The organism is Antarctobacter sp. (genome assembly GCF_048262615.1).
GTDB lineage: Bacteria > Pseudomonadota > Alphaproteobacteria > Rhodobacterales > Rhodobacteraceae > Antarctobacter.
The window spans coordinates 1-56,903 of sequence record NZ_JBLXFB010000007.1 but is presented as its reverse complement, the minus strand read 5'-3'; the positions used below and the strand labels follow the sequence as shown (position 1 = coordinate 56,903).

Annotated in this window: 52 protein-coding genes (1 of these 52 running past the window's edge); 33 read left to right on the top strand and 19 right to left on the bottom strand. The window is 64.5% G+C overall.

Annotated elements, in window-relative coordinates:
- The 11 genes from ACN0S5_RS09670 to ACN0S5_RS09620 form a co-directional block, all read left to right on the top strand.
- A protein-coding gene (locus ACN0S5_RS09670) for a formate dehydrogenase subunit alpha (RefSeq protein ID WP_417207978.1) crosses the window boundary here: on the top strand, positions 1-2,303 show its 3' portion. 598 nt of this gene lie to the left of the window's left edge; 2,303 of the gene's 2,901 nt are visible here — the last part of the coding sequence; its start codon lies beyond the left edge, outside the window; it ends in the stop codon at positions 2,301-2,303.
- A gap of 12 nt (positions 2,304-2,315) precedes the next feature.
- Complete coding sequence (gene fdh3B / locus ACN0S5_RS09665) at positions 2,316-2,909, top strand: formate dehydrogenase FDH3 subunit beta (protein WP_323769856.1); 594 nt, start codon at positions 2,316-2,318, stop codon at positions 2,907-2,909.
- Between the two features lie 161 nt (positions 2,910-3,070).
- Positions 3,071-4,315: a formate dehydrogenase subunit gamma gene (locus ACN0S5_RS09660; RefSeq protein ID WP_417207977.1), complete on the top strand. Its 1,245-nt coding sequence runs from the start codon at positions 3,071-3,073 to the stop codon at positions 4,313-4,315.
- Positions 4,315-5,601: a c-type cytochrome gene (locus ACN0S5_RS09655; protein ID WP_417208131.1), complete on the top strand. Its 1,287-nt coding sequence runs from the start codon at positions 4,315-4,317 to the stop codon at positions 5,599-5,601. The genes ACN0S5_RS09660 and ACN0S5_RS09655 overlap by 1 nt, the downstream gene beginning before the upstream one ends.
- Positions 5,598-5,723 (top strand): hypothetical protein, encoded by a 126-nt coding sequence (locus tag ACN0S5_RS09650; RefSeq protein ID WP_417207976.1) that lies wholly within the window; start codon positions 5,598-5,600, stop codon positions 5,721-5,723. The genes ACN0S5_RS09655 and ACN0S5_RS09650 overlap by 4 nt, the downstream gene beginning before the upstream one ends.
- A gap of 26 nt (positions 5,724-5,749) precedes the next feature.
- Complete coding sequence (locus ACN0S5_RS09645; protein WP_417207975.1) at positions 5,750-7,084, top strand: sigma-54-dependent transcriptional regulator; 1,335 nt, start codon at positions 5,750-5,752, stop codon at positions 7,082-7,084.
- Between the two features lie 219 nt (positions 7,085-7,303).
- Positions 7,304-8,011 (top strand): ABC transporter permease, encoded by a 708-nt coding sequence (locus tag ACN0S5_RS09640; RefSeq protein WP_417207974.1) that lies wholly within the window; start codon positions 7,304-7,306, stop codon positions 8,009-8,011.
- Between the two features lie 58 nt (positions 8,012-8,069).
- A complete protein-coding gene (locus ACN0S5_RS09635; protein ID WP_417208130.1) occupies positions 8,070-8,762 on the top strand; it encodes an ATP-binding cassette domain-containing protein in 693 nt (230 codons plus the stop codon).
- Between the two features lie 30 nt (positions 8,763-8,792).
- Positions 8,793-9,602: a substrate-binding domain-containing protein gene (locus ACN0S5_RS09630; RefSeq protein WP_417207973.1), complete on the top strand. Its 810-nt coding sequence runs from the start codon at positions 8,793-8,795 to the stop codon at positions 9,600-9,602.
- A 34-nt stretch (positions 9,603-9,636) separates the two neighbouring features.
- On the top strand, positions 9,637-10,503 hold the full coding sequence (locus tag ACN0S5_RS09625; protein WP_417207972.1) for a substrate-binding domain-containing protein: 867 nt from the start codon (positions 9,637-9,639) through the stop codon (positions 10,501-10,503).
- 108 nt (positions 10,504-10,611) lie between these two features.
- On the top strand, positions 10,612-11,172 hold the full coding sequence (locus tag ACN0S5_RS09620; protein WP_417207971.1) for a helix-turn-helix domain-containing protein: 561 nt from the start codon (positions 10,612-10,614) through the stop codon (positions 11,170-11,172).
- Between the two features lie 42 nt (positions 11,173-11,214).
- Here the strand turns inward: ACN0S5_RS09620 and ACN0S5_RS09615 are convergent, their stop codons facing one another.
- A complete protein-coding gene (locus ACN0S5_RS09615) occupies positions 11,215-12,588 on the bottom strand; it encodes an L-serine ammonia-lyase (protein ID WP_417207970.1) in 1,374 nt (457 codons plus the stop codon).
- Positions 12,589-12,827: 239 nt separating this feature from the next.
- On the opposite strand from ACN0S5_RS09615, the gene ACN0S5_RS09610 reads away from it, so the two are divergent.
- The gene (locus ACN0S5_RS09610; RefSeq protein ID WP_417207969.1) at positions 12,828-13,394 is read left to right on the top strand and encodes a fasciclin domain-containing protein; all 567 of its coding nucleotides are present in this window, start codon (positions 12,828-12,830) and stop codon (positions 13,392-13,394) included.
- Between the two features lie 115 nt (positions 13,395-13,509).
- Positions 13,510-13,974: a peptide-methionine (R)-S-oxide reductase MsrB gene (gene msrB, locus ACN0S5_RS09605; protein ID WP_417207968.1), complete on the top strand. Its 465-nt coding sequence runs from the start codon at positions 13,510-13,512 to the stop codon at positions 13,972-13,974.
- A 599-nt stretch (positions 13,975-14,573) separates the two neighbouring features.
- Here msrB and ACN0S5_RS09600 read toward each other — a convergent pair.
- A complete protein-coding gene (locus ACN0S5_RS09600) occupies positions 14,574-15,200 on the bottom strand; it encodes a DnaJ domain-containing protein (RefSeq protein WP_323769869.1) in 627 nt (208 codons plus the stop codon).
- A gap of 73 nt (positions 15,201-15,273) precedes the next feature.
- Here ACN0S5_RS09600 and ACN0S5_RS09595 point away from each other — a divergent pair, with 73 nt between their 5' ends.
- Entirely contained in the window at positions 15,274-15,531 is a 258-nt protein-coding gene (locus ACN0S5_RS09595; RefSeq protein WP_417207967.1) for a BolA family protein, read from the top strand.
- A 468-nt stretch (positions 15,532-15,999) separates the two neighbouring features.
- On the top strand, positions 16,000-16,635 hold the full coding sequence (locus ACN0S5_RS09590) for a hypothetical protein (RefSeq protein WP_417207966.1): 636 nt from the start codon (positions 16,000-16,002) through the stop codon (positions 16,633-16,635).
- A 72-nt stretch (positions 16,636-16,707) separates the two neighbouring features.
- Here the strand turns inward: ACN0S5_RS09590 and gatB are convergent, their stop codons facing one another.
- A complete protein-coding gene (gatB, locus tag ACN0S5_RS09585) occupies positions 16,708-18,222 on the bottom strand; it encodes an Asp-tRNA(Asn)/Glu-tRNA(Gln) amidotransferase subunit GatB (RefSeq protein WP_417207965.1) in 1,515 nt (504 codons plus the stop codon).
- Positions 18,223-18,301: 79 nt separating this feature from the next.
- The gene (locus ACN0S5_RS09580; RefSeq protein ID WP_417207964.1) at positions 18,302-19,561 is read right to left on the bottom strand and encodes a hypothetical protein; all 1,260 of its coding nucleotides are present in this window, start codon (positions 19,559-19,561) and stop codon (positions 18,302-18,304) included.
- A 241-nt stretch (positions 19,562-19,802) separates the two neighbouring features.
- Here ACN0S5_RS09580 and ACN0S5_RS09575 point away from each other — a divergent pair, with 241 nt between their 5' ends.
- On the top strand, positions 19,803-20,579 hold the full coding sequence (locus ACN0S5_RS09575) for a transglycosylase SLT domain-containing protein (RefSeq protein ID WP_417207963.1): 777 nt from the start codon (positions 19,803-19,805) through the stop codon (positions 20,577-20,579).
- 102 nt (positions 20,580-20,681) lie between these two features.
- On the opposite strand, the gene ACN0S5_RS09570 is transcribed toward ACN0S5_RS09575, so the two are convergent.
- The 4 genes from ACN0S5_RS09570 to pepN form a co-directional block, all read right to left on the bottom strand.
- Entirely contained in the window at positions 20,682-21,545 is an 864-nt protein-coding gene (locus ACN0S5_RS09570; RefSeq protein ID WP_417207962.1) for a 1-acyl-sn-glycerol-3-phosphate acyltransferase, read from the bottom strand.
- A gap of 118 nt (positions 21,546-21,663) precedes the next feature.
- Positions 21,664-22,092, bottom strand: coding sequence for a hypothetical protein (locus tag ACN0S5_RS09565; protein WP_417207961.1), 429 nt, complete (start codon positions 22,090-22,092; stop codon positions 21,664-21,666).
- Complete coding sequence (locus ACN0S5_RS09560) at positions 22,089-22,832, bottom strand: SDR family oxidoreductase (RefSeq protein ID WP_417207960.1); 744 nt, start codon at positions 22,830-22,832, stop codon at positions 22,089-22,091. The genes ACN0S5_RS09565 and ACN0S5_RS09560 overlap by 4 nt, the downstream gene beginning before the upstream one ends.
- 212 nt (positions 22,833-23,044) lie before the next feature.
- Positions 23,045-25,624 (bottom strand): aminopeptidase N, encoded by a 2,580-nt coding sequence (gene pepN, locus ACN0S5_RS09555; protein ID WP_417207959.1) that lies wholly within the window; start codon positions 25,622-25,624, stop codon positions 23,045-23,047.
- A gap of 144 nt (positions 25,625-25,768) precedes the next feature.
- Here pepN and ACN0S5_RS09550 point away from each other — a divergent pair, with 144 nt between their 5' ends.
- Together ACN0S5_RS09550 and ACN0S5_RS09545 are read left to right on the top strand one after the other, a co-directional pair.
- Entirely contained in the window at positions 25,769-26,146 is a 378-nt protein-coding gene (locus ACN0S5_RS09550; RefSeq protein ID WP_417207958.1) for a VOC family protein, read from the top strand.
- Positions 26,146-26,844 carry a helix-turn-helix transcriptional regulator gene (locus ACN0S5_RS09545; RefSeq protein ID WP_417207957.1) on the top strand — a complete coding sequence of 233 codons (699 nt, stop codon included), beginning with the start codon at positions 26,146-26,148 and terminating at the stop codon, positions 26,842-26,844. Before ACN0S5_RS09550 ends, ACN0S5_RS09545 begins: the two co-directional genes overlap by 1 nt.
- Before the next feature lie 13 nt (positions 26,845-26,857).
- Here ACN0S5_RS09545 and ACN0S5_RS09540 read toward each other — a convergent pair whose 3' ends face one another.
- Positions 26,858-30,679 carry an efflux RND transporter permease subunit gene (locus ACN0S5_RS09540; RefSeq protein ID WP_417207956.1) on the bottom strand — a complete coding sequence of 1,274 codons (3,822 nt, stop codon included), beginning with the start codon at positions 30,677-30,679 and terminating at the stop codon, positions 26,858-26,860.
- A complete protein-coding gene (locus ACN0S5_RS09535) occupies positions 30,676-33,384 on the bottom strand; it encodes an efflux RND transporter periplasmic adaptor subunit (RefSeq protein WP_417207955.1) in 2,709 nt (902 codons plus the stop codon). The genes ACN0S5_RS09540 and ACN0S5_RS09535 overlap by 4 nt, the downstream gene beginning before the upstream one ends.
- 370 nt (positions 33,385-33,754) lie before the next feature.
- Here ACN0S5_RS09535 and ACN0S5_RS09530 point away from each other — a divergent pair, with 370 nt between their 5' ends.
- The 4 genes from ACN0S5_RS09530 (at position 33,755) to ACN0S5_RS09515 (ending at position 39,134) form a co-directional block, all read left to right on the top strand.
- Entirely contained in the window at positions 33,755-34,411 is a 657-nt protein-coding gene (locus ACN0S5_RS09530; RefSeq protein ID WP_417207954.1) for a hypothetical protein, read from the top strand.
- 65 nt (positions 34,412-34,476) lie between these two features.
- Positions 34,477-35,808: a PQQ-binding-like beta-propeller repeat protein gene (locus tag ACN0S5_RS09525; protein ID WP_417207953.1), complete on the top strand. Its 1,332-nt coding sequence runs from the start codon at positions 34,477-34,479 to the stop codon at positions 35,806-35,808.
- A gap of 241 nt (positions 35,809-36,049) precedes the next feature.
- Positions 36,050-37,522, top strand: a complete 1,473-nt coding sequence (der, locus tag ACN0S5_RS09520) for a ribosome biogenesis GTPase Der (protein WP_417207952.1) — start codon at positions 36,050-36,052, stop codon at positions 37,520-37,522.
- Between the two features lie 319 nt (positions 37,523-37,841).
- Positions 37,842-39,134 (top strand): MFS transporter, encoded by a 1,293-nt coding sequence (locus tag ACN0S5_RS09515; protein WP_417207951.1) that lies wholly within the window; start codon positions 37,842-37,844, stop codon positions 39,132-39,134.
- Positions 39,135-39,347: 213 nt separating this feature from the next.
- Here ACN0S5_RS09515 and ACN0S5_RS09510 read toward each other — a convergent pair whose 3' ends face one another.
- The 4 genes from ACN0S5_RS09510 to ACN0S5_RS09495 form a co-directional block, all read right to left on the bottom strand.
- The gene (locus ACN0S5_RS09510) at positions 39,348-39,710 is read right to left on the bottom strand and encodes a hypothetical protein (RefSeq protein WP_417207950.1); all 363 of its coding nucleotides are present in this window, start codon (positions 39,708-39,710) and stop codon (positions 39,348-39,350) included.
- 65 nt (positions 39,711-39,775) lie between these two features.
- Entirely contained in the window at positions 39,776-40,477 is a 702-nt protein-coding gene (locus ACN0S5_RS09505; RefSeq protein ID WP_417207949.1) for a hypothetical protein, read from the bottom strand.
- A 28-nt stretch (positions 40,478-40,505) separates the two neighbouring features.
- The gene (gene serS, locus ACN0S5_RS09500) at positions 40,506-41,798 is read right to left on the bottom strand and encodes a serine--tRNA ligase (RefSeq protein WP_417207948.1); all 1,293 of its coding nucleotides are present in this window, start codon (positions 41,796-41,798) and stop codon (positions 40,506-40,508) included.
- An 89-nt stretch (positions 41,799-41,887) separates the two neighbouring features.
- Complete coding sequence (locus ACN0S5_RS09495) at positions 41,888-42,592, bottom strand: trypsin-like serine peptidase (protein ID WP_417207947.1); 705 nt, start codon at positions 42,590-42,592, stop codon at positions 41,888-41,890.
- Positions 42,593-42,819: 227 nt separating this feature from the next.
- On the opposite strand from ACN0S5_RS09495, the gene yajC reads away from it, so the two are divergent.
- The 11 genes from yajC to ACN0S5_RS09440 all read left to right on the top strand — a co-directional run bounded on the left by yajC (position 42,820) and on the right by ACN0S5_RS09440 (position 50,693).
- A complete protein-coding gene (yajC, locus tag ACN0S5_RS09490) occupies positions 42,820-43,107 on the top strand; it encodes a preprotein translocase subunit YajC (RefSeq protein ID WP_417207946.1) in 288 nt (95 codons plus the stop codon).
- 6 nt (positions 43,108-43,113) lie between these two features.
- Positions 43,114-44,778, top strand: coding sequence for a protein translocase subunit SecD (secD, locus tag ACN0S5_RS09485; RefSeq protein WP_417207945.1), 1,665 nt, complete (start codon positions 43,114-43,116; stop codon positions 44,776-44,778).
- Positions 44,779-44,795: 17 nt separating this feature from the next.
- Positions 44,796-45,764, top strand: a complete 969-nt coding sequence (gene secF, locus ACN0S5_RS09480) for a protein translocase subunit SecF (RefSeq protein ID WP_417207944.1) — start codon at positions 44,796-44,798, stop codon at positions 45,762-45,764.
- Positions 45,757-46,503, top strand: coding sequence for a TSUP family transporter (locus ACN0S5_RS09475; protein ID WP_417207943.1), 747 nt, complete (start codon positions 45,757-45,759; stop codon positions 46,501-46,503). Before secF ends, ACN0S5_RS09475 begins: the two co-directional genes overlap by 8 nt.
- Before the next feature lie 9 nt (positions 46,504-46,512).
- Positions 46,513-46,866 (top strand): Mth938-like domain-containing protein, encoded by a 354-nt coding sequence (locus tag ACN0S5_RS09470; RefSeq protein ID WP_417207942.1) that lies wholly within the window; start codon positions 46,513-46,515, stop codon positions 46,864-46,866.
- A 112-nt stretch (positions 46,867-46,978) separates the two neighbouring features.
- On the top strand, positions 46,979-47,593 hold the full coding sequence (ccmA, locus tag ACN0S5_RS09465; RefSeq protein ID WP_417207941.1) for a heme ABC exporter ATP-binding protein CcmA: 615 nt from the start codon (positions 46,979-46,981) through the stop codon (positions 47,591-47,593).
- Complete coding sequence (gene ccmB, locus ACN0S5_RS09460) at positions 47,590-48,246, top strand: heme exporter protein CcmB (RefSeq protein WP_417207940.1); 657 nt, start codon at positions 47,590-47,592, stop codon at positions 48,244-48,246. Before ccmA ends, ccmB begins: the two co-directional genes overlap by 4 nt.
- 74 nt (positions 48,247-48,320) lie before the next feature.
- Positions 48,321-49,070: a heme ABC transporter permease CcmC gene (gene ccmC, locus ACN0S5_RS09455; protein WP_417207939.1), complete on the top strand. Its 750-nt coding sequence runs from the start codon at positions 48,321-48,323 to the stop codon at positions 49,068-49,070.
- Entirely contained in the window at positions 49,067-49,222 is a 156-nt protein-coding gene (gene ccmD / locus ACN0S5_RS09450) for a heme exporter protein CcmD (RefSeq protein WP_417207938.1), read from the top strand. The genes ccmC and ccmD overlap by 4 nt, the downstream gene beginning before the upstream one ends.
- Positions 49,215-49,754 carry a DsbE family thiol:disulfide interchange protein gene (locus tag ACN0S5_RS09445; protein WP_417207937.1) on the top strand — a complete coding sequence of 180 codons (540 nt, stop codon included), beginning with the start codon at positions 49,215-49,217 and terminating at the stop codon, positions 49,752-49,754. Before ccmD ends, ACN0S5_RS09445 begins: the two co-directional genes overlap by 8 nt.
- A 96-nt stretch (positions 49,755-49,850) precedes the next feature.
- Positions 49,851-50,693 (top strand): c-type cytochrome, encoded by an 843-nt coding sequence (locus tag ACN0S5_RS09440; protein ID WP_417207936.1) that lies wholly within the window; start codon positions 49,851-49,853, stop codon positions 50,691-50,693.
- Positions 50,694-50,745: 52 nt separating this feature from the next.
- Here ACN0S5_RS09440 and ACN0S5_RS09435 read toward each other — a convergent pair whose 3' ends face one another.
- The 5 genes from ACN0S5_RS09435 to acnA all read right to left on the bottom strand — a co-directional run.
- Positions 50,746-50,877, bottom strand: a complete 132-nt coding sequence (locus tag ACN0S5_RS09435; protein ID WP_417207935.1) for a hypothetical protein — start codon at positions 50,875-50,877, stop codon at positions 50,746-50,748.
- 402 nt (positions 50,878-51,279) lie between these two features.
- A complete protein-coding gene (locus ACN0S5_RS09430) occupies positions 51,280-52,194 on the bottom strand; it encodes a Hint domain-containing protein (RefSeq protein ID WP_417207934.1) in 915 nt (304 codons plus the stop codon).
- A gap of 306 nt (positions 52,195-52,500) precedes the next feature.
- Positions 52,501-53,502: a Hint domain-containing protein gene (locus tag ACN0S5_RS09425; RefSeq protein ID WP_417207933.1), complete on the bottom strand. Its 1,002-nt coding sequence runs from the start codon at positions 53,500-53,502 to the stop codon at positions 52,501-52,503.
- Positions 53,503-53,814: 312 nt separating this feature from the next.
- Entirely contained in the window at positions 53,815-54,720 is a 906-nt protein-coding gene (locus ACN0S5_RS09420) for a Hint domain-containing protein (RefSeq protein ID WP_417207932.1), read from the bottom strand.
- Between the two features lie 179 nt (positions 54,721-54,899).
- Positions 54,900-56,903, bottom strand: a 2,004-nt coding sequence (acnA, locus tag ACN0S5_RS09415) for an aconitate hydratase AcnA (RefSeq protein WP_417207931.1), incomplete at its 5' end; no start/stop codon positions are given.

The following is a 56,903-nucleotide window of genomic DNA, read 5'->3' as shown; positions in this document are numbered from 1 at the left end:
ATTCGACCACCGTTGCGGGTGTTGCGAACACATGGGGCTACGGCGCCATGACCAACAGCTACAACGACATCCACAACTCCAAGGCCATCTTCATCATCGGCGGCAACCCGGCAGAGGCGCACCCCGTGTCGCTGCTGCACGTCCTGCGCGCCAAGGAGATGAACAACGCCCCGCTGATCGTCTGCGATCCGCGCTTTACCCGCACCGCGGCCCATGCGGATGAATATGTCCGCTTCCGTCCGGGCACCGACGTGGCGCTGATCTGGGGTCTTCTCTGGCACATCTTCGAGAACGGCTGGGAGGACAAGGAGTTCATCCGCACCCGCGTCTGGGGCATGGACCAGATCAAGGAAGAAGTCGCCAAGTGGACGCCCGAAGAGGTCGAGCGTGTCACCGGTACCCCCGGCAGCCAGTTGCGCCGCGTGGCGCTGACGCTGGCCAACAACCGTCCCGGCACCGTGATCTGGTGCATGGGCGGCACCCAGCACACCAACGGCAACAACAACACCCGCGCCTATTGCATCCTGCAACTTGCGCTGGGCAACATGGGCACCTCTGGCGGCGGCACCAACATCTTCCGCGGCCACGACAACGTGCAGGGCGCCACGGACCTTGGGGTTCTGTCGCACACGCTGGCGGGGTACTACGGTCTTGCCAAAGGCTCTTGGCAGCACTGGGCCCGCGTCTGGGGCGAAGACTTTGACTGGCTCAATGGCCAGTTTGCCAAGGTCAAAGGCGCCGACGGCAAGGACAAGGATCTGATGTACGAGACCGGGATTCCGGTGTCGCGCTGGATCGACGGCGTCCTTGAAGACCCCGAGAACATGGACAACCCGGACAAGGTCCGCGCCATGGTGCTCTGGGGACATGCGCCCAACTCTCAGACCCGCATGGTCGAGATGAAAAAGGCGATGGAGCTGCTGGACATGCTGGTCGTCGTCGACCCGTTCCCCACCGTCTCTGCCGTGCTGCATGACCGCACCGATGGCGTCTATCTGCTGCCGGCGACCACGCAGTTCGAAACCTACGGCTCTGTCACCGCGTCCAACCGGTCGCTCCAGTGGCGGGACAAGGTCATCGACCCGCTCTTTGAGTCGAAGCCCGACCATGAAATCATGGGGCTTTTCGCCAAGAAGTTCGGCTTTCATGACCGGCTGTTCCGCAATATCGGCCTCGAAGAGGACGGCATCACGCCGAACATCGAGGACACGCTGCGCGAGATCAACGCTGGCATGTGGACGGTGGGCTATACCGGCCAGTCGCCGGAGCGGATCAAGCTGCACATGGCAAACCAGCACACGTTCGACCGGACAACGCTGCAAGCCATCGGTGGCCCCGCTGACGGGGATTACTACGGGATGCCGTGGCCCTGCTGGGGCACAGCCGACATGAAGCATCCGGGCACGCCCAACCTCTACGACATGTCCAAACCCGTCGCCGAGGGTGGCCTGACCTTCCGCGCCCGTTTCGGCGTGGAGCGCAATGGCGACAACCTGCTGGCGGACGGCGTCTACAGCGTCGGGTCGGAAATTCAGGATGGCTATCCTGAGTTTACCATGCAGATGCTCATGGACCTTGGGTGGGACAGCGACCTGACCGAGGACGAGCGTGCCGCAATCGACGCGGTGGCGGGCCCCAAGACCAACTGGAAAACCGACCTGTCGGGCGGGATCCAGCGGGTGGCCATCAAGCATGGTTGCGCGCCCTTCGGCAACGCCAAGGCGCGGGCGGTGGTCTGGACCTTCCCGGACCCGGTGCCGCTGCACCGCGAACCGCTGTACACCAACCGTCGCGATCTGGTCGCCGACTATCCGACCTACGAAGACCGCAAGTTCTATCGTCTGCCGACCATGTATGCGTCGATCCAGAAGCAGGACTTCAGTCAGGACTATCCGATGATCCTCACCTCCGGCCGTCTGGTCGAATATGAGGGCGGCGGCGATGAAACCCGGTCCAACCCATGGCTGGCCGAGCTTCAGCAGAACATGTTCGTCGAGATCAATCCGCGTGACGCCAACAATATCGGCATTCGCGACGGGGCGGACGTCTGGGTCGAAGGTCCCGAAGGCGGCAAGGTCAAGGTCATGGCCATGGTCACGCAGCGGGTGGGTGAAGGCGTTGCCTTTATGCCCTTCCACTTTGGCGGCCATTTCCAGGGCGAGGACCAGCGGTCGAAATACCCCGACGGGGCGGACCCCTATGTTCTGGGGGAATCCACAAACGTGGCCCAGACCTATGGCTATGACAGCGTGACCCAGATGCAAGAGACCAAGTGTACTCTGTGCAAGATCACCGTGGCATAAGGAGAGAACAGTATGGCACGATCCAAATTCCTCTGTGACGCGGAACGTTGCATCGAATGCAACGCCTGCGTCACCGCCTGCAAGAACGAGCACGAGGTGCCTTGGGGGATCAACCGCCGTCGCGTGGTGACGATCCAGGACGGCAGCCCCGGCGAGCGCTCGATCTCGGTGGCCTGCATGCACTGTTCCGACGCGCCCTGCATGGCCGTCTGTCCGGTGGATTGCTTCTACCAGTCCGAAGAGGGCGTGGTCCTGCACTCCAAGGACCTCTGCATCGGCTGCGGCTACTGCTTCTACGCGTGTCCCTTTGGCGCGCCGCAGTTCCCGCAGGCGGGCAACTTCGGCTCTCGCGGCAAGATGGACAAATGCACCTTCTGCGCCGGTGGTCCCGAAGAGACGCACTCGACAGCCGAGTTCGCCAAATACGGACGCAACCGGATCGCAGAGGGCAAGCTGCCCATCTGCGCCGAGATGTGTTCGACCAAGGCGCTGCTGGCCGGTGACGGCGACGTTGTCTCGGCCATCTACCGCGAACGTGTGGTGGCGCGTGGCTTTGGCTCTGGCGCTTGGGGCTGGGGCACCGCCTACGATCAGAAAGGCGGCTAAGCCTGCCGCCGGGCGGGGCCATGGCTCCGCCTGTTCTGCGCATCCTTCAGAGAGGCCCGTTTCAACGGGCCTCTCGTCACGGTTTTTCTTGACGCCTCGGGCCCCCGGCGCCGCCGTTCCGGCCGCCGTGCCCCCGGCGTGACTCTTCTACGGGGACAGTCATGTCAAAACGCTCCAGCGGTTTCGGATGGTTCATGCTTCTGGCGCTTGGCCTTGCCGCGCTTGCCTTTTTCCTCCAGCCGCCCGCGGCGCCGGGCACCGATCCGGCGGTTCTGGCCGAGGCGCGCAAGGCGACCGGCGGCGCGCAGACGCTGGAGGATATCCTTGCCCGCCAGCGTGGCGAAAAGATCGACGACAGTTTCCGACAGACCTTTGGCCAGCCCGGCGCGGCCCCCGACCTGCCCGGACAGCTTGGCACGCGCGGCGGGGCGTCGGACCCGGATTTCTGGCGCGCGCTGCGCTACGATGCCGCCGACCTGAATGTCTCTGCCGGTGGCGATGTGGCCAAGGTGCTGGTGCAGGATGGCGGCATGGCGTGGTATCAATTCCGCAAGAACACGCTGGCGCCCTACGGCGGCTGGCTGCTTTTGGGCACCATCGGCGCGCTGGCGCTGTTTTACCTGCTGCGTGGCCGTGTCAGGGTGGATGAACCGATGACAGGCCGCACTGTCACCCGCTTTCAGTCGTATGAGCGGTTTTCGCACTGGTTGCTGGCCGGGTCCTTTGTGCTGCTGGGTCTGTCGGGCCTGCTGACGCTGTTCGGGCGCTGGGCGATCCTGCCGCTGTTTGGACCAGAGGTGAATTCGACCCTGCTGATCGCGTCCAAATTCATCCACAACAATCTGGCCTGGCCGTTCATGCTGGGGCTTGTGCTCGTTTTCTTCCTTTGGGTCTGGCACAATATCCCCAACCGCACCGACATCACATGGTTCAGGATGGCGGGCGGCATCATCGGCAAAGAGCATCCGCCCGCGAAAAAGTTCAACGCCGGGCAAAAGATCATCTTCTGGTCGGTGATCCTGCTGGGCGGCTCGATCTCGTTGTCCGGCCTGTCGCTGCTGTTCCCGTTCGAACTGCCGCTGTTCGCCAAAAGCTTTGCCATCCTCAACGACACCGGCCTGCCGCAATGGATCGGTTACGGCGCATTGCCAGTGGACCTGACCCCGCAGGAAGAAATGCAGCTTGCGCAGCTCTGGCACGCCATCGTGGCCTTTGTGCTGATGGCGATCATCATTGCGCATATCTACATCGGCTCGATCGGGATGGAGGGCGCGTTTGACGCCATGGGCACCGGCGAGGTCGACGAGGCCTGGGCGCATCAGCACCATTCCATCTGGCTGGATGAGGTCAAATCCCACGAAACCCCCGCGCCCAAGGACGGGGGCGCGTCAACCCCGGCGGAATGATGCGGGCGGTCGCGGTCCTTTGCCTTGCGCTGTCGGCGCTGCCCGTCGCCGCGCAAGAGTTCACCACCTTGAAGGGCCACGGCGGCCCGGTCATGGCGTTGGCCGTCTCACCCACGGGGCAGGTCACCAGTGCCAGTTTCGACAATTCGCTGGGGCTGTGGACCGGGCAGGACCCGCAATGGCTGGACGGGCACGCGGCGGCGGTGACCGCGCTTACGTGGGGATCGGGCGGAGTGTTGCTGTCGGGCGGCGATGATTTCGCCGTGCGCCAGTGGCAGCCTGAGCAGCGGGTTCTGGGGCGGCATCGGGGCAAGGTCACCTCGATTGCGGTGTCTCCCGACGGATCGACCGCCGCGAGCGGCAGTTGGGATGGCAGTATCCGCCTTTGGCCGCTGACAGAGGCAGGCCGCGCAGGGGAATTGCCCTATCCCGGTGCCGGGGTGAATGCGGTGGCGTATTCCGCCGATGGCCAGCACCTCTACGCGGCGACCTCCAAGGGGGTGCTGCTGCATTACGACCTGACCATGGGCGGCGCGCCGCTGCCGCTGGTCGAGCACGGCTTTGGCATCAACCGGATCGAACTGGGTTCGGGCTGGATCGCCTATGGCGCGGTCGATGGCGGAACGCGGGTGATCGACGCCATGACCGGCGCGCAGATCGCGGATTTCACGCTGGACCGGCGCCCCATACTGGCGCTGGACTGGCATGCCCAGACCGCGCAACTGGCTGTTGGGGACGGGCATGGCTACATCATGATGGTCGACACCGACGACTGGAAAATCACCCGCGATTTCCGCGCTATGCGGCACGGCCCGGTCTGGGCGCTGGCGTTTTCGCCCGATGGGCAGACCATTCATGCGGGCGGGCTGGATGATGTGGTCTACGCTTGGCCGGTGTCACTGTTGGACGAACTGGACGCGCCCGAAGGCTCCGGCCAGCGCAGCTTTCTGCGGGACCCTGAAACCATGTCCAACGGCGAGCGCCAGTTCATGCGCAAATGTTCGATCTGTCACGCGCTGGACGCCGGGCCCTCGCGTAAGGCGGGGCCGTCGCTGCACGGTGTCTTTGGACGGTCCGCCGGAACCGTGCCCGGCTACAGCTATTCCGACACGCTGGACGGGGCTGACATCATCTGGTCAGAGACGACCATTGACGCGCTGTTCGACGAAGGCCCCGACCACTATATTCCGGGCTCGAAGATGCCCATGCAGGTGATCGCACGCCCCGAAGACCGGGCCGACCTGATCGCCTTTCTCAAAACCGCAACCACAGGAGACGCCAAATGAAGGCCATGTTCACCGGCTTTGTCGCCATGATCCTGCTCGGCGTGGGGGCCTGGTATGGCCTCAACGAACTGGGCTTTTCCTCGGCTGATGTCTATTCCGGCGCAAACGTCCGGCTCGACTAGGGCCTTCAGCGCGGTAAATAGCCCTCATGACACCCCCCGACGACTACGGTCACAGCCTTGTCGATGCCTCGGTTCTAGTCGTCGATGACGAGCCGGGGATGCGCAATTTTCTGGCCAAGACGCTGGGTCCGCGCGTCAAACATGTGGCCGAGGCGGCCTCGGCCCGCGAGGCGACGCAGCGTCTGGACGAGGCGCAGTTTGACGTGATCGTGGTCGACAACAAGATGCCCGGCGGGTCGGGCATCGACTGGGTGCGTGACCAGCGGCGCAAGGGGCTATACGCCGAAACCGTGCTGATCACCGCCTATGCGGATCTGGAAACCGCCATTGCCGCGCTGCGCGCCGGGGTCAGCGATTTTGTCCTGAAACCGTTTCGCGCCAACCAGTTGGTGGGGGCCGTGGCGCGCACGCTGGACCGTGGCGCGCTGCGCCGGGACAACCGCCTGCTGCGCCATGCGCTGGGGACCGACGGGGACACCCAACTGCTGGGCCGCTCCGCGCCGATGCAGGCGGTGCGGGCGATGCTGGGCAAGCTGGCGCCGCTGCCGACGCCGGTGCTGTTCACCGGCGCGACCGGCACCGGCAAGGAACTGGCCGCGCGCACCCTGCACCGGATGGGCGGGCGGTCCGAGCGGCCCTTCGTGGCTGTGAACTGCGCGGCCATCGCCCCGGACCGCATCGCCGCCGAACTGTTTGGCGCGGTCGAGGGCGACCGCCTGCGCCCCGGTCTGTTCCTGCTGGCGGATGGCGGCACGCTGTTTCTGGACGAGGTGGCGCAGATGTCCGACACCTTGCAGGCGGCACTCTTGCGCGTGCTGGAGGATCAGCGCGTGCGCCCGATTGGTGCCGAACGTGAGATCCCGTTGAACCTGCGGCTGACCTTTGCCACCAACACCGATCTGGACAAGGCGGTGGACGCGGGGCGGTTCCGCGCCGACCTCTATCACCGCATCAACGTGCTGCGGATCGAAATGCCGCCGCTGCGCGACCGATCAGAGGATATCGTCGAACTGGCCGCGCTGTTCATGCAGCATTTTTCCAAGGCGCTGGGGATGCCCGCGCTGCGGCTGGACGACCAGACATTGATGAAGCTCAGCCGCTACGCCTGGCCCGGCAACGTCCGGGAATTGCGCAACCTTGTCGAACGGTCGGTGATCCTTGGCGGGTTCCCGGATGAGTTTGCCGGCAGCGGGTTGCTGACCGGAATCGAGGCGATCGAAAACCTTGATCTGGTCATGCAGCGGCACATCCACCACGTGCTGGAACTGTCCGGCGGCAACCGGGCAGAGGCGGCGCGCCGCCTTGGCGTCTCGCGCAAGACGGTGGATCGCAAGGTGGCCAGCTGGGGCGAAGACGGCTGATCCGCCGTGCGCGTAGGGCGTGGCATAGCCCGCCGCCCGTCGTACTGCATAGTTTTGCATAATTTACGAAACGACATGGACAGATTGACCAGCCTGACGCCCAAGTTTCTCACTGAGCGGTCAGTTTGACCCACAGTTTTACTTGAAACTATACCGCTGCATTTCCTACCCTGTCCGCAGGGGAAGAGCGCGTGCTCCGGAAATTTTGCAGGAGAAAACATGGAGGGGATGGGAGAGGCATTAGGCGTCGCCGTGACTCTCGTCCTCTCGGGCGACGGCGATCTGCTAGAGATCGTCGGCCTGTCCTTGCGTGTCAGCCTGACCGCCACCGTCGCCGCCTGCATCATTGGTCTGCCGGTGGGCGCGCTGGTCGCCACCAGCCGCTTTCCGGGGCGCGGCGCCGTTCTTGTGCTGATGAACGCGCTCATGGGGCTGCCACCGGTTGTCGTGGGGCTGATTGTCTACCTGCACCTGTCGCGCGCCGGGCCGCTGGGCTTTCTGGGGCTGCTGTATACGCCCGCCGCGATGATCATTGCCCAGACGATCCTGATTGCCCCGATCACCGCCGCCCTGTCGCGGCAGGTGATCGAGGATATGCATGCCGAATACGCCGACCATTTCCGATCTCTCTGCCTCAGCACGTGGCAGACCGTGCAGGCGCTGCTCTGGGACGCGCGCTATGCCTTGCTGACCGTGGCGCTGGCGGGCTTTGGCCGTGCGGTGGCAGAGGTCGGCGCGGTGATGATCGTTGGCGGTAATATCGACCACCTGACCCGCGTCATGACCACCGCCATCGCGCTGGAAACCTCCAAGGGCGACCTGCCGCTGGCGCTGGGTCTTGGCATCGTGCTGATGATCCTCGCGCTTGGCGTCAACGCCCTCGTGCACAGCCTGCGCCTGACCGCCGTGAGACAAGCCTATGCGTGAAGCCATCATCCACGGGGCCGACGCCCTGACCGAAGGCGCGGTTCCCGCCTCGACCCTGATGCCGCTCAGGGTGCGCAACCTGTCGCTGGATCTGGGCGGGCGGCAGGTGTTGAACGGGCTGGACATGGAATTGGGCCTGACCGGCTGCACCGTGATCCTTGGCCCGAACGGAGCCGGAAAAAGCCAGCTTCTCAGGATCTTGCACGGCCTTCTTCAGCCTGACACCGGCACGATCGACTGGAACGGCTCATCCCCGGCGCAAGTCACTTCGCGGCAGGCGCTGGTGTTTCAAAAGCCGGTGCTGTTGCGCCGCTCCGTTGCCGCGAATGTCGATTTTGTCCTGCGCAGCCGGGGCCTGCCGCGCACGCGGCGCGATGATCTGCTGGAACACGTCGGGCTGGCCCACAAGGCGCGCCAACCAGCCCGCCTGCTGTCGGGCGGAGAGGCGCAGCGTCTGGCGCTGGCGCGCGCATTGGCCACCGACCCGGATGTGCTGTTTCTGGATGAACCCACCGCCAGTCTTGACCCCGCGTCGGTCAACCGGATCGAAGAGATCATCCGCAAGGCGACCCTGCGCGGCACGCGGGTGATCCTTGTCACCCATGATATCGGTCAGGCCCGCCGGATGGCTGATGACGTTGTATTCATTCACGGCGGCCGTGTCCTTGAACACGCTCCCGCCACACGCTTTTTCCCTCGTCCCGAAACCCTTGCCGCCCGCGCCCATGTGTCGGGTGGCCTTGTCGTCTGACCTCTGAATTGAACTGAAAGGACCACCGCGATGACCCGTCTTCGCCTTGCCGCGCTGCTTTGCGCGACCGCATTTCCTATGGCCGCAAGCGCCGACAGCATCCTTGTGCAGTCGACCACCTCGACCGCCAATTCCGGCCTCTACGACTACCTGCTGCCGCTTTTCACGGAGGCGACGGGGATCGAGGTCAATGTGGTGGCCGTCGGCACCGGGCAGGCGATCCGCAACGCGCGCAACTGTGACGGTGACGTGCTGCTGGTTCACGCCAAACCGGCGGAAGAACAATTTGTCGCCGATGGCCGGGGCACATCGCGCACAGACCTGATGTACAACGATTTCATCATCGTCGGCCCCGCCGGTGATCCGGCCGGTGTGGCGGGCATGGATGATGTGCAGCCTGCTCTGGAAAAGATTGCCGCTGCGGGGGCGCTGTTTGCCTCGCGCGGGGACGATTCCGGCACCCACAAGAAAGAGGTGTCGCTCTGGGCCGCGACCTCGGTCGATCCGGCTGAGGCCTCGGGCGGCTGGTACCGCGAAACCGGCTCGGGCATGGGCGCGACCCTGAATGCCGGGATTGGCATGGGGGCTTATGTCATGACCGACCGCGCCACATGGATCAGCTTTGCCAACAAGCAGGACTACCGGATCGTGGTCGAAGGCGACGCGGATCTGTTCAATCAATACGGCGTGATCCCGGTCAACCCGGAGGTCTGTCCATCCGTCAATATCGACGCGGCGCAGGGATTTGCCGACTGGCTGACCTCTGCCGCCGGGCAGGAGGCGATCGCCGCCTACATGGTCGACGGGCAGCAGCTGTTCTTTCCCAACGCGCCGGAATGAGCTAGGGCAGGGGTCCTAAAGGAGGCCCCTTGCCATGCGCATCGACGCGCCTGAATTTTTGACCGTCGCCGAACTGGCCGAGTTGCTGCGCCTGAAGGAACGCAAGATCTATGATCTTGCGGCCTCTGGCGCGGTGCCCTGTTCGCGCGCCACCGGCAAGCTGCTGTTCCCCGCGCGCGAAATCCGCGAATGGATCGCCGAGCACAGCACCGGCTCGGCCACCCCTGCGGCGCGGCCCGCGATCCTGCTGGGCAGCCACGATCCGCTGCTGGACTGGGCGGTCCGTGAAAGCCGCTGTGGCCTTGCCACCTATTTTGACGGCTCGCTGGACGGGCTTGGGCGGTTTCTGGCGGGGGAGGGTGTGGCCTGCGGCCTGCACGTCTACGATCCGGCCAGCGACGACTGGAATATTGCCGCCGTGGCGCAGGCGCGGGACGCGGTCCTGATCGGTTTTGCCCGCCGCCGCCGGGGTCTGGTGCTGCGTCCGGACGGGCCGCGGGTCGAAAATCTGCCGGATCTGGCGGGGCTGCGGTTTGCGCCACGCCAACCCCTGTCGGGGACGGCAACGCTGTTTGATCACCTTGCCGGTGAGGCGGGGCTGCCGGTGGGCCACCTGACCCTGACGGCGATGGCCCGTACCGAAACCGAGGCGGTGCAGGCTGTCGCGCGCGGCGAGGCGGATGCCACATTCGGGCTTGAGACCGTCGCCCGCGATTTCGGCCTGCGTTTTGTGCCGTTGATGGATGAACGTTTTGACCTGCTCATTGACCGGCGCGCCTTTTTTGAGCCGCCAATGCAGGGGCTGATGCAGTTTTGCCAAACCGGTGATCTGCGCATTCAGGCCGCCCGCCTTGGCGGGTACGGTCTGGATGCGGTTGGTACGGTGCGCTGGAACGCCTGACATCAAATTCGCGACGCCTCTGTGCAGCCCCACAACCTGAGAATGTTGCGTTTTTCTGGGAATCCCTATCTAATTCGAGATACGGGATAGATTCCCGGGGGGATAACGATGAAAAGCGATCTGACGGTCCGCCTTGCCGGGCGCCTGTCGGCGCTGCGGGCTGCCCGCGGCTGGACGCTGGATCAACTCGCCGCTGCAAGCGGCGTCAGCCGCGCGGCCCTGTCGCGGCTTGAGAACGCCGAGGTCAGCCCTTCGGCGGATGTGCTGTCACGTCTCGCGGTGGCGCATGAGATGTCGCTGTCGCGACTGTTTGCCATGATCGAAGACGGGTTTTCCGCCCATGTCACGCGCGATGAACAGGCGGTCTGGCGCGATGGCGATACCGGTCTGGCCAAGCGTTTCGTGTCACCCGCCGCCGCCGCCCTCGCGGGCGAGGTGATGGAATGCAAGATGACGCCGAATTCCGAGATGGTGCAGGATTCGCCCGATGTGGTTGGCCAGGAACACCATCTGATCCTGTTGACCGGCTATTTGCACGTCGATCTGGACGGGTCTGGCTACAACCTTGGTCCGGGGGACGCGCTGCGCTACCGCGAACACGGCGAGGTGCGGCTGATCACTGATCGCGGTCAGGGCGCAAAGTTTGTGCTGGTGAGCGTCACAAACTAAGGCAATCGCGGCCTTCTTGCAGGTTGCGGGGGCAGGACCCCCTCAACAGTTCGGCACGTTCACCGCCAGCCCGCCCAGCGAGGTTTCCTTGTATTTCTCGCTCATGTCGTGGCCGGTCTGGCGCATGGTCTCGATGCAGGCGTCCAGCGGCACCAGATGGGTGCCATCACCCCGCAATGACAGTGACGCGGCGGACACCGCCTTGATCGCGCCCAGCCCGTTGCGTTCGATGCAGGGCACCTGCACCAGCCCCTTGACCGGGTCGCAGGTCATGCCGAGGTGGTGCTCCAGCGCAATCTCGGCGGCGTTTTCCACCTGTTCCGGGGTGCCGCCCATAACGGCGCAGAGCCCCGCCGCCGCCATCGCTGAGGCGCTGCCGACCTCTGCCTGACAGCCTGCCTCGGCTCCGGAAATGGAGGCGTTGTATTTCACCAGCCCGCCAATCGCGGCGGCGGTCAGCAGGAACTCGGGGATGCGGGACCGGGCCGCGCCGGGCACGTGATCCAGCCAATAGCGGATCACGGCGGGTACGACGCCCGCCGCGCCGTTGGTGGGGGCCGTCACAACCTGACCGCCGGCGGCGTTTTCCTCGTTTACCGCCATGGCGTAAACGCTCATCCAGTCGTTGATCGTGTGCGGCGGGACAAGGTTCATACCGCGCTCTGCCATCAGCTGATCATGGATGTTGCGGGCGCGACGCTTGACGCCAAGGCCGCCGGGCAGCACGCCGTCAAAGGTCAGGCCCCGGTCGATGCAGTCGTCCATCACCTGCCAGATCCGCGCCACCCCCTTGTCCAAATTGTCGACACCGCCGCGCGACACCTCATTGGCGCGCTTCATCGCGGCGATGCTGTGACCGGACGCCTTGGCCATTTCCAGCATTTCGGCGGCGGTCTTGAACGGGTAGGGGACCGGCGCGCCCTGATCGGTGTCCTTGCCAGCGGCCAGTTCGGCCTCTGTCAGCACAAAGCCGCCGCCAACGGAATAATAGGTCTCTTGCAGGATCACGTCGCCCTGTGCGTCGGTGGCCCTGAGGATCATGCCATTGGCATGGCCCGGCAGCGCTGGACCGAACTCAAAGACAAGATCCGACTTGGGATCGAACACCAGTTCCGGCAGGCCCGGCGGCGCCACGCGGCAGGTGTCGCGGATCACGGCCAGTGCGGCCTCTGCCTTGGCGTGGTCATAGGTGTCGGGCACAAAGCCCGCCAACCCCAGCACCGTCGCCCGGTCCGTTGCGTGGCCCACGCCGGTAAACGCCAAAGAGCCATGCAGCGACGCCTTGACCCCGTGGACCGCAAAGGGGGCCGCGCGCAGCCGGTCGAGAAAGCGCGCTGCCGCCACCATCGGCCCCATGGTGTGCGAGGACGAAGGACCGATGCCCACCTTGAACATCTCGAAGACCGATAAAAACATGGCGTAGCTCCTGAAGTTCTCGTTCGACGTTTAGCGCAGACTGTCGCGCCTGCCGATGCGAAAGCGACATCGCGGGTATCAAAGACGCGCTCAGGTGCCCATCTGCGCAGAGGGGTGCTCACGCTTCCGTGATCATTTCGTGATGGGCCGGGCGAAACTCTTGTTCAGGTCCCTTCGTGGCTGAGGGCATCGGGATCGCAGGATGCGGTCCCCGACGACCAACACGGGAAAGGTTTCCAATGACACGCTTTACATTCCTCGCCGCCATCGCTCTGACCGCAACCGCAGGCACCGCCTTTGCGGAAAGCCATGCCGCCACCGGCAACCCGATGGTGGGTGGTGCGCCGATGTTCGCCGACAAGACCATTGTCGAGAACGCCGTGAACTCCGCCGACCACACAACGCTGGTTGCCGCCGTCACGGCCGCTGGCCTTGTGGACACGCTGTCCGGCGAAGGCCCCTTCACCGTATTCGCCCCGACGAATGATGCCTTTGGCATGATTTCCGAGGACACGTTGACGGCGCTCATGCAGCCCGCCGCCAAGGCGCAGCTGACCACCATTCTGACCTGCCACGTCGTGGCCGCCAACGCGATGTCCGACGCCATTGCCGGAATGATCGCCGATGACGGCGGCATGCACCCGGTGCCGACCGTGGGCGGTTGCACGCTTCAGGCGAAGATGGACGGAGATAACATCGTTCTGGTCGATGAGAATGGCCGCGAGGCGACCGTCACCATCGCTGACGTCAAGCAGTCCAACGGCGTCATCCACGTCATCGACCGCGTGCTGCTGCCCAAGCAGTAACTTAAGATATTGCGCGAGGCCCCAACCCCATGGACCCCCTCGCGCAATTGTGCGCGCCCCGTGCTTGTCCCAGATGGCCGGGGCGCGCATCCTTTGATCAAAGAGGAGATCCCCGATGAAACGTCGTGATTTTGTTGCCAGCGTTCTTGCCACGCCCTTGTTCGCGCGCGCCGCACTGGCCGCCGGGGGCAACTTCGAGGTCTCGCGGACAGACGCCGAATGGCGTGCGATGCTCAGCGATGCCGAATACCGCGTGATGCGCAAAGAAGCGACCGAGCGCGCCTTCAGTTCCCCGCTGAATGACGAGAAACGCGCCGGTACGTTCAACTGCAAGGGGTGTGACCTGCCGCTGTATTCTTCGAAAACAAAATTCGACAGCGGCACCGGCTGGCCATCGTTCTACGAGGCGCTGCCCGGCGCGGTCGAGACCAAGGCCGATCGCAAGCTGTTCTACACCCGGACCGAATGCCATTGCCGCCGCTGTGGCTCGCACCTTGGGCATATCTTTGACGACGGTCCGGCACCGACCGGACTGCGGCATTGCATCAACGGCGTCAGCCTGACCTTCCGCGCCGCCTGATCGGTGCGCGCCTTAGGGCGCGCTATGTGAAAACGGACGCGCGATCTGAATGGGTCGCGCGTCCGTTTCCGTGAGTGGGGGTGGTCTGGAGGGAGTACTCCGGAGACGATATGCATCTTTAGGTTGCAAGTCCAGAGGATAATTCCCGTCTGACGTAAAGTTCCGGCGGCGCTCGGTCCTTTGCTGCAAGGGTCCGTCCCTGACGTGAAAACGTGCACCCGTGTCCGTGGTCCCCGACAAGGGGCCGGTGACACCAGTCTCGGCAGCCGAAGCAGGATGGATCGTGATGCCACGCGGGCCTTCGGGACAGGGTTTTCTGCGCGATGGCGAGGCGGGCAAGGCAGCCGGAGTCCCTGTCGGCGCAGACCCCCGCCGCGCTGAAATCGGCTGGACGAATGTCATGGCGCTACGGGGTTTCATATGGCCGATGTGGCCCATCGCCACCGGACGCGCGCGCTGTATTTCATCCGGCAGAGGCCGCGTTTTGCCGGTGCGGTCGGATTTGAAAATGCCTGTTCGAGGCGCTACGCCTTGGCCGGTGGCCCTGTCCGACCGCCCGATCCCTTGTGGGGTGGCCCGGACAATCCGGGCCACAACCCTCATTTGAAGCTGCGGCTGTCCTTGATCTGGTCCCATGCCCAGACCACCTGCTGCAACTGGTCTTCCTGACTGCGATCGCCGCCGTTCATGTCCGGGTGCAGAACCTTGATCAGCGATTTGTAGATCTTGCGGATCTCGGCCTTGGTCATGGCGTCGCTGGCCTCAAGGATATCCACCGCGCGGCGTTCGGTCGGCGGCAGCTTGCGCCCGCCGCCCGGCTTGCTGCGGCCGGGATTGCGCGTGGCGTTGTTGCCCAGCACCTGATGCGGATCTTCGATGCCCAACCGGGCCCAGGCCTTGGCCTCGGGGTCGCGCCAGTCCTTGGTCTTACGCTCCCAGACCTTGTCCGACGATTCCTGAGCGTTCATCTCCGCCTCGGTCTTGCCATCGAAAAAGCTCCACTTGGCGTTGTATTCGCGCACGTGATCCTTGCAGAACCAAAAGAAATCATCCAGCACGTCCGGCGCTTTCGGCGCACGGAATTTTCCCGGCTCCTGACAACCGTCATGGTCGCAGATCCGTGTCGACGTCTCCTGCGCGCCGGTCATGCCTTTCCGTCCACGCGGGTTTTTCTTTTTCGCGGACTTCACGGACATGTCGAAACCGAAGGGATCATCCTTGCTCATATCGCACCTCTTCTCGACTCGGACGCCAGAGCATAGACTATCGCCGATGAGTTTACAGGGGGGGCTGCGAAAAATGTCGCGCGCCGATGAAATACAGACAAAACTTGAGGCCGCATTTGAGGCCCGCCAGATCGAGGTGCGCAATGACAGCGGTCGCCACGCGGGCCATGCGGGCGATGACGGCAGCGGCGAGAGCCATTTCCACGTCACTCTGCGCACGCGGGAATTTGCCGGTCAGTCGCGCATAGCGCGCCACCGCGCGGTGCACAGCGCGCTGGGTCCTGACCTTGTCGGGGCGATCCACGCGCTGTCGCTGGATCTGGACACCTGAGCGCAGCGGGGCGCGAAAAAAGGGGCCGGTCCCTGCGGACCGCGCCCCTGACTTTCTATGAACTAACGGATGAAACCCCCCAAGTTCAATCTTTTGCGTGTCGCGTCGATCAATCCTGACGCTGGCTTTGGCTATCAGCCGCTGGTAACACTTTTTTAACACATTTTGGTGACGTAGGGGCAGTCAGGAATTCCTGACCCGCATGAGGCAGCCCCGCTGACCCATGGCCCGGACCTCACCAAACGCACGACTTGCCCCGGACCCGATCCGGGGCCTTTTGCGCCTGCTGACCTGTGTTCCACCGTCTTGCATGGTCGCACTCTCAATCTCGCAACCTGTTCGACGTGGTTGAGACAGGGGCAAGCGGTCCTGCGGTTCGCAAAGCGCCAGAGCCTTCGACCTTGACGGTGCCCGGTTTCGCGGGATTCGATGGTGGACATTGCAAATGACAGCGGACAGGGGGATGTTATGCGGGTTCTGTTTTGGGGGCTGGCCACCATTGCGTGTCTGGGACAGCCAGTCACGGCCCAAGATACGGTTATTGAAACATTGCTGTTGGGTCTGACAGAGGAGGCCGAGTCGTTCCATAATCTCGAAGAGACCATTCGGAACGCACCGCCGGATCAGTTGTTTGCCCTTTACAACAGGCTCGCCGAGTTTTCTGATGACAGGCCGGACCTTGTGGATATCGCCATCGACGCTGGATTGAAAAGCAAGGACAGGGCCGTTCGCTCGCGGGCATTGTGGAGTTTGCTGGACCGCGCCAGCGTGCTGACGATGCAGGTCGACTACAGCGAAGAGGGCAGCATTTCCCCGAATGTACCGTCGGTCAGGAAGGCGGTCGGGGGCGTCGTGACCGTGAACCTGTTCGCCAAGTCCGCGGGGACGCGCACTGTCAGCCTCACGCCAGAAGGAGAGGGCAACATGGCCAGCACCTTGTCGCTCTCCGGCACCCGGATTTCATTTACGTTGGTGAGCCGTGCGGGCACCAGCGGCTTTCTGGTTCTCAGCGAGGATGGCACAGCCTTGGCGGGACGGGTGGACTACCGCGAACACGCCAACGCGCCGCTGATGAGCTTTCCCGTCAAGATGCAGATCTTCTGATCGCCCGCCCGGATGGTCCGATCCGGGGCAGGAGGGCACCGGCGTCAGGCGGGGTTGCCCCCGCCACACGGGTTACAGACCCAGTTTCGCCGCGACGATCTCATTCACCGCCTTGGGGTTGGCCTTGCCGCCTGTCGCCTTCATCACCTGACCCACAAACCAGCCTGCAAGTTTCGGATTTTGCTGGGCCTTTTCGACCTGCGCCGGGTTGGCGGCAATGATCTCATCTACCGCCGTTTCAATCGCGCCGGTGTCGGTGACCTGCTTCATGCCGCGATCCTCGACGATCTGCTCGGGGTCGCCGCCTTCGGTATAAACGATCTCGAACAGGTCCTTGGCGATCTTGCCGCTGATGGCGTCGGATTTGATCAGCTTGATGATCCCGGCAAGTTGAGCGGGGGTCACGGGGCTGTCCGAGATGTCGCGATCATCCTTTTTCAGACGACCGAACAGCTCATTGATGACCCAGTTGGCCGACAGTTTGCCGTCGCCCGCCGCTGTCACCACCTCTTCGAAATAGGCGGCGTTCACCACCTCGGCGGTCAGCACGCTGGCGTCATATTCCGACAGGCCAAAGTCCTTGACGAACCGTGCCTTTTTCTCATCCGGCAGTTCCGGAAGGCTGGCCTTGATGTCATCCACCCAGCCCTGCTCGATCTCCAGCGGCAGCAGGTCGGGGCAGGGGAAGTAGCGGTAATCATGCGCCTCTTCCTTGGACCGCATCGACCGGGTTTCCCCCTTGTCGGGATCGTACAGGCGGGTTTCCTGGTCGATCTGGCCGCCCGCTTCCAGAATGGCGATCTGGCGGCGCGCCTCATAGTCGATGGCCTGCTGGATAAAGCGCATCGAGTTCATGTTCTTGATCTCGCAGCGGGTGCCGAGATGGCCAAAGTCCTGCGTCGCCTGATATTTCTCATACTGGCCGGGCAGACAGACCGAGACGTTCACATCCGCCCGCATGTTGCCGTTCTGCATGTTGCCGTCGCAGGTGCCCAGATAGCGCAGGATCTGGCGCATCTTGGCGACATAGGCGGCGGCCTCTTCGGGGCCGCGAATGTCGGGGCGGCTGACAATCTCCATCAGCGCCACACCGGTGCGGTTCAGGTCGACAAAGGACATGTTCGGGTCCATGTCGTGAATCGATTTGCCCGCGTCCTGTTCGACGTGGATGCGTTCGATCCGCACCAGCCGGGCAATCCCCGGCTCCATGTCCACAATGACCTCACCCTCACCCACAAGCGGATGATACAGCTGGGAAATCTGATAGCCCTGCGGCAGATCGGGATAGAAATAATTCTTGCGGTCGAAGGCGCTGACAAGGTTGATCTGCGCCTTCAGGCCAAGGCCCGTGCGCACCGCCTGTTCGATGCAGTATTCGTTGATGACCGGCAGCATCCCCGGCATCGCCGCATCGACGAAGGACACGTTGGAGTTCGGCTCGGCGCCGAATTTTGTCGAGGCACCGGAGAACAGCTTGGCCTGACTGGCCACCTGCGCGTGCACCTCCATGCCGATGACCAGTTCCCAGTCATGCTTGGCCCCGGCGATCACCTTGGGTTTGGGCGCTTCATAGGTCAGATCCAGCATCGCGGGGGTCCTCATGCGGCAAAAGGAGAGATTGCGAAGCGGTCTAGATCAGGCGCGGGCAGGGGGCAAGGGGCGCGCGTCAGCCGCCCTTGACCATGCGCATCCCGTCCGGGGCAAAGACCAGCCGCCGACCAGCGTCCAGCGCCGGGGCAAAGAACTCTGACAGCGTGGCAAGCGCACGGGTCTGGCCCAGCCGCGCCACGTCGACGGTGTCGTTGCAGGACGTGTTGGGGCGCGCCGGGGATTCCGCCCAGATCAGCGGGTGCAATTCGCGCAGGTAATCCTGCACGACCCAGCCAAAGCAATTGGCGATGCGCTGCCGCGCACCACCGACGTCGGCCTGTCCGTCAACCCGGTAAGCCATCAGCGCGGCCATGCGGTTGACCGTTGCCTGCGAGGGGTGCCGGGCAAGGATGTCGTGCAACCCCTCGACAAAGAGGTCTGCGTCGAGACGGCGAAAAGCGCCCTGGTCCTCGGCAAGGGCACCAAGGTAGACCCATGTATACCCGCCCACGCCCCAGACATCGGCGGTGCGCAACGCGGTGCGGCGGGCCTGCGCGTCCAGCATCTCCCAACTGCCGAACCGGATCGGTCGCAAGGCCCAGCCAAACTGCACCAGATGATGCGGGTTGCCGGGATCGAGGTCGATCAGATCCTCAAAATCGTCCGCGACGCGGGCGTGCGGCTGCGGGTCGACCTCCAGCACGGCGCAGCGCACCATCGCCCATAGCGGGGTCTCGTGTTCGAACGGGTCAAACAGGTCGTTCAGCCGGGCGGCGGCGGCCATGTGGCGGGCGTAGGCCTCATGCCGTTGGGGGGGGAGATCGCCGGTCAGGGCGGTGCCCTTCCACGCCCGCGCCGCGTCCACATGCGCCATGGCAACGATATAGGCGATGACCGGGCAGCCCGGCATCTCGGCAAGCAACGGCTCCAGCGACGCCACCGCGGCCTGAACAGAAAGCGGATCGCCGCGTTCCACGCCTTCGGCAATGGCTTCGGTGATGTCCTGCCGCGCGCCCTCGCACATCAGAACGGCCTGCGATTGCAGCCCGGCGGTCAGGGCGCGGCTGGCATCGGCGGAACGGATTTCTGCCGCCAATTGCTCCCAGTCGTCCTGCCGGGCAAGGAACTGTCCGCGTGCGCGCAACCGTGCCGCGTCCTTGGACGCCGGGTCCAGCTCGCACACCGGGATTTCGACCCGTGGTCGCATCGGATCAATGGCGCTGTCGTGACGCTGCGCCCCGCCAACAGAGGCCCCGGCCCATAGCGGGCCCGGTTTTCGGGCGGTCAGGCGGGCGGCCAAAGAGCGGGCCGTGGGAAGGAGGGTGCGGATAATCATCCGGGTAATTTGACCGTGATTCGAGGCCAAAATCCGGCGGCTTCCGGGAATTGCGCGGACCTTCTTCCGGCGATTGCCAGACTTTGGTGAAAGACCGCTGACAAGATGTTGCGGCTTTGTGCACAATCCTCCGCCAGCATTGGTTGCGCGGGCGGCTTTTTGCCGTGGCTGAGACGGGTCTTGCGCCTGCGGCGGCAGGGCCGCTTGCATCATTCCCGCCAGTCGAGGACAGTCCAACGCCATGAAAACGCTATTCGCCTTTGTCTGCGGCCTTGGGCTGTTCGCTGTTGCGGCCTTCGCCAACCCCGATCCCGCGGCTGCGGTGGCCCTGCACAAACCGGTTGTGCCCGCTCCGGAGCAGATCTCAAGTCTGGCGGTGCCGGTCTCTCCGCGCCCGGTGGCCCGCAAACGCATGACCGTGCCCGACGCGCGTTGGGACAACATCGACGGCAGCCGCAGCTGGAGCGTCGCCATCCTGCAAGCGCTGCGCACCCACGCCAATGTGCTGCCCGATCTTGTGCCCAAGGACATCGCGAAATACTGCCCCGCCTATCCCAGCGCCGGGCGGGCACAGCGTGAGGCGTTCTGGGTCGGTCTGGTCTCGGCGCTGGCCTGGCACGAAAGCACGCATCGGCCTTGGGCCGTGGGCGGCGGCGGGCGCTGGTACGGGCTGGTGCAGATCTATCCGCCGACGGCAAAGTTCTACCGGTGCCGGGCAAAAAGCGGTGGCGCGCTGAAAGACCCGGAGGACAACCTGTCCTGCGCGCTGCGGATCATGGCGGTGACGGTCCCGCGCGACAAGGTGATCAGCCGCGGGATGCGGGGGGTTGCGGCGGACTGGGGGCCGTTCCATTCGCGGCGCAAGCGCGAGGACATCATGTCGTGGACCCGGTCGCAGGACTATTGCACCGGCCTTGCCCGGTCGTTGCGCCCGGTGGCGCGCCCCTCGGGGATCGGACCCCGGAAAGACAGCGCACCGTTGCCCATGCCGCTGGAAATTCTGTCTACAGAGGGCTGAGCCCACCGACGTCACCTGAGCTGTTCCTTGATGACAGGGCAGAGCGAAAAAGCACGCCTGAGGCGTGCTTTATGCGTCAACGGCGGCGATCGGGACGCGGTCTCAGGCTTTTAACCAGCTAGGCCGCCGCGTGGCGTCCACCAAGGAAACTGCGGGCGCTTTGGGGCCGCCCAAGGCCAGCGTCGCCCGGCGCAGCATCTCGATGCCGTCCTCGGATTTCGCGGGAAGGGCGGAGGGCGAAATCGGCTCACCGATGGTCACGCGGAAGGGCTGTTTTTCCTTGTTCAGCAATTCATTGAACAAGGTGATATCGCGCAGCGTCGGATGCAGGAAATCGAACAGGTAAAACAGTGTCGAATTGCGCGCTTGGATGTGCATCGGGATGACCGGCAGTTCGAACTTGCGTGCGATCATCGCGGCAGAGGCCATCCAGGGGCGTTCATGCAGCGAAAGGCCGCGCCGCTTGGCCAGACGTCCCGAGGGAAAGATCACCCCGATCTTGCCGTCTTTGACCGCCTGACGGGTGAAATTCATCGTTTCGCGCGTCTTGGCACGGGTGCGGCGGTCCACGCGCCACTCCACCGGGGCCACGATTTCTTCGTATTGCGGCAACACGCGAATGATATCGAGGTTGGCAAAATAGTAGATGTCCTGCCGCACCTGCCGCAGCGTGTGGTGCACGATCACCCCGTCCGAAATACCTGTCGGATGGTTGGCGACGATCAGGGCCGGACCGCTGCGCGGCAGGTTCTTCAACCCGGTTATCTTGACGTCCTTGGCGATGATGCGCGCGGCATACTGCATGACCTCGTCGGCGGTGAGGTCGCCCACAGCGCCGAAGTGATAGCTTGATTTCTCGTAATCCAGCAGCCAGTTCAGGATCTTGCGGGCCGTGCGGACGCCAGGGCGTGAAGAGAAAAGCCAGGGTGCGCGTTCTTCGATCAGCGGTTCCAAACGGTCGGTCATGGCTTAGGCCCGGTCATTTCAACTTGGATGTTCCATGACAGACCCGCCGTCACCTGTCCAGCTTATACCAGCTTCGGCACGGTTGCACGTCGGCTGTGCCGTAGGCGACGAAGCCCGCTCAAAACACCACAAAGTGGTGGCGCTGGGTCTTGATGCCCCGCGCCTCAAGCGCGTCTTGCAAAAGCGGATGAGGCGGCAGGCTGTCCTGCGGAAGAGTGATCCGGCGGCCGTCTTCAAGCATCAGCCGCGCCCGGATCGAAAAATCCAGCCGCGTCTCCAGCCGGACATGATCGATGCGGGCGAGCGCAACATCGCCCTCGGCCTTGCCCGACCCCCAGCGCAGGACCTTGTCGTCCAGCCGCAGCCATGCGCGCCGCCCGGTGGCGAAATCCAGCAGCGCCGGAACGGTGACCAGCATCAGGGCACCGACCACCCAGACAGAGGCCTGCAACACAAACCACAGCGTCAGCAGCGCCAGCCAGACCAACATCAAAATCAGGAACGCGCGCAGGCTCCGGCCCGACCACGCATGTTCCAGCGGTGTCACCGGCCCCCCGACACGTCGAGGATGGAGCGGGTGACATAAGAAGCGCGTTCCGACAGCAGCCAGAGGATCGACTCGGCGCATTCCTCTGCCGTGCCCGCCCGACCCATGGGTGTGGTCGGGGCCAGCCGTTCCAGTCGGTCCGGCTGTCCGCCCTTGGCGTGGATGCCGGTCTCGATCAGGCCGGGGCGGATGGCGTTCACGCGGATGCCCTCTGGTGCCAGCTCATCCGCAAGGCCAAGGGTGAAGGTGTCGATGGCCCCCTTGGTGGCGGCGTAGTCGACATATTGATTGGCAGATCCCAGGCGCGCCGCCATGGACGAGATATTGACGATGGCGCCGCCATGGCCCCAGTCCCGCATCAGGGCGACGGACTGCCGCGCCACTTCGATCGCGCCGAAAACATTGACCTCGAACACCCGCCGCACCCGCTCTGGCGTCAGGTCGGCGATGCTGCCATGCGGAGAGACGATGCCGGCGTTGTTGACCAGACCGACGGGGCCGGGCTTCAGTTCGCGCACCTTGGCGAACATCTTTTCAATGGCCTTGGGTTTGGCGACATCCGCCTGAATCATGTAGGCCTGCGCGCCCATGCTTTCGACCATCGAAGCGGTGGTTTCGGCACCGTCGCGGTCATGGCCGTAGTGCACCACGATCCGCTGCCAGCCGGAAAAGGCCGCGATGCGCGCTGTCGTCGATCCGATGCCCGCGCTGGCACCGGTGACGATAAGGACACCGTTCACGCGCCGGTCTCCAGTGCGTTGGCGGGATGATCATTGGCGGCAATAACAGGCAGCATGTGGTCCTCCAAAGCGGTTCGGACGCAGGCTAGCCCGGTTTTGTGGCAGCCTACAAGATTTCCTGTCGTATAGGCCGAGGGTCTCGCGCGTGGCCCATATCCCGCCGCACGGGGCGGGCGCAGTCGATGCGCCCGCCGACAGGCATCACCGGGCGTCTAGTTGCCCAGAATCCGCGCCACCATTTCGCCGGTGTCGCGGCTCAGCTTTGGCTTGTCCCGCAGGCGTTCCAACTGGGTGCGGATCTGCGCCTGACGGTCGCTGTCATAGCGTTTCCAGGTCTGGAACGTCGAACACATGCGCGCCGTGGTCTGCGGGTTCAGATCGTCCAGCCTGATCAGCCAGTCGGTCAGCAGGCGATACCCGGCACCGTCCTTGCGGTGGAACCCGGCGTGGTTCATCGCCATCGCCCCCAGAACCGAGCGGAACCGGTTGGGGTTCTTCCAGTCGAAAGCCGGGTGTATGGTCAGGGTTTCCGCGCGGGTCACCACCTTTTCAGGTGTTGTCGCGCCGACTTGCAGGCCAAACCATTTGTCCATGACCAGACGATCACCGCGCCATTGCGCCTCAAACGCCGCAAGCGCCGCCTCGTCCTTGCCTGCGCGCACCAGTTGCGCCAGCGCCGACAATTGCAGCGTCATATTGTCGGCGCTTTCAAACTGCGCCTGCGCCGCCTTGCCGCCATCCAGCCGCGTGGTCAGGTACAAAACCGCCGCCCCCAAGGCGCGTTTGCCCGACTGTTCGGCGTCCGGTTGATAGGCGGCGTCCACCGTGCCCTCGGCGGCCAGCGAGGGCAGCAGGTCGGCCCAGCGTTCCGCCCTGACCTGCGCCAGCGTTTCCTTGGCGGCATAGATTGCGTCCGGATCGGGCGTCACACCGCGTTCGAACAGCACCTGCGCCAGTTCCGAATCCGACGGCACGCCGATCATCATCGCCCGGAACGCCGGGTCCAGATCGCGGTCCCGCAACAGCCGCTGCAATCCGTCCAGCCAGGCCTCATCGGGGCCAGCGTTATCGGTGATCATCGCGATCAGGCTTTCGCGCGCCAAAAGGCGCGAGGCCTCCCAGCGGTTGAAGGGGTCGCTGTCATGGGCCAGCAGGAACGCGCGTTCTTCGGGGCTCGACTCCCGTTCCAGCACAACCGGGGCCGAAAAGCCGCGGTTGATCGAGGGCACGGGCCGCGAGGCCAGCCCGTCAAAGCTAAAGCTCTGCGTGCCTTCGGTGATCTCCAGCACGCGGGTCGGCACCACCTCGTCGCCGTTGGGGTTCAGCAGACCGACCGCCATCGGGATCACCTGCGGTGCTTTCTCCTCCTGCCCCGGAGTGGGCGGTGAGGATTGGGTGAAGGTCAGGGTATAGCGGCCGCCGCCCCGGACCTGATCCGGGGCCTCCGGTTGCCAATCCTCGGTGACATTGACGCGGGGCGTGCCCGCCTGAGAATACCACAGCTTGAACTGCGCCAGATCGCGGCCTGTGGTGTCCTCGAACACCTTCAGCCAGTCCTCGATCGTCGCCGCGTCGCCGTCATGGCGGTCAAAGTAGAGGTCCAGCGCCTTGGCATAGGCCTCATCGCCGACCAGTGTTTTCAGCATGCCGATCACCTCGGCACCTTTTTCGTAGACCGTCGCGGTGTAGAAGTTGTTGATTTCCTGAAAGCTTTCAGGCCGGACCGGATGCGCCAGCGGCCCCTGATCCTCGGGGAACTGGCGCCCGCGCAGCATCGCCACATTCTCGATCCGGGCAACGGGGGCAGAGCGCACATCCGCCGTGAACTGCTGATCGCGGAACACGGTCAGGCCCTCTTTCAGGCACAGTTGAAACCAGTCACGGCAGGTGATCCGGTTGCCGGTCCAGTTGTGGAAATACTCATGCGCGATGATCGACTCGATGCGTTCGAAATTGGCATCGGTCGAGGTTTCGGGAGAGGCGAGAACGGCGGAAGAGTTGAAGACGTTCAGCCCCTTGTTCTCCATCGCGCCCATATTGAAATCATCGACGGCGACGATGTTGAAGATGTCCAGATCGTATTCCCGGCCATAAACGTCTTCGTCCCATTTCATCGACGTCTTCAGCGCCTCCATGCCAAAGGCGCATTTGCCCTCGTCGCCGGGGCGCACCCAGATGTTCAGTTCGACCTTGCGGCCGGTCATCGTGGTGAAACTGTCGGGAAAATTCACCAGATCACCCGCGACCAGCGCAAACAGATAGGCGGGTTTGGGCCAAGGGTCATGCCATTCGGCAAAACCGTCGCCGGTGCCGACCGGGTTGCCGTTCGACAAAAGTACGGGCACATCGCCCTCGATCCGCACGGTAAAGACGCTCATCACGTCAGGGCGGTCGGGGTAATAGGTGATCTTGCGAAAGCCCTCGGCCTCGCACTGGGTGCAATACATGCCGTTGGACATGTACAGCCCCTCCAGCGCGGTGTTCTCTGCCGGGGCGATCTCAACCTCGCATTCCCACAGGAACGGCCCGTCCGGCACAGCACAGCGCAGCCCCTCGTCGGTCAGGTCTGGCGTCACGTCGACCCCGTCGATGGCGGCGCGGATCAATTTCAATTGCTCACCGTGCAAAAAGAAATCCTGCGCGGGTGCCTCGGGGTTTGGCGCGAAATGGATCTTGGACACCACCCGCGTGGTGTTTGGGGCCAGGCGAAAGGTCAGGTGCACATCGCTGACCTGCCAGCCGAAGGGGGTGTAATCCTTGAGGTAGATGGTCGTGGGGGCGGCGTCTTTCATGGGGCTCTCCAATACGGGCTTGCCCAAAGGTGTAGCAGGGTGCGCGCGGGCTGCAATCCTGTCCCCCTGACATCCTGCTGACAAAACGCTGTCAGCAGGGGTATGCGAAAAGACTGTCATCGCTTACCCAAGGAGTTGGACACGATGACCTACGCACCTGAACACTTTACCGTCTGGGCCGAAATCCCGGTCACGGACATGGAGAAATCCATGGCCTTTTACACTGCCGTCACCGACGCACAGCTGGAAATGGACAACACCGGCCCGAACCCGGTGGTGATGTTCCGACCCAAGGACCCGAAAACCGGCGTCGCCCTGCATCTGTATCCGGGGAAACCCGCCGGGAACGGCACCGGGCCGACCATTCACCTTGCCATTCCCGGCACCGTTGAGGCGGCCATGGCGCGCGTCGAAAAGGCGGGCGGCACGGTTGTCTCACCGGTGATCGATATCCCGCCGGGGCGTTTTTTCTACAGTCTGGATCTGGACGGCAATTCCGTCGGTTTCTTCGAGACCCGCTGATGCGCCGCGCCGACCGTCTTTTTCAGATCGTGCAGAGCCTGAGAGGCGGTCGGCGCACCACGGCTGCGGCATTGGCCGAACAGTTGGAGGTGTCCAAACGGACCATCTATCGCGACATTGCCGACCTTCAGTCCACCGGCGTGCCGATCGACGGTGAGGCGGGGTTTGGCTACGTCCTGCAAGAGGGGTTCGACCTGCCGCCGCTGATGTTCGACACCGATGAGATTGTCGCGCTGGTGGCCGGGGCGCGGCTGGTGCAGGCCTGGGGCGGGGCGGCCATGGCGCGGGCCGCCGAAGAGGCATTGGCCAAGATCGACGCGGTCATCCCAGAGGCCGCGCGTGCCCGCGCACGGGCGGTTCATGTGCATTCCCTAGGGCTTGGCATGGCACCTCAGCTGCGCGCGCGGATCGACCGGATCGAACGGGCGGTCGACCAAAGCACCCGTCTGGAGCTTGCCTATCGCGATGAGGCCGGGGCCGAAACCCGGCGTGTCGTGCGTCCGCTGGGGCTGTGGTTCTGGGCACCGGCCTGGACGCTGGTTGGCTGGTGCGAATTGCGCGACGACTTTCGCATGTTCCGTCTCGACCGCATTGCCGACATGCAGGAGGCCGGTCGCTTTCGCCCCGAACGGGGGCGCAAGCTGGCGGATTTCTACGCCAGCATGCAGGACAAGGACAGGGAGATCCTGAACCGGTGAGGGATGGGGCCGGTCATTCTGCCGCGCGCAGATCCGGCGGCAGGTCCATCGCGTTGAACGGCTCATCCTCCCAGATGATCTCGGGCGATTGAACCCGTTTGGCGGCGCGGTTCAGCGCCCAGTCACGCGCGGCCCGGCTGCCACGGCCAAAGCTGAGCCGTGCCAGCAGGCGGGCGAACCATTCCACATAGGTGGTGAACCAGACCCGGATCGCCAGCATCGCGGGCGTGAACACCAGCGTCAGCACCGTCGCGATGCCAAGACCAAAGACCACCGCCGTGGCAAGGTTTTTCCACCACAGCGCCGTCGGGCTGTCGATGGAATAGCCGCCGCCAAAGAAATCGAGGCTGAGGCCCAGCATCATCGGCGCAAGGCCCGCCATCGTGGTGATCGTGGTCAGCAGTACCGGGCGCAGGCGGTCCTGCGCGGTGCGGACAATCGCCTCGATCCTTGGCATGTAGCGGGAATAATCCTGATAGGTGTCGATCAGCACGATGTTATTGTTCACCACGATCCCGGCCAGCGCCACGATCCCCGTACCGGTCATGATGACAGAGAAATACTGATCCATGACCAGCATCCCGATCAGCACGCCGGTGGTCGACAGGATCACCGCCAACAGCACCAGCACCGCGTTGTAAAAGCTGTTGAACTGCGCCAGCAGGATGATGAACATCAAGAACAGCGCACCGCCAAAGGCCGACTGCAAAAAGGCCTGCGATTCCTCCTGATCCTCCTGATCGCCGGTCCATTCCCATTCAATGCCGGCGGGCAATGGGCTGGTGTCCAGCCAGCCGGACAGCACCTCGATCCGTTCGGGGCCGGTGACGGGCACCGCCTTTAGCGGCGCGTGGCCCTCTTCGTCCAGCAGGGCGTCGATCTCGTCTGGGGTCAGGTCGGTCAGCCAGCGGATGTCGTTGAAATAGCGGTGGTTCGGCCCCAGCAGCCATTCGTAGAATCCCGAGGACCGGCCAAAGTCGTGTTCCCATGCCGCCGCCGACACGTCCTGCGTTTCGGGGTCCAGTTCGACCCCGGTCAGGAGCGGCTCAAAGACCGTGGTTTCGGTGCCATCCGGCGCGGTACTGGTCACGTCCCAGCCGATCTCCATCAGCTTTTCGCGCACACCGGCCTTGACGTCGAAATAGCGCTTTTGGTCGATGCGCTCGATCTCGGCCAGCTTGGCGACCGGCTGGCGCGTGATGAAGTTCACCAAGGGTACCAGACCGTCGGCGGTCCGGACCTTGAGGTTGTCCAGTGTCGACAAAAGCCGGTCGCTTTCGGGCAGGCGTACCCGGATGTCGATTTCATCATCCGACGTGCCCGGTGTGTAACTGCCGATGGCCAGACCGCGCGTCACCAGTTGGACCATGGCCCCGACGGTGGCCACGTCGGCCCCGTAGCGCCCGGCCTTTTCCACGTCGACGTCGATTTGCCAGTCGATGCCGGGCAGCGGGCGGGTGTCCTCGATCAGGGTCAGGCCCGGCGTTTCCTCAAACTTTGTCCGCACCGTTCCGGCGGCGTCCAGCAGGGCGGTCCAGTCGTCGCCCTTGATGCGCAGATGCACGGGTTTGGCGCTGGCCGGACCACGGGCCTGCGCCAGAATCTCGATCTCGATGCCGGGGATGCGTTCCAGCTTGCGGGTCAGATCGTCAAGGATCACGTCGCCGTCCAGCAGCGCCAGCGGCACGCCGGTTTCGCGGGCATAGGCGGGGCGGCCCTCCCACGGGATGGTTTCGAACTGGACCTGTCCGATGGTGTCCTTGGGGGCAATCGCGCCGCCGGTGTTGTTGTCCAACCCGCCTTCACCGGCAAAGGAAAAGGCGTTGAGAATGCCGGGGTGGCCCAGCACGATTTCCTCGGCCCGGCGGACCAGCGCGTCCTTTTCCGCAAGGCCAAGGTTGCCGCGCGCGCGGACGTAGACGATGGCCTGTTCCGGCTCACTCTCGACAAAGAAATCCACGCCGTTGTTGTTCTCGCCGTAGTAGGTGAAGACGTTGACCACCAGAAAGATCACCGCAGCCACCGTAACCAGCGGCATGATCGGATTGCCGGCGATGAACTTGGTGAAATGGCCAAACAAGGACCGGCGGTTGCGCGCATCCACGCGCCGCGGCGCGCGGCGCAGTTCGGCGGCGTCCATCACCACCGAAGAGATCACCGCAAAGAGCGTGAAGACCACGACGCCCGGCATCCGCGCGCCCCAGCCGGTGGCCTCGGTCTGGACCAGATAGGACGGGTTCAGCACCATCATCGCGCCGACAAACAGCCCCAGCAGCGCCACCGGCACCAGCAGGACCCGCAGGCTCCAGTGCAGGCGACCGCGCAGCCAGTTGCCCGCGCGGTGGACGTTGCGCGAGAACCGGCCAGAGACGCCGCCCATGACCGGCAGGTAGATCAGCGCGACCACCAGCGACGCGGACAGCACAAAGATCAGCGTGACCGGCAGCATCCCCATGAACTCACCCGCGACACCGGGCCAGAACAGCATCGGCAAAAAGGCGCACAGCGTCGTCGCGGTCGACGAGACCACCGGCCAGAACATGCGGTGCGCCGCCTCGACATAGGCGTGCATCGGGCCGGTGCCCTCGGAAATGCGTTTATCGGCGTATTCGACCACGACGATGGCCCCGTCGACCAGCATCCCCACCGCAAGGATCAGACCGAACATCACGATGTTCGAGATCGTCACCCCCATCAGCGCCAGCAGCACGAAACACAGTAAGAATGAGGTCGGGATCGCAAATCCCACCAGCAGGGCAGGGCGCAGACCCAATGAGGCCAGCACCACGATCATCACCAGCGCGATGGCGGTCAGCACCGATCCCTCCAACTGGCTGACCATGCTGGCGACTTGTCGGCTCTGGTCGTTGGAGGTGCCCACATCCAGCACGGCGCGCAGTTCCTGTGGCCAGTTCTCTTGCGCAGCGTCGATGACGGCCTGCACCTGCGCCACCGTGTCGATGATGTTGAAGCCTTTGCGCTTGACCACTTGCAGTGCAACGGTCTGGTCGCCGTTGAAGCGCGCGGTGCCCTTGCGGTCCTCAAAGGTCAGGTTGATCGTCGCCAGATCACCCAGCGTCACCACGCGGTCGCCGTTCACCTTGACCGGCAGGTCATAGACGTCGCGCGCATCGTCAAAACTGGACGGGATCTTGATGGCGAAAGTGCCGTTGTCCGTCTCGACCTCACCGGCGGCAATCAACTGGTTGTTGTTCTGCACAACGCGGATCAACTCATCGGCGGTGACGTTGTAGCTTTCCAGCCGCAGCGGGTCGATCACCACCTCCAGCATTTCGTCGCGGTTGCCCGCGATGCCCGCCTCCAGCACCGAATCCAGCGCCTCGACCCGGTCCTGAAGGTCCTTGGCGACCTTGGTCAGGGTGCGTTCCGGCACCGGGCCGGACAGGTTCACGATCAGGATCGGGAATTCGGAAAAGTTGATCTCGTTGATCGAGTATTTCTCGGCCCCCTCGGGGAATTCCGCCTCGGCGTTGTTCATGCCGTCGCGCACGTCGGCGATGATCTTGGTCTTGTCCCAGCCGAATTCGAACTCCAGCGCCAGACCGGCATAACCTTCGGCGGCGGTGGCGGTCATGGCCTTCAGCCCGTCGAGGTCGGAAAGCTCTGTCTCCATCGGTTTGATCAGCAGCTTTTCCGAGTCGGCGGCGGAAATGCCGGGAAAAGGGACCGACACAAACAGCGCCGGGATCTCGATGTCCGGCTCACCCTCCTTGGGCAGCGACAGATAGGCGTAGGTCCCGGCCACAAGGCTGAGGATAATGAAGGCGATGATCATTCGGGCGCGTTCGGCGGCCCAGTCGATGATGCCGGTCATTGCACGATGTCCTCGTAGCTCGGGACCACCCTGACGCCGTTGGTGACGTATTCCTGCCCCACGGTGATGACGTTGATCTCATCCGGCAGGCCGGTGATCCAGACGCCTTCGCGGGTGTCGCGCAGGATCGAGATGTCCATCCACTGCACGCTGTCGTCCGCCGTCACCGTGCGCACGCCCAGCTTGCCCTCGTCGTTCAGGGTCAGGGTGGATTGCGCCAGCAGATGCGCCTTGGCGCCTTCGGCCTCGATGGCGATTTCGGCGGTTTCGCCGTCGCGGATCGACAGGTCGCCGTTTTCCACCAACAACTCGACCGCAAAGGTGCGGGTTGTCGGATCGGCGCTGCGCGATACAAAGCTGACCTTGCCCTGCACCGTGCGCCCGTTGGTCAGCCGCGCGCCCGCCTGCGCGCCCGGAAGGACGCGGGCAACGGTGGTTTCGGGGACGTAGCCCACGAATTTCATCGGGTTGATCTGGATGACCGTGGCGCAGGCCGACCCCGGCTGCATCAGCGCGCCCAGCTCTGCCGTGTCGGTTTCCAGCAGCCCGGCAAAGGGCGCGTGGATCTTCAGCCGCTCGATTTCCTTGCGGGCGGCGGCGACACCGGCCTCGGCGGACTGGATCGCCGCCAGTGCGCTTTCCTCGCCGGTCTTGGCCGACTGAACACCGGCTTCGGCCCCTTCGAGTTGCGACTTGGCGGAAATCACCGCCGCCTTGGCCCCTTCGATCCCCGACAACGCCGAAGAGACGGCCGCACGCGCGCCCTGCAATTGGCTTTCGGCGGACTGTATCCCGGCCAGAGCGTTCTGGATCTGGCTTTCGGCGGCCTGTATTCCGGCCTTGGCGGTCTCGACCTGACTGCGCGCGGTCTTGACCCCGGCCTCGGCATTGCGGATCTGGGTCTGCGCCGACTGGATCTGCGCCTTGGCCGAGACGATCTGCCCTCGGGCGGTCTGAACACCCGCGGTGGCATTGCGGATCTGGCTCTTGGCGGACTGGATGGCGGCGCGGGCGGTTTCTAGCTGGCTGGTGGCGGCTTTCACCCCGGCCAGCGCGCTCTGGATCTGGCTTTCGGCGGCCTTGATGCCGGCCTTGGCGGTCTGCACCTGACTGCGCGCGGCCTGCACCCCGGCGCGGGCGTTCACGATCTGCGTCTCGGCGGTCTGAATTCCGGCCTTGGCGTTTTCGATCTGTGTCTTGGCCGATTGCACCCCGGCCTTGGCGTTGTTGATCTGGCTTTCGGCAGAGCGGATCGCCGCCAGCGCGGTCTGGACCGCGCCGCGCGCGCCTTCAACCCCGGCGCGCGCGCCCTCCAGTTGCGATTTTGCCGCCTCGATGGCGGTGGCGGCTGTCTTGAGCCCGGCCAAGGCCGACTGCTCCTGCGCCTTGGCCGATTCGAAGGCGGCCTGCGATGCGGCCAGACGGGTCTGCGCGGCAAAGCCGTCGCGGGCCAGTTCCTCTGAGGCGCGCAGGTTGATCTCGGCCTCCTTGATGCGGGCGCGGGCCTCTGTCAGGCGCGCCTCGGAGGCGGGCACCTGCGCCTCTGCCTCTGCTAGCCGGGCCTCGGCGGCGGGGACCTGAGCCAGCGCCTCTTTCAGGCGGGCCTCGGAGGCGGGCAGTTGCGCCTTGGCCTCTGCCAGCCGCGCCTCTGCTTCGGGAACACGGCTTTGGGCCTCGTCCAGACGGGCGGCGGCCTCGGGGACACGGGCCTTGGCCTCTGCCAGCCGGGCTTCGGCCTCGGGGACGCGGGCCAGCGCCTCATCAAGGCGGGCCTCGGCCTCGGGCAGTTTGGCCTGCGCTTCCGCCAGCCGCGCCTCGGATTCGGGGACGCGCGCGCGGGCCTCTGCCAGCCGGGCCTCGGCGGCGGGCACACCGGCCTCTGATTCGGCCAGCCGGGCCTCGGCCTCGGGGACACGGGCCAGCGCCTCTTGCAGGCGCGCCTCCGCCTCGGGCACCTTGGCTTGGGCCTCGACGATGCGGGCCTCGGCCTCGGGGATGCGGGCCAGCGCCTCTTCGAGCCGCGCCTGCGCCTCGGGCACCTTGGCCTTGGCCTCGGCCAGACGGGCCTCGGATTCCGGCACCCGCGCCTTGGCCTCGATCAGCCGGGCCTCGGCGGCGGGGACACCTGCGCGGGCCTCTGCCAGTTGCGCCTCGGCGGCAGGGACGGCGGCCTCTGCCTCAAGGATGCGGGCGGCAGCGGCGGACACCTGCGCCTTGGCCTCTGCCAGCCGGGCCTTGGCCTCGGGCAGGCGGGCGTTGGCCTCGGCCAACCGGGCCAGCGTTTCTTGCAGCGATACGTTGCGGGTGCCGGGGTCAATCTCGCAGAGCAACTGACCGGCCTCGACCAGCACACCCTTGCGCAGCGGTTCGGACACGATCTTGCCCGCGGTTTCGGCGCGCACCTCGACCTGCCGGACGGCCTCTGTCTCACCGCGCAGGATCACGGCGCTGTCGACCACCTGCGCGATCGAACGGCGCGCCATCACGCGCACAGCGCCGTCGGGAAGGGCGCCATCCACACCTGTCTGCGCCTCTGGCGTGACGGCAGGCGGAGGCGTGTCTGCCTCGGGGGCCATGTCCGCCGCCCCGGCCTCTCCGGCCAGCGCCGCCGGAGCGACGGCGCGGGCGAACCCGATCAGCCGGTCCCGCTCCAGCACCACGGCATAAAGCATCGCAGCCACGAGGCAGGCAGTCAGGATCGACATGATGCGCATTTTCTTTTCCCCCCGGCGTCAGGAAAAATGGCCCTGCGCCCGTCAAATTCGCTCTTCGCGGCCAAATCGGGCCACGTAATTCTGTGGCCGCATCCTGTGGCCGCGTGCAAGACCCGACCTGAACCGTTCGGTTTAGGTTTAGGGTGCCGCATGGTCTGCTTCAAGCACACCCCCGGCATTTGCAGGGCAAAACGGCGGTTTTTCGTCAATTGAATGTGGTTTTCGCGAAGATTTTTGGCCTGCGCGAACATTCGCCTGCGCGGGTGTGGCCCGAAAGGACGGTTACACCGGGTCTCCATCGCGCCTTGGCACTGCGCGACGGGCCATGTAAGAGAGGGAAAACCGACCGGAGGGGGCCCGCTTGAGCGACGCTGACAGTTTCATCGACGAAGTGACAGAAGAGGTCAAACGCGACCGCTTGTTTGCGACACTGCGCAAGTGGGGCTGGGTTGGCGTGGTGATCGTGCTTCTGATCGTCGGCGGCACCGCCTACCGCGAATGGCGCATCGCCTCGCAGGAGGCGCGGGCGCAGACCTTTGGCGACGGTATCCTGACCGCGCTGGAAGGCGAGGATGCCGCCGCGCGGATCGCGGCGCTGGCCGAGATCGAGGCCCCGACAACCGGCGGGCAGGCCGTTCTGGCGCTGCTGACAGCCGCCGAAGAGGCCGGTGACGACAACAATGCCGAGGCGGTGGCCCGTCTTCAGGCGGTGGCCGCCAACACCGAGATTCCGGCGATCTACCGCCAGATCGCCAGCTACAAGGCGCTGACCCGTGGCGCGGATGTGCTGTCGGTGGACGACCGCCGCGCCGGACTGGAGGCGCTGGCCGTTCCCGGCCAGCCGCTGCGGCTATTGGCCGAAGAACAACTGGCGCTGATCGACATTGAAACCGGCGAACGCGAGGCCGCTTTGACGCGGCTGCAAGCGCTGGCCGAGGACAGCGAAGCGACGCAGGGCTTGCGCCGCCGCGCCTCGCAATTGATTGTGGCACTGGGCGGGGACGCTCCCGCCAACTGAGCCCGCCACCGCGCGGGTCTCTGGACGGGGAACGGACCCCGGCAGGTGACGAAAGGGGCATTTTGATGCTGCGCAAGACCTCTCTGCTGTTTCCGCTGGCCGCGCTGGCGCTGGCCAGTTGCGCCGAGCGTGAGCCGATCCTGCCGGGCGACCGGCTGAACGTGCGCGACGTGCTCAGCGGCGACTACGCCGATGACGTGGTCGAGACCGCTGGCCCGCAGGCGCGCGGGTTTGCGACCCCCGCCGCGGTGAGCAATGCCGACTGGGCGCAAAGCCCGGTCTCCCCGCATGTGCGTGTCACCAACCCGGCGCTGGGACAGGCGCTGTCGCCGCTGTTCTCGGTGCCGATCGGCGCGGGCGACGGTCGCAAGACCCGGCTGAACGCCGACCCCATCGTGGCGGGCGGGCGCGTCTTTACCATGGATGCGAACCATCAGGTGCGCGCGACCTCGACCGCCGGTCAGGCGCTGTGGAGCAAGGTGCTGGTCCCGCTGCGCGACAAGGCCCCCGAAGGGCAGGGCGGCGGGCTGGCCTATGGCGACGGCAAGCTGTTTGTCTCCTCCGGTTTTGGCAAGCTGACCGCGCTGGACCCGGCCAGCGGCCAGATGCTCTGGGAACAGGATCTGAACAACACCGCCACCGGCGCGCCCAGCTATCGCGACGGGCTGGTTTACGTGGTGTCGGGCGACCGCACCGCATGGGCCATCGAGGCCGGTGACGGCCGGGTGCGCTGGCAGTTCGACAATGGCGAGAACTTCAACAATATCGCCGGGGCCCCGGCGCCTGCGATCAACGACAAATACGTGATCTTTGCCTTTGGGTCCGGGGCGGTGTCGGGGGCCTTCCGGCAGGGGGGGCTGCGGGTCTGGAACGCCGAGCTGCTGGGCCGACGGAACGGGTTCACCATTGCGGGCATCAACGATGTGACCGGCGATCCGGTGATCTCCGGTGACCGGATCTATGCCGGCAACCACGCCGGGCGCTCTGTCGCGATGTCGGTCTATAACGGCGAACGTCTGTGGACCGCCAAATACGGCGCGCTTGGACCGATGTGGCCGGCGGGCGATTCGGTGTTCTTTGTCACCGACCTGAATGAGCTGGTCCGGCTGGACAGCGACACCGGGCAGGAGATCTGGAAGCGCGATCTGCCGGGCTATGAGCCCAAGCGCAACCCGAACCGCCGCCGCGACGGGTCTTTTGCCAACCACGGGCCGGTGCTTGCGGGCGGGCGGCTGATCGTGGCCAGCACCGACGGCAAGATCCGCGCCTTCAATCCGGCGGACGGTGCGTTGCTACAGGAGATCGTCATTCCCGGCGGCGCCACCACGCGCCCCGTGGTGGCGGGCGGCGTGCTCTATGTCGTCTCGCGCAAGGGTGTGCTGCACGCCTTTCGGTGATCCGCCAGCCTCACGCCTGTGATCCAAAGGGGCGCGCCTGCGGCGCGCGCTTGGTGTCTCGACCGGCGGCCTTGCGGCCTTGGTCTCGGGCAGGGGGCGCTGCCCCCGTCGCCAAGGGCGACTCCCCCGGTGGTATTTGACCAGAGAAGAAGCATGGCGCGCGCTGATGGGCGGACAGAGGGCCTCTTTCACTGGGGTGGAAAATGCGTTATGGCGCGCTCTTGATCTTCGGAGCCGCTCCATGTCCTTCTCTCTTGCCATCGTCGGCCGCCCCAATGTGGGCAAGTCGACCCTGTTCAACCGTCTCGTGGGGCGGCGTCTTGCGCTGGTGGATGACCAGCCCGGCGTGACCCGCGACCTGCGCGAGGGGGAGGCGCGGCTGGTGGATTTGCGGTTCACCGTGATCGACACCGCCGGGTTGGAGAATGAGACCGACGATTCGTTGCCCGCGCGGATGCGGCGGCTGACAGAGCGTGCGGTGGAGGCGGCGGATGTCTGTCTTTTCATGATCGACGCGCGGGCCGGTATCCTTCCCGATGATCAGGTGTTTGCCGAGATCCTGCGCAAGCGGGCGAAGCACGTGATCCTTGCCGCCAACAAGGCCGAGGGTGCGGCGGCGGATGCGGGGGTGATCGAGGCCTATGCATTGGGTCTGGGCGAGCCTGTCCGGTTGTCTGCTGAACATGGCGAGGGGATGCATGACCTGTATTCCATGCTGGTGCCGCTGGCGGACGCCTATGAGGAACGCGCCCAAGAGGAAGCGCCCGAGGTCGAGGTCACGCTGAGTGAGGAAGAGGCCGAGGCGGGCGAGACCGAGCTGCGCAAGCCGACCGCTGACAAGCCGTTGCAGATTGCCGTCGTGGGTCGGCCCAACGCGGGCAAGTCGACGCTGGTCAACGCGCTGCTTGGTGAGGACCGGCTGCTGACCGGGCCGGAGGCGGGGATCACCCGCGATGCGATTTCCGTCCAGATGGCGTGGAGCGGCGTGCCGGTGCGGATCTTTGACACCGCCGGGATGCGGCGTCGGGCGAAGGTGCAGGAAAAGCTGGAGAAGCTGTCGGTCTCCGACGGTATCCGCGCGGTGAAGTTCGCCGAAGTGGTGGTTGTGCTGCTGGACGCGGCGATTCCGTTTGAGACGCAGGACCTCAAGATCGCCGATCTGGCCGAGCGTGAGGGGCGCGCTGTGGTGGTGGCGGTCAACAAGTGGGACATCGAGGACGAGAAGCAGGACAAGCTGCGCTGGTTGCGCGAGCAGTTCGAGCATGTGCTGCCGCAGTTGCGGGGCGCGCCCCTGGTGACGGTCTCGGCGCGGACGGGCAAGGGGTTGGATAAATTGCAGGCGGCGGTGATGAAGGCCTATGAGGTCTGGAACCGCCGGGTGCCCACGGCGCAGTTGAACCGCTGGCTGGAGGGGATGGTGCAGCGGCATCCGCCCCCCGCGCCGCAGGGCCGCCGGATCAAGCTGCGCTACATGACGCAGGCGAAGACGCGGCCGCCGGGGTTTGTGGTGATGTGTTCGCATCCCGACAAGCTGCCCGAGAGCTATTCGAGATACCTTGTGAATGCCTTGCGGGAAGATTTTGACATGCCGGGCACGCCGATCCGGCTGATGATGCGCGGGCAGGGGGACAAGAACCCCTACAAGGGCCGCAAAAAGCGCAATGCGGGCGCTTTGAAAAAGCATCTGGGCAAATTGCAGGCGAAGAAGGACTGAGCGTGCAAAATCGGGCTGTCCACGCGTGGACAGCCTGCCGCCTGTTACAAATCAATAGCTTACAGAGGCGTTTTGACACTCTGTTAACGATTGGGGACCAGCGCGGGGGAGCCGGAGACTGGACCGTTGCGCAGCTTTGACCGGAACGTCATGCAGTATGGACCCGGACACAATCTCATCTCGGCATGCGGCAAGGTCCGCTGATCGGGACAGATCCAGCATGCGCCGCGCTTGCTGAAACGGCTGCTGTATCGCGCGGAAAAGGGTCCGGCCCATCTGATGTATTGAACACGGCGGCGGCAACGTCGATGTTGCAAAAATGGCCACCGAAACAGAGTTCTCATTTGCAGCGCTGAACGCGCCCGCGCGACACCATATCCGGGTGTTTCAGATACACCAGTTCCTTGACCGTTTTGCGATGGGTCTGACGGTGGCCGTTGTTGCGCTGGCCTTGACTGACCGTGGCATGGATCTTTTTCAGATCTCGCTGCTTTTTGGGGTCTACTCGCTTACGACGATGGCGATGGAGTTGCCGTTTGGTGGCCTTGCCGACAGCATTGGCCGCAAGCCAGTCTTTTTGGCGGCGGTCATCGCCAGCCTGATTTCGCTCGCGCTTTTTCTCTCTTCCAGTGAGTTTCTTGTGCTGGCGCTATCATTTGCGTTTATCGGTTTTGGGCGCGCGCTTCGGTCCGGCACGCTGGATGCGTGGTTTGTCGAGACGTTCAAAGCCGCCGCGCCTGATGTGGACGTCCAGCCCGCCCTGGCCAAAGCGCAATGGGCCAATGCCGTGGGATTGGCCGTTGGTGCCGTCCTGGGGGGATTGCTGCCCGATCTTTGGGGCGAGGTGGCAACACACCTGGGGTTCGGCATCTATGACGTGTCTTACATGGCAAGTTTTGGTGTGATGCTGGGCGTGTTTGTTTTTACGCTGTTGGCCATCGTCGAAACGCCGCGTCCGAAAAATGGCAATGCGCTCTTGCGCGGCTTCGCCACTGTCCCAACGGTGATCAAGGACGCGGGCCTTTTGGCGCTGAGACATCCCGCGCTGTCGATCCTGCTGGCATCGCTGGCGTTCTTTCTGATGGCCACCAACCCGGTCGAGGTGATCTGGCCGACCCATGCGCGTCCCATGTTGGACGAAGCTTATGCAAACACCGTCATCGGTGTCCTGACGGCGACCTATTTTTTCTCGACCGCTTTCGGCGCATCTGTGTCCCCGTACATCAGCCGGATCTTCAAGCGGCGGCACGCCATCACGCTGGCGGCGACGTTTGCTTGTCTGGCGTGCGCTCAGATCGCATTGGCGTTGCAAGGCGGTATCGTCGGCTTTGTGGCGTTTTTTATTGTGTTTTCCGTGATCCTTGGTGTCAGCGAGACACCTGCCAGCAGCATTCTGCATCGCTGTGTTGAGGATCGTCAGAGGTCGACCATCCTGTCGTTGAGTTCGTTGATACGGCAGTTGGGGGCGGCCTTGGGGCTGGTGCTGGCCGGCGCCGTCGCCGAAATATACGCCACACCTGTCGCGTGGATTGTGGGGGCGGCGTTTCTGTTCATTGCCGTGATACTGGCCGTTGTGTTGGCCAGACGATTGACCGCGGACTCCGGTCACTGACCTTTGTGGCTGTCGCGGCCTTCGCCACAGGCGGTCTTTGATGCATCTGCCCGTTGGTCTGCTTGGCCGAGTGTCCTGATCTCGGGTCAGATTGTGACGCCGGGGGCAAAGCCCTCTGACCTTCAACACCGGGGGGGGGACGCAGCGGGCAACACCGGTATCCTGTCAAACCGGGACAGGGACGCCGACCATCTGGGGCCGGTGCGGCCAGCCTCAGCGCAGCGGTTCCAGTCTGTCGAGAGCGCGGCCGTCGGCCCATGTGCCGTGCAGTTCTCCGTCCGGCATCAGGACGTAGACCACCGGCTCGGCGCCTTCGTCCCAGATCAGCGACAGCACCCGGCCCTCCAGCGTGCCGATGCCCTGAAAGACCTGACCGGCAATTGTCCATTCGCCGGTGTAGCGCGCGCCTTGCGCGGTCAGGCGCAGCTCGCCGGTGTAGGCAGAGCCATCCGGGTTGCGGCCCTCGACCCGGTAGGTGCCGGCGATATCCAGCGTTTGGCTGCCGTCCTGACCGACGTCCTGCGCCACCGCGGGCGTGGCACCAAGCAGGCAGGCAGAGAGCAAAAGGGCGCGCATGGCAAAGGCTTTCGTTCGGGGAAACCGCCCCCAGCCTAGGGTCAGGACCGCCGATCTGTCCAGCGTTACTCGGTGTCGGTGGCGCGCACGCCGAGGATGGCGATCATCCCGACGAGGGCCAGCAGGGTCACGGCGGCGTTGAATGGCTGCCAGTTGGCCACCACAACGCCCACCAGCGCCCAGATCACCGTCATGCCGTATTCCGGCGCGCGGTGCAGGCGGTATTGCATCGTGACCGAAAGCACCATGCAGAGCGCCAGCGACAGCAGCGCCGCCGGGGTCGGCGGCAGCCAGCCATAGCCGCCGACCAGCACGCCAAGCGCGACGCAGGCCGCCGCCGTCAGCCATCCGGCATAGACCGCCACCGGCCCCTGTTGCAGCCAGCGGTCGGTGTCGCCGGTCCGCCAGAGCGCCAGCAGCGCGCTGGCCAGCATGATCCAGATTAGCGCGGTGGCCAGCACCGGCGAAAGCTGCGCCACCGGCAGCCAGACCGTGCCCACCGCGAGGCTGACAAACAGCGGCGGACGCATCGGCATCCAGTCGACATCGTCGCTGCGGCGGAGCAGGCCAAAGCCGGTTCCGGCCACCAGCCAGATATAGATCAGCCCCCAGATCGCAAAGGCGTATCCGGCGGGCTGCACCGGCGGATCTTCAAGCGATACCGGGAATTGCGACGGCTCAAACCCGTTGAAACCGGGCGCAAGCAGGGGCGAGGCCATAAAGGCCAGCGCCGCCACGACGCAGAGAAGGGCCCAGAGGCGCGTCATGTCGCGGTCTCCTGTGCGCCGGGTTTTCTCATGCCAGCGTGCCCTCGGCGGTCAGGCGGGTGCGGCCGCGCAGATAGGGGTGCAGCGCCTCGGGCAGATCGACAGAGCCATCCGCCTGCTGGCCGTTTTCCAGCACCGCGATCAGGCAGCGCCCGACGGCAAGGCCCGATCCGTTCAGGGTGTGGACAAATTCCGGCTTGCCGCCTTCGGCGGGTTTGTAGCGGGCGTTCATGCGCCGCGCCTGAAAGTCACCGCAGACCGAGACAGAGCTGATTTCGCGGTAGGTGTCCTGACCGGGCAACCACACCTCGATGTCATGGGTGCGCTGCGCGCCGAACCCCATGTCGCCGGTGCACAGCACCACGGTCCGGTAGGGCAGGCCCAGCCGTTCAAGGATGCCCTGCGCGCAGCCGGTCATGCGGTCGTGTTCCGCGAGGCTGTTTTCGGGTTTGGTGATCGAGACCATCTCGACCTTTTCGAACTGGTGCTGGCGCAGCATCCCGGCGGTGTCGCGGCCCGCGCTGCCTGCCTCGGAGCGGAAGCATTGCGAATGGGCGACGTAGCGGCGGGGCAGATAGCCCTCATCGACGACCAATCCGTTGACGATATTGGTCAGCGTCACCTCTGCCGTGGGGATCAGCCACCAGCCGTTGGTGGTCTCATAGCTGTCTTCGCCGAATTTTGGCAGTTGGCCGGTGCCATACATCATGTCCGGGCGGACAAGGACCGGGGTCCATGTCTCTGTCAGGCCGTTGTCCTCGATATGGGTGTCGAGCATGAACTGGGCCAATGCACGGTGGATGCGCGCCACGGCCCCGGACAACACGACAAAGCGCGCGCCGGACAGTTTGGCGGCGGTCTCAAAGTCCATGCCCGGTTTTACGCCGTCGAGGTCGTAGTGTTCCTTGGGCGTGAAATCGAAGCTGCGGGGAGTGCCCCAGCGGTGAATTTCGACGTTGTCATTTTCGTCCGCGCCATCGGGCACATCCGCATGCGGCAGGTTGGGCACGCCCATGAGCAAGTCGGTCAGGTCGCTGTCCAGCGTCCTGGCCTTGTCCTGCATGTCCGCCACTTCGGCCTTTTTCGCGGCGACCAGCGCGCGCAGCCGTTCAAATTCCGCCTCGTCGCCGCTGGCCTTGGCGCGGCCGACCTCCTTGGAGGCGCGGTTCTGGTCGGCCTGCGCCTCTTCGGCGGCGGTGATCGCGGCGCGGCGGGCGGTGTCGAGGTCCAGCACGGATGACGACATCGCCTCCACTCCACGGCGGGCCAGCGCCGCATCCCAGGCGGCGGGGTTTTCGCGGATGGCGCGGATGTCGTGCATGACAATCTCCAGTGGTCAGATGAGTCGGGGCGGTTATGCCCGATCTTGTCGCAGGACGGTAGAGGGGCGGGGGGTCTTTGGGCGCGCGCTCAACGGGTTGGCGCGAATTGTTGCCGCGCCCAGCCATCGACGGGCACCACAAGCGCCTCTTCGTCGCGGGTGACGGCGACGATCACGGCGACAACCCGGCGGGCCGCGCCGGTCCCGGACAGCACCGGGCCGCCGCTTTGCCCCGGTTCGACCCGGCAGCCGATGCGCCAGAGGCCGGAGGTTTCGGTGCCATAACACAGCGGCGTCACGGTCAGCCGGTGCGGGCGCGAGCGGCGATACCCCATCAGCGTCAGCGGACCGGGCAGGGCGGCGTTGCCGATGTTCAGCGGCGGGGGGGCAAGCGGCTCTGTCAGGTCGATGACGGCGATGTCATGGCGCAGGTCGAAGCGGCCCCCGGAATAGGCCAGCGGATGCACATGCACCGCCTTGATCCGGGACGCGCCGCTGTGGTCCGTGCCGTCCCAGCCCGCGACAAAGACCATATCGGTGATGCGTTTGAGATAGCCGTCCTCTGGCCGGGTGACGCAATGGGCGGCGGTCAGCGCGCGGTCCGGGGCGATCAGGGTGGCGGTGCACATCTCGGCGGTGCGGTAGCTGGCGGTGTTGAGCCGCCCGATGGCGGGCTCATCCTCGGCCATCGCGGTTCGGGGCAGGGCGCAGCACATGAGCAGCGCAAGGCCGGACAGGCCGCCGTCCCGAAGGGCCGACAGGCTGTCCCACAGGGCCGAGAAGACTGGCCGCATGTTCCCCTCCGTTCCGGTTGACCGGGGGCGTCGGACCCGGTCTTTGGCCCCTGTGATAGCCAAGCGGGGCGGGCCTGTATATTTCCCGCAGGGGACCGCGACAAAGTCGCCTTTACGTCAAAGCGGCGCAGCGCATCGGCCTACCTTGCATCTGACCTGCGCCGCGCATAGGTTCCGGCCAACTTTCGCGGGGGGTGCCCCGTCTCAAATCAACAGGAGCATCCCAAATGGACGCAAGCGCAATCGGCCAGTTTCTTCCGCTCATCCTGATCTTCGCGATCATGTATTTTCTGCTGATCCGTCCGCAGCAAAAGAAGATGAAGGAGCACCAGAAAATGGTGAATGCCGTGCGCCGGGGCGATCAGGTCGTCACCCAGGGCGGGTTGATCGGCAAGGTCGCCAAGGTCAAGGACGACAAGGAAATCGAGGTCGAGATCGCCGAGGGCGTCAAGGTGCGTGTGGTCAAGGCGACCATCGCGCAGGTGCTGTCGAAAACCGAACCGGCAGAAAGCTGATCCCGGATGCTTCAGGTCGATCTCTGGAAACGCGTGCTGATCTGGCTGACCGTCGCGGTCGGCCTGATCCTTGCCACGCCAAACGTCTTTTACAACCGGGTTGAGGTCCACAATGACGCTGTAAAGGCGATTGATGCGGGGTTCGACACCTCCGAGAACCGGGATGCGGCGGCCACATGGCCGTCGTATCTGCCTTCGGGGCTGGTGAATCTGGGGCTGGACCTGCGCGGCGGCGCGCATCTGCTGGCCGAGGTTCAGGTCGAGGATGTCTATGAGGCGCGCATGGAGGCGCTGTGGCCCGAGGTGCGCGATGTGTTGCGCGACGCGCGCGACACTGTTGGCACCATCCGCCTGCAACCTTCCGCCACCAAAGGCGAATTGCGGATCAAGATCTCGGAACCCGGTGGCATGGACCGGGCGATGGAACTGGTGCGCGGCCTTGCGCAGCCGGTGGTGTCGCTGACCGGGGCCGGATCGACCGACATCGTTGTGCGGGGCGAGGACGACGTGGTTGTCGTCTCTCTGTCCGAGGCCGAACAGCAGGCCATGGACAACCGCACCATGCAGCAAAGCCTTGAGATCATCCGCCGCCGCATCGACGAGGTTGGCACACGCGAACCGACGATCCAGCGGCAGGGTTTTGACCGCATTCTGATTCAGGTGCCGGGCATCGGCTCGGCGGCGGAACTGAAGGCGATCATCGGCACCACCGCGCAGCTGACCTTTCAGCCGGTGGTCAGCCGCACCACCGACGCCAGCGAACGCCCCGGAGCGGGCAACGAACTGGTGCCCGCGCTGGACGAAGAAGGCGTGTTCTACATCCTTGAACAGGCCCCTGTTGTCACCGGTGAGGAACTGACCAACGCGCAGCCCGCCTTTGACCAGAACGGCCGCCCGGCGGTGAACTTCAGCTTCAACCCGTCGGGGGCGCGCAAGTTCGGTGACTATACCGCCAGCAACATCGGCTCTCCTTTTGCCATTGTGCTGGACAACGAGGTGATCAGCGCCCCGGTGATCCAGAGCCATATTCCCGGCGGGTCGGGCATCATCACCGGCAACTTCACGGTCGAGGAATCGACTCATCTGGCGGTTCTGCTGCGCGCCGGTGCGTTGCCGGCCAAGATGGTGTTCCTTGAAGAGCGCACGATCGGCCCGGAACTGGGACAGGACAGCATCGACGCGGGCAAGATCGCGACGGCGGTGGCCTTTGTCGCGGTGCTGGTGTTCATGGCGCTCAGCTATGGATTGTTCGGGATCTTTGCCAATATCGCGCTCATCCTCAACATCGCGCTGATCTTTGGCCTGCTGTCGCTGATCGGGGCCACGCTGACCTTGCCGGGCATCGCGGGGATCGTGCTGACCGTGGGTATGGCCGTCGACGCCAACGTGCTGGTGTTCGAACGCATCCGCGAGGAACTGCGCACCGCCAAGGGGCCGGCGCGGGCGATCGAACTGGGCTATGAAAAGGCGCTGTCGGCGATCATCGACGCCAACATCACCACCTTCATCACGGCGGTGATCCTTTATGTCATGGGCTCTGGTCCGGTGCGCGGCTTTGCCATCACGCTGGGCTTCGGCATCCTGACCTCTGTCTTTACGGCGATCTTTGTCACGCGGCTTTTGATCGTTATCTGGTTCGAACGCCGCCGTCCGAAAACCATCGAAGTATAAAGGGGGCTCGTCCTGACATGCGCCTGAAACTGGTTCCCGAACAGACAAAGTTCGATTTCTTCTCGCGCCCGGTGCTGTGGCTGGGCATTTCGGTGGTCATGATCGCGCTGGCGCTGGCAAGTTTTGGCCTGCGCGGCCTGAACTACGGCATCGACTTTCGCGGCGGCACCACGATCCGGACCGAAACCTCGGTTCAGGTGGATGTTGGCCAGTATCGCGATGCGCTGGCGGCGCTGGAGCTGGGCGACGTGGTGATCTCGGAGGTCTTTGATCCCAATTTCCGCGACGACCAGAACGTTGCCATGATCCGCATTGGCGCGCAGGACGGCGAAGAGGCGGTCAGCACCGATGTGATCGAACAGGCGCGGCTGGCGCTGGCCGAGGTGGCGCCGGACATCAAGTTCGTCTCGGTCGAATCGGTGGGGCCCAAGGTCTCGGGCGAGTTGATCCGCACGGCGGCCATCGCGGTGATGCTGGCGATCGGGGCGGTGCTGATCTACGTCTGGCTGCGGTTCGAATGGCAGTTTGCCGTGGGGGCGGTGGCGGCGCTGGTGCATGACGTGGTGCTGACCATCGGTATCTTCTCGGAGCTTCAGATCCGGTTCGATCTGGCGATCATCGCCGCCTTGCTGACCATCGTGGGCTATTCGCTGAACGATACGGTGGTGGTGTTCGACCGGGTGCGCGAGAACCTGATCAAGTTCAAGTCGCTGACCCTGAAAGACGTGCTGAACCTGTCGATCAACGAGACGCTGAGCCGGACCTTCATGACCTCGCTGACCACGCTGCTGGCGCTGATCGCGCTGTTTGTGCTGGGCGGCGACGTGATCCGGGGCTTTGTCTTTGCGATGATCTGGGGGGTGATTGTCGGCACCTATTCGTCGATCTTTGTGGCCTCGACGATCCTGATGCGTCTGGGCGTGAAACGCGACTGGTCCAAGCCGGTGGACACCACCGGCAACCAGTTCGGCGACATTGATGCCTGAGTTTTTCGGCTTGGCCCCGGCGGGGCTGGGCTGGCTGATCGCCGCTGCGTTTCTGGGCGGTCTGGTGCGCGGCTTTTCCGGCTTTGGTACGGCGATGGTCTTTCTGCCCGTCGCCGCGCCGATCTTGGGCCCATTTGGCGCGATCCTCGCGTTGACGATCATGGATCTTTTCGGCCCGCTGCCCAATCTGCGGCGGGCCTGGGGCTCGGTCGAGAAGCCGGACCTGTGGCGCCTGCTGGCGGGCTGCGCCCTGGCGCTGCCGGTGGGGTTATGGGTGCTGACTCGGGTTGAGCCAGAGGTGTTTCGCTATGCCGTGAGCCTTGTGTCGCTGGGTATGGTGGCGGTTTTGCTGCTGGGGCTGCGCTATCGCGGGGCGGTGCGGCGCACAATGGTTGCGGGCATTGGGGCGGCTGCGGGGCTGCTGGGCGGTGTTGCGGGCATTCCCGGCCCGGTTGTCATCCTGTTCTACATGTCGCGGCCGCTGCCGGTGGCAGTGATCCGGGCGACCATCCTGCTGTTCCTGTTCTTCTTCGACATCCTGATCGTCGGCTACATGACCGGCATGGGGCGGGTCTCGCTGGCGGGGGCGGCGCTGGGGCTGGCCTTGGCGCTGCCCAATGTGGCGGGGAACTGGGTCGGCGGCGGCCTGTTCCGACCGGATCAGGAGCGGCTGTACCGCGCGGCGGCTTATCTCCTGATCGCGGTGGCGGCCTTGTCTGGCCTGCCGGTTTGGGAGTAGGACAGGGCCATGCGACTGAATGAGATCACCTATACCGATGCCGTGCCGGTGGATGGCTATGGGCCGGGGTTTTTCCGCGTGGGCGGGACGGTCCATCAGGGCCCGCTGCTCATGTGGGACCGGGGCCGCGCCGACTGGGGCGGGCTGGACGATGTGGAAACGCTGCTGAGCATGGTAGGTTTGGTGGACGTGCTGTTCATCGGCACCGGGGCCGAGACGGCGCATGTGCCCGCCGGTCTGCGCGCGCAGCTTGAAGAGGCGGGGCTGGGCGTCGAGGCGATGAACTCTCCCTCCGCCTGCCGCACCTACAACGTGTTGCTCAGCGAAGGGCGGCGGGTAGCGGTGGCCGCGCTGCCGGTCTGAACCGTTCGGGCAGAGGCGATTTTTCGTCGAAAAATCGTTTCATCGCGGGCATGGCGTCGCGGGCGCGGCTTGGGTCTTTTGCGGCGCGCGGGGCTGGGATAAGCCGGGTGTCATGGAATTGACGGTAGCGGATCTGACGGTGGCGCGCGGCGGCGTGCCGGTTCTGGACGGGGTGAGCTTTGCCTTGCCCTCCGGTCGGGCGCTGGTGCTGCGCGGGCCGAATGGTGCGGGCAAGACGACGCTGTTGCGCACGGTCGCCGGGTTGCAGCCCGCGATGGCGGGCAAGGTCACCGGCGCGGGTGAACGGATCGCCTATGCCGGTCATGCCGACGGGTTGAAAACCATGCTGAGCGTGGCCGAGAACCTGCACTTCTGGGCGCGGGTCTTTGGCACCTCGGGCATTGACGAGGCGCTGGCGGCCTTCAACCTTGTGGGTTTGCAGGACCGGCTGGCCGGGACGCTGTCGGCGGGACAAAAGCGGCGGCTGGGGCTGGCGCGGTTGATGGTCACCGGGCGGCCGGTCTGGGTGCTGGATGAACCGACCGTCTCGCTGGACACCGAATCCGTGGCGCTGTTCGCGGGGGCCGTCCGCGCGCATCTGGGGCAGGGGGGATCGGCGCTGATGGCGACGCATATCGACCTGTCCATCCCCGAGGCGGAGGTTTTTGACGTCGCCCCCTATCGCGCCACACCGCGCGCCGCCGTTCAGGACGAGGCGTTCCTGTGATCGCGCTGCTGACACGCGACCTGCGACTGGCGGTGCGGGCCGGGGGTGGCTTTGGCCTTGGCCTTGCGTTCTTCCTGATCGTCACGGTGCTGGTGCCCTTTGCCGTTGGCCCGCAAACCGGCCTGCTGACGCAGATTGCGCCCGGTGTGTTGTGGATCGGCGCGCTGCTGGCCTGCCTGCTGTCGCTGGACCGGATCTTTGCGCTGGACTGGGAGGACGGCTCGCTGGATCTGCTGGCCACCGCGCCGCTGCCGATGGAGGGGATTGTCAGCGTCAAGGCGCTGGCCCACTGGATCACCACCGGCCTGCCGCTGGTGCTGGCCGCGCCTTTGCTGGGGGTGCTGCTGAACCTTGCCGGGCCGGGCTATCTGTGGCTGTTCGTCAGCCTTGCGATTGGCACGCCGGCGCTGTCGGTGATCGGCACCTTTGGCGCGGCGCTGACCGTGGGGCTGAAACGCGGCGGGCTGTTGATGTCGCTGCTGGTGCTGCCGCTCTATGTGCCGACGCTGATATTCGGGGCCGAGGTGGCGCGGCGCGGGGCCGAGGGGCTGGCGGTGGAAACGCCGCTGCTCATGCTGGCGGGGATCAGTTTCGGGGTCACGGCGCTGTTGCCGTTTGCTAGCGCGGCTGTCCTGCGGATCAACCTGCGGTGAGCGCGCGGTGGTGACGTATTGCACCCAAGCGATATTTGCGCTGTAACCGCCGGAGTCATGGGAGGCACGAGGCGATGTCGATCTGGGAATATGCCAATCCGGTCAAGTTCATCCGCACGGCGGATGTGCTGTTGCCTTGGGTGACATGGGCGGCGGCCATTTGTCTGGTCGTCGGTCTGGTCTGGGGGTTCTTCTTTACGCCCGAGGATTACCGGCAGGGATCCACGGTCAAGATCATCTATCTGCACGTCCCGGCGGCCATGATGGCGATCAACGCATGGATGATGATGCTGATCGCCTCGCTGATCTGGATCGTGCGCCGCCACCATGTCAGTGCGCTGGCCGCCCGCGCGGCGGCCCCCATCGGGGCGGTGATGACGGTGATCGGCCTTGTGACCGGGGCGATCTGGGGCCAGCCGATGTGGGGCACGTGGTGGGCGTGGGACCCGCGCCTGACCGTGTTTCTGATCCTGTTCCTGTTCTACCTTGGCTATATGGCCCTGTGGGAGGCGATCGAGGACGATGACACCGCCGCCGACCTGACGGCGATCCTGTGCCTTGTGGGGTCCGTCTTTGCACTGCTCAGCCGTTATGCGGTGCAGTTCTGGAATCAGGGCCTGCATCAGGGATCGTCGGTGCTGCGCGCGGGGGCTGTGACCGGCGCGGATACCGGCGAAAAGGTCAGCAACGTCTATTTCCTGCCGCTGATGATATCCGGCATCGGGTTTGTCCTGCTGTTTGTGGCGCTGGTGCTGCTGCGCACGCAGACCGAAATCCGCGCCCGCCGGGCGCGCGCGCTGCTGGCACGGGAGCGGATGGCATGATGCCCGAACTGGGAAAATACGCGGTCACGGTGCTGGCGTCATATGGCGTGTCGCTGTTGTTGCTGTTGCTGTTGGTGGCGGCCAGCGTCCGCCGGTCCCGCAAGGTCCGGGCGGATCTGGAGCGTATCGAGGAGCGTCAGAAAAATGGCTAGGATTTCCCCACTGATGGTCGCGCCGCCGCTGATTTTTGCCGGGCTCGGGCTGTTGTTTTATCTGGGACTGGGACGCGAGGGCAAAGACGACCTTGAATCCATGTTCGAGGGCAAACCGGCCCCGGCGATGACCGATGTGGCGCTGACCGGCTATGACGCCATCACGCCAGAGATGCTGGCCTCTGGCGAGGTGACGCTGGTCAACTTCTGGGCCAGCTGGTGCCCGCCCTGCCGCGTCGAGCATCCGGTATTGTTGCAGATGCAAAAGGACGGGCTGCGCATCGTCGGCGTCAACTTCAAGGACCAAGAGGGCAACGCGACCAAATACCTGTCGGAAGATGGCAACCCCTTTATGGCGGTGGCGTTTGATCCGGCGGGGCGCTCGGCGATCGACTGGGGTGTGACCGGCCCGCCCGAGACCTTTATCCTTGATGGCGACGGCACGGTGGTTTTCAAGTTCGTGGGGCCGCTGGTTGGTTCGGACTATGAACAGCGGTTTGTGCCCAAGCTGAACGAGGCGCTGGGGCGCTAAAAGATTTCCCTGAGAGACTTCTTTGGGACGCGGTAAACTTGCCCTCACGTGCGAGTCGAAGCGTTTTTGGACGAAGATTTTTTCAGGGAGAGGGACATGATCCCAAGATTGACTGGACTGATCGTTGCACTGGCCGTTTGCGGGGCCGTGGCCCAAGCCGCGCCCAGCCTTGACCGTGGCCGTTACCTTATCGAGGGGCCTGCGGGCTGCGGCAATTGCCACACGCCGCTCGGTCCACAAGGCCCGGTGATGGAACAGGCGCTGGCCGGACGGCTGGTCGAGAAGAACCCCGCCTTTACCGCCATATCGGCCAACATCACCCCTGCGGGCGCGGTGAGCGGCTGGAGCGATGCGGAACTGGCAAAGGCAATCCGCGAAGGGCTGCGCCCGGACGGCTCGATCATCGGACCGCCGATGCCGTTTCCCATGTATCGCGGATTGTCGGATGACGACGTGATGAGCATGGTGATGTATCTGCGCACGGTGCCCGCGGTCGAGAACGATCCGGGCAAGAGCACCTACAACATCCCGCTGCCGCCTGCCTATGGCCCGCCCATCGACAGCGTGCCGCACCCGGAGGAGGGCGTCAGTGTCGCCTATGGCGCGTATCTGGCCGGGCCGGTCGCCCACTGCATGGAATGCCATACCCCGATGGGTGAGATGGGTCCGATGCTGGACACCCGGCTGGGCGCGGGCGGGTTCGAGTTTCACGGGCCGTGGGGCACCTCTGTGGCGGCGAACCTTACCTCGCATGAGGATGGCATAAAGGATTATTCCGACGCAGAACTGCGCGACATGATCACCAAGGGGATGCGTCCGGAGGGGGAGCCGATGATGCCGCCCATGCCCTATGGCTATCTGGCGCAGATGACCGCCGACGACCTGTCAGCGGTCATCCTGTACCTGCGCAGCCTGCCGCCGCTGCCCGACGAGGGCTGACAGGGGCTGACAGGGGCTGACGGGGGCCGACACGGCGCTTAGTGGTCTGCGATCACTTTTCGCAGACCGCGACCGTCGCGGTGGGGGCTGCGCAGTTGTGGTTGCCCGTGTCCTGCCCGGCATACGCGCCGATCACGGCCAGCATCAACAGCACGGCGGCCTGTATGAGTGTGATGGTTTTCATGGTTCTGCCTCATCCGTCTTTATGTCCAAGACATGGGATCTCAAGATGGATTTACAGGGGGAAACCGGTGCCGCGCAGGTCAGGAATACCCGCAACGCGAGGGGTTTGCGCGGATTTCGGCGTGGTTGCCCGCGAAATTGGCAGCCTATTGCCAGCCGCCGTGCAGGCCGATCACTTCTCCGGTAAGAAACCCGGCCTTGTCCGACACAGGGAAGGCGGCCAGATGGGCGGCGTCCTGCGGGGCCTTGCGGACCGCAATGGCCAGAACCCGACAGGCCGCCGCCCCCTGTTCAGGGGCCGCGTGCCTGCGGTCGTTCTCGTTGGCGTTGGTGCGCCGGGAAATGACACCTCCAAGGCCGGGGCGAAACCGGCCCGTGCCATGCGCGGGCAGGTGCAGGGGCGTTACGCCGACAGGACCAGTTCGTCGTCCGCCGGACTCTTCAGTCTGTCCCGGATGGCCTCTGGCAGAAGGCGCGCGCTGGAAATGCGCGGGCGGGTCATCTCGGGGATGATCCGTTCACAGCCGTAAAGGTCGACATACTCCTGGAAGTTGTCAAAGGCGCGGCGGTCGCGGTAGTCGATAAAGGTCTCCGAGGGCGCGCCATTGGCGAGGATGATCTCATGGCCTTCGGTTTCTACGTGGTAGACCGTGATGCGGTCCTCAAGCTCTGCCAGCGGGACAAAACAAATGGTCGACCCGTTGACCAGCGCGCTGGCGTTGATCACCACCCCGTCAAGGATCATGCCGTGATCGGCGGTGACGGTCAGGTCGCTGTGGGGCAGGCCGCCGCCCAAGGCACCGGCGGCAATACAAACCGGCTGTAGTCCGCCCCCGGAAAATCCGGTCAGTCTGGTTTGGCGTCCCACCCATTTCACCGGGACAAGGTCACCGTCCTGCGTCAGCACAAGGTCACCGATGGACAGGGAGTCGACGGTCTGTTCGCCGCGCGCCGTGGCGATGCGTGTTCCCGCAGCGAAGCAGACGGTGTTGTAATCGCCCGAGTCGATTGCACTGTCCGGCAACGAGGCGGGTGGAGACACAGGTTCCTGATCCATCATCACCAAACGAAACTGGAACGGATTACTGTCGACATAATTGAAAATGGGGAATTCCGTTCCGTCGATAAGCACCTTGCCCTGATAGGAATAGGTCACGCCTGCCAGGGTCACGGTGTCGCCGATTTCAAAGAATGTATCGGCCTCGCCATCGTCCAGCGTTGCATTTGTCGCCTGAGGCGGGGGCAGGTAGGTTCCGGTAGTGCCAGCCGGGCTGCCGTAGTCATAGGCAACCGTATGCGTGATGGTAAACGTGGCCATGTCTCAATCCAGTGTATTTTGCACAAAACAGGTCGCCAGAATGAAGCCAATTGACATCAATTCAAGCGACGTCTTGGCTATCGGAGTCAAACTGTGGATTTTTGGCCTCTGGTGATTGGATTTGGCGTGCGGATGACGGCGCATCGTCAAGCGCCCGGCGGTGTCAGGCGTGTTGCTGTCCGGACGGGGGCGGAGCCCTGACACCGCATGACCGTTCCTATTCCGCTGACCGTCAAACGACGTCAGGCACCGACATTCCCGGATGCCGGTGCCTTTGCGCCGCGCGCTGCGGCTTTGCCGGGGCATTCAGGCTGTCCGGGAAACGAGTTGAGGCAGGACGGCCAAAGACGTGCCTGACGGGTTGAGCGCGGCATTGATATGGCGCGGGACATGGCGCGCGGACGATATCCGAGGGTGCGCCATCTCGGGGATGATCCGCTCTGCCCCGTAGAGATCGAGGTATTCGTTGAAATTGTCAAAGGCGCGGCGATCACGGTAATCGATGAAGGTCTCGGCCTCAGCGCCATTGGCGAGGATCACGTCATGGGCTGCGGTCTCGACGTGGTAGACGGTAAAGGTTTCGGGCAGGTCTGCCTGTGGGACAAAGGCGATGCTGCCGCCGTTCACCAGCGCCGAGGCGTTGATCACATGGCCGTCAAGGATCAGGCCGTGGTCGGCGGTCACGGTCAGGTCGCTGTGGGGCAGGTCGTGGCCAAGGGCACCGGCGCGGATGCGCACAGGCTGTGCCTTGCTGTTTGAGAAAGACCTGTGGATGACCTGCTGGCCGATCCATCTGACGGGCACCGCCCGGTCATCGGCGGTCAGGATCGGCTGTCCGATCCGGAGGTCTTCGACAGCACAAGAGCCGCCAGGCGTGGCGATGATGGTTCCAGCCAGAAAACAGGCAGGTTCACTGGTCAGGGGTTGAGACGTGTTGAACCGGTTCCAGCTTTCTATGTCATCCAAAAGGATCGAATCGGCGCCGGAGTAGTCAAAGTTATTGTTGAAGAGGATCAGGAACTCGGACTCGTTCGGAAAGACTGGTTCAGCGCCGAAAATGAACCCGGTCTGGTTGCCGGTGGACGAAAAAAAACTTCTTGTTCCATAATAATAGGCAGAGGCAGTGTAGACGTCTAACCCCGAGCCGCCGGGATCCGGACCCTGGTTCACCGGGGTCAGACCTGCTGCGGTCCATTCCGGTGGGGGACCAAAGTCGAGTTGCGACAGCGTGATCTCGTCGCCGGGCAGGATCGTACCGTCGTCGATCAGGGCGGTTATCTCGACGTCGATATTGGTGGGGTCGGCCAAGGCTGGAGTATTCTTGGGGCCGATGCCGACTTGCGACTCAAAATGGACAGTTGTCGGCATGTTTTCCTGTTCCCCAAAATGGCTTTGTGCCGCTCCACCCTCTCAAAGGTTAACGATAAGTCAAGCATCTTGCCTTAATGCAGGGGTGGCACAGCGCAACCGATCAACCCCCAAAGGGTACCGAAGCGCCCTTTTCACGAGGGGTGAGCCGGCTCATTCCGCCGCATCGTCTCTTTCGCCAGAGGGCGCAGAACGGAAAGGTGCAGGTCACCGAGTTCGATCCAGTCCACCGCATTCGCGGTCTTGATCCGGTCAGGCAAGGCGGGCCAGGTCGGGGGCAACGGAGGCATCGACAGGCTCCAGACGGTCCCGGATCTGCTGCGGCAACATGCGCCGGGATGAAATCCGAGGGTGCGCCATTTCCGGGATGATCCGCTCTGCCCCGTAGAGATCGAGGTATTCGTCAAAATTGTCAAAGGCGCGGCGATCACGGTAATCGATGAAGGTCTCGGCCTCTGCGCCATTGGCGAGGATCACGTCATGGTCTGTGGTCTCGACGTGGTAGACGGTAAAGGTTTCGGGCAGGTCTGCCTGTGGGACAAAGGCGATGCTGCCGCCGTTGACCAGCGCCGAGGCGTTGATCACATGGCCGTCAAGGATCAGGCCGTGATCGGCGGTCACGGTCAGGTCGCTGTGGGGCAGACCGTGGCCAAGGGCACCGGCGCGGATGCGGACAAGCTGATTGCCGGGACCGGCAAACAGGCTGCGCAGGGTCTGGCGGCCGATCCACCGGACCGGCACAGGTCTGGCCGCAGCGGTCAGCACGGTATCGCCGATGGTCAGGGTCTCAACCGGGACGTCGCCGTTGGGTGTCGCGATCAACGTTCCGGCGGCAAAGCAGTAGGTGTAGCTTGGGGCGCTGGAGGCGTTCACAACGCCCGGCCCAAGCGTCGGGTTGTTCGACGCCACATAGGCGGCGGACCCGTCGAACAGCACCGGGTCGCCGTCCACGGTCAGGCCGATCAGCTCATAGGGGCCGCTGGCCAATACGCTGGACACCGTCCAGGTGACGTTGTCGCCCACGGCGGTGGAGGAGTCGTTGACGCCATCGGCCCCGTCGCTGACGGTCGAGGAGATGGCATTGGGGCCTTGCAACTGGTAGTTGCCCGATCCGTCGACGCCGCCGACGGCAAAAATGTGGGTAAAGGTTTCGGACATCTGGAAACTCCGGGTGAGACAAATACCGCATAGGGTTATGGCCGGCAGGTTAGCGGCGGTTCCACCTCGGAACCAGCGGTTTGTCAGATCGGGGACGACAAACGAAATGGGCCGCTGTTCCAGAGGAACAGCGGCCCATAATCGGTTTTAGTTCAGAGGGTTACTCTGACGCTGCGATCTTACGACTTGGCCAGATTGCGCAGCACGTAGTGCAGCACGCCGCCGTGTTCGATGTATTCCACCTCAATCGCGGTATCGATCCGGCACTTCAGCGTGATCTCCTTGGTGGAGCCATCCGCCATGGTGATGGTGCAGGGCACCTCTTGCAGCGGTTGCACCGTATCAAGGCCAGAGATCGACACGGTTTCATCGCCGGTCAGGCCCAGCGATTTGCGGGTGTCGCCGCCGGTGAACTCGAACGGGATGACGCCCATGCCGACAAGGTTCGAGCGGTGGATACGCTCAAACGATTCCGCGATGACCGCCTTGACGCCCAGCAGCGCCGTGCCCTTGGCCGCCCAGTCGCGCGAAGAGCCCGCGCCGTACTGTTCGCCGCCGAAGATCACCAGCGGGGTGCCAGCGTCCTTGTAGGCCATCGCCGCGTCGTAGATCGAGGTCTGGGTGCCGTCGGGGCCTTTGGAATAGCCGCCCTCGACGCCGTCCAGCATCTCGTTCTTGATGCGGATGTTGGCGAAGGTGCCGCGCATCATGACCTCGTGGTTGCCGCGCCGCGAGCCGTAGGAGTTGAACTCACGCTGGGGCACCTGACGTTCGGTCAGGTACTTGCCCGCTGGGGTGGTGTCCTTGAACGACCCGGCCGGAGAGATGTGGTCGGTGGTGATCATGTCGCCCAGCAGGGCCAGAACGCGCGCGCCCTCGATATTGGTGATGACGCCTTTTTCCTTGGCCATGCCTTGGAAGTAGGGCGGGTTCTGGATGTAGGTCGAGGTCGACGGCCAGTCATAGGTTTCCTGCTGCGGAACCTCGACGCCCTGCCACTTTTCGTCGCCTTTGAAGACGTCGGCGTATTTGGACTGGAACGCCTCACGGGTGACGGTTTCCTGCACCAGATCGGCCACTTCCTGCGTGGTCGGCCAGATGTCTTTCAGGTAGACGTCCTTGCCTTGCGGCGTCTGGCCCAGCGGTTCGGTGGTGATGTCGATGTTCATGTCACCGGCCAGCGCGTAGGCCACAACCAGCGGCGGCGAGGCAAGGTAGTTGGCGCGCACGTCGGGCGAAATCCGGCCTTCGAAGTTGCGGTTGCCCGACAGGACCGACACGCCGATCAGGTCGTTGTCGTTGATCGCCTTGGAAATCTCGGGCTGAAGCGGGCCGGAGTTGCCGATGCAGGTGGTGCAGCCATAACCGACAAGGTTAAAGCCGATCTTGTCCAGATCCTCTTGCAGGCCTGCGGCCTCCAGATAGGCGGAGACAACCTGCGAACCGGGGGCCAGCGAGGTCTTGACCCAGGGCTTGCGCGTCAGGCCAAGGGCGGCGGCCTTGCGGGCCACGAGGCCTGCGCCGATCATCACGTAGGGGTTCGAGGTGTTGGTGCAGGAGGTGATCGAGGCGATCACAACCGAGCCGTCGCGCAGGTCATAGCCTTCGCCTTCGACCTTTGCGGTCTTGTGGATGTTGACCGGCTTGGTGGCGACGGGGCCTTCGGCGGCCATGTCCTTGGCGTCGGCAGAGACGTCGATGCCGCGGAAGTCGGCGACAACCTTTTCAAAGGCCGGGGCAGCGGCGGTCAGCGCGACATAGTCCTGCGGGCGCTTGGGGCCGGAAATGGCCGGAACGATGGTGCCCATGTCCAGTTCAAGCGTGTCGGTGTAGACCGGCGCATAATCCGCGCCGCGCCAGAACCCGTTTTCCTTGGCGTAGGCCTCGACCAGCGCGATGCGGTCCTTGTCGCGGCCGGTGTTGGTCAGGTAGCGCAGGGTTTCGTCGTCGATCGGGAAGAAGCCGCAGGTGGCGCCGTATTCCGGGGCCATGTTGGCGATGGTGGCGCGGTCCGCCAGCGGCAGATGATCCAGACCTTCGCCGTAGAATTCCACGAACTTGCCGACCACGCCCTTGGCGCGCAGCATTTCCACGACCTTCAGAACGAGGTCGGTGCCGGTGGTGCCTTCCATCATGGCGCCGGTCAGCTTGAAGCCGATGACCTCGGGGATCAGCATCGAGAT

Coding starts and splice junctions, on each gene's coding strand:
- der (WP_417207952.1), top strand. CDS start 36,050: ATGTCCTTCTCTCTTGCCATCGTCGGCCGCCCCAATGTGGGCAAGTCG.
- ccmC (WP_417207939.1), top strand. CDS start 48,321: ATGTCGATCTGGGAATATGCCAATCCGGTCAAGTTCATCCGCACGGCG.
- ACN0S5_RS09580 (WP_417207964.1), bottom strand. CDS start 19,561: ATGATTATCCGCACCCTCCTTCCCACGGCCCGCTCTTTGGCCGCCCGC.
- ACN0S5_RS09570 (WP_417207962.1), bottom strand. CDS start 21,545: ATGACCGACCGTTTGGAACCGCTGATCGAAGAACGCGCACCCTGGCTT.
- ACN0S5_RS09440 (WP_417207936.1), top strand. CDS start 49,851: ATGATCCCAAGATTGACTGGACTGATCGTTGCACTGGCCGTTTGCGGG.
- ACN0S5_RS09430 (WP_417207934.1), bottom strand. CDS start 52,194: ATGGCCACGTTTACCATCACGCATACGGTTGCCTATGACTACGGCAGC.
- yajC (WP_417207946.1), top strand. CDS start 42,820: ATGGACGCAAGCGCAATCGGCCAGTTTCTTCCGCTCATCCTGATCTTC.
- ACN0S5_RS09615 (WP_417207970.1), bottom strand. CDS start 12,588: ATGTTTTTATCGGTCTTCGAGATGTTCAAGGTGGGCATCGGTCCTTCG.
- ACN0S5_RS09540 (WP_417207956.1), bottom strand. CDS start 30,679: ATGACCGGCATCATCGACTGGGCCGCCGAACGCGCCCGAATGATCATC.
- ACN0S5_RS09515 (WP_417207951.1), top strand. CDS start 37,842: ATGGCCACCGAAACAGAGTTCTCATTTGCAGCGCTGAACGCGCCCGCG.
- ccmD (WP_417207938.1), top strand. CDS start 49,067: ATGATGCCCGAACTGGGAAAATACGCGGTCACGGTGCTGGCGTCATAT.
- ACN0S5_RS09550 (WP_417207958.1), top strand. CDS start 25,769: ATGACCTACGCACCTGAACACTTTACCGTCTGGGCCGAAATCCCGGTC.
- ACN0S5_RS09610 (WP_417207969.1), top strand. CDS start 12,828: ATGACACGCTTTACATTCCTCGCCGCCATCGCTCTGACCGCAACCGCA.
- msrB (WP_417207968.1), top strand. CDS start 13,510: ATGAAACGTCGTGATTTTGTTGCCAGCGTTCTTGCCACGCCCTTGTTC.
- gatB (WP_417207965.1), bottom strand. CDS start 18,222: ATGCTGGATCTGACCTATGAAGCGCCCAAACCCAAGGTGATCGCCGGG.
- ACN0S5_RS09595 (WP_417207967.1), top strand. CDS start 15,274: ATGTCGCGCGCCGATGAAATACAGACAAAACTTGAGGCCGCATTTGAG.
- ACN0S5_RS09655 (WP_417208131.1), top strand. CDS start 4,315: ATGCGGGCGGTCGCGGTCCTTTGCCTTGCGCTGTCGGCGCTGCCCGTC.
- ACN0S5_RS09475 (WP_417207943.1), top strand. CDS start 45,757: ATGCCTGAGTTTTTCGGCTTGGCCCCGGCGGGGCTGGGCTGGCTGATC.
- ACN0S5_RS09545 (WP_417207957.1), top strand. CDS start 26,146: ATGCGCCGCGCCGACCGTCTTTTTCAGATCGTGCAGAGCCTGAGAGGC.
- ACN0S5_RS09575 (WP_417207963.1), top strand. CDS start 19,803: ATGAAAACGCTATTCGCCTTTGTCTGCGGCCTTGGGCTGTTCGCTGTT.
- ACN0S5_RS09590 (WP_417207966.1), top strand. CDS start 16,000: ATGCGGGTTCTGTTTTGGGGGCTGGCCACCATTGCGTGTCTGGGACAG.
- ACN0S5_RS09600 (WP_323769869.1), bottom strand. CDS start 15,200: ATGAGCAAGGATGATCCCTTCGGTTTCGACATGTCCGTGAAGTCCGCG.
- ACN0S5_RS09420 (WP_417207932.1), bottom strand. CDS start 54,720: ATGTCCGAAACCTTTACCCACATTTTTGCCGTCGGCGGCGTCGACGGA.
- secF (WP_417207944.1), top strand. CDS start 44,796: ATGCGCCTGAAACTGGTTCCCGAACAGACAAAGTTCGATTTCTTCTCG.
- ACN0S5_RS09660 (WP_417207977.1), top strand. CDS start 3,071: ATGTCAAAACGCTCCAGCGGTTTCGGATGGTTCATGCTTCTGGCGCTT.
- ACN0S5_RS09435 (WP_417207935.1), bottom strand. CDS start 50,877: ATGAAAACCATCACACTCATACAGGCCGCCGTGCTGTTGATGCTGGCC.
- ACN0S5_RS09535 (WP_417207955.1), bottom strand. CDS start 33,384: ATGTCGATCCTGACTGCCTGCCTCGTGGCTGCGATGCTTTATGCCGTG.
- ccmA (WP_417207941.1), top strand. CDS start 46,979: ATGGAATTGACGGTAGCGGATCTGACGGTGGCGCGCGGCGGCGTGCCG.
- ACN0S5_RS09445 (WP_417207937.1), top strand. CDS start 49,215: ATGGCTAGGATTTCCCCACTGATGGTCGCGCCGCCGCTGATTTTTGCC.
- serS (WP_417207948.1), bottom strand. CDS start 41,798: ATGCACGACATCCGCGCCATCCGCGAAAACCCCGCCGCCTGGGATGCG.
- ACN0S5_RS09640 (WP_417207974.1), top strand. CDS start 7,304: ATGGAGGGGATGGGAGAGGCATTAGGCGTCGCCGTGACTCTCGTCCTC.
- fdh3B (WP_323769856.1), top strand. CDS start 2,316: ATGGCACGATCCAAATTCCTCTGTGACGCGGAACGTTGCATCGAATGC.
- ACN0S5_RS09625 (WP_417207972.1), top strand. CDS start 9,637: ATGCGCATCGACGCGCCTGAATTTTTGACCGTCGCCGAACTGGCCGAG.
- ACN0S5_RS09630 (WP_417207973.1), top strand. CDS start 8,793: ATGACCCGTCTTCGCCTTGCCGCGCTGCTTTGCGCGACCGCATTTCCT.
- ACN0S5_RS09525 (WP_417207953.1), top strand. CDS start 34,477: ATGCTGCGCAAGACCTCTCTGCTGTTTCCGCTGGCCGCGCTGGCGCTG.
- ACN0S5_RS09470 (WP_417207942.1), top strand. CDS start 46,513: ATGCGACTGAATGAGATCACCTATACCGATGCCGTGCCGGTGGATGGC.
- ACN0S5_RS09635 (WP_417208130.1), top strand. CDS start 8,070: ATGCCGCTCAGGGTGCGCAACCTGTCGCTGGATCTGGGCGGGCGGCAG.
- ACN0S5_RS09620 (WP_417207971.1), top strand. CDS start 10,612: ATGAAAAGCGATCTGACGGTCCGCCTTGCCGGGCGCCTGTCGGCGCTG.
- ACN0S5_RS09510 (WP_417207950.1), bottom strand. CDS start 39,710: ATGCGCGCCCTTTTGCTCTCTGCCTGCCTGCTTGGTGCCACGCCCGCG.
- ACN0S5_RS09650 (WP_417207976.1), top strand. CDS start 5,598: ATGAAGGCCATGTTCACCGGCTTTGTCGCCATGATCCTGCTCGGCGTG.
- secD (WP_417207945.1), top strand. CDS start 43,114: ATGCTTCAGGTCGATCTCTGGAAACGCGTGCTGATCTGGCTGACCGTC.
- pepN (WP_417207959.1), bottom strand. CDS start 25,624: ATGAAAGACGCCGCCCCCACGACCATCTACCTCAAGGATTACACCCCC.
- ACN0S5_RS09495 (WP_417207947.1), bottom strand. CDS start 42,592: ATGCGGCCAGTCTTCTCGGCCCTGTGGGACAGCCTGTCGGCCCTTCGG.
- ACN0S5_RS09645 (WP_417207975.1), top strand. CDS start 5,750: ATGACACCCCCCGACGACTACGGTCACAGCCTTGTCGATGCCTCGGTT.
- ACN0S5_RS09505 (WP_417207949.1), bottom strand. CDS start 40,477: ATGACGCGCCTCTGGGCCCTTCTCTGCGTCGTGGCGGCGCTGGCCTTT.